The following is a 56,351-nucleotide window of genomic DNA, read 5'->3' as shown; positions in this document are numbered from 1 at the left end:
TGCTCATCCGCTACGGGGAGGCGCTCGACGCGGAACGGCTGTGTGAGACCCGCAACGTCGCCGGGACGATGACGCAGCCGTCGCCCGCCAAGGCGCAGCTGTTCGCGGAAGGGGGATGGGAGCGCGTGTTCGCGGTCGTGAACCTCGACTGCGACCGCCCGCTGGACATCCCCCGGATGAAGGTTCCCACCTGCCAGCTGCAGCACGGGTTCGGCGAGGATGCCGTGGGGATCTCCCCGTACCCGACCCGGAACATCGAGCTGCAGGCGGATGCGGAGTCCTTCGTCAGCGAGCGCGGGGTCAACATCCTCGCGACCTGCACGCCCTACCAGGTCGGGAACCTGCCCGTGCGGGGTGAGCACTGCGCCTGGATGGAGTCGTCCGCCGTCGTCTACGCCAACTCGGTCCTCGGCGCCCGCACCAACTGCGAGGGCACCGCGTCGACCGGGGCGGCCAGCCTGACCGGCCGCATCCCCTACTGGGGCAACCACCTCACCGAGAACCGGTTCGCGACCCGCTCGGTCCGTGCGGACGTGCCGATCGACGGGTTCCAGGAGTGGGGCATGTTCGGCTATTTCGTGGGGGAGCAGGTCGGCGAGGAGCGACCGGCCGTCTCCGGGGCCCTCGTCCGCCCCGATCTGGCGGACCTCAAGCACTTCGGTGCCGCGACCGCGACGTCGGGGGGTGTGGAGATCTTCCACATGCCCGGGATCACCCCCGAGGCGCCGACGCTGGAGGCGGCGTTCGACGGCGGCCCGGTGCCGACCCCGATCGTCTACGGCGAACCGGAGCGCCGGGCCGTCTACGAGGCGCTGAACGACCAGGGCTCCAGCACCGACGTCGACTTCGTGCTGCTGGGCTGCCCGCATGCGTCACTGGATCAGATCGCCGAGATCGCGTTCCTCCTCGAGGGGCGTACCCTCCACGCCGACACGGAGCTGTGGATCATGACACCGCGAGCGCTCCGGACGATGGCCGACCGCAACGGCTACACCGCGATCATCCGTCGGGCGGGAGGACGGCTGCTCACCGACTCCTGCCCGGCGATGTCGAAGGCGGCACCGGAAGGCACGCGGGTGTTCGCCACGGACTCCGCGAAGCAGGCGCACTACCTCCCCGCGATCCTCGGTATCGAGGCGTGGTTCGGCACCCTGGCCGAATGCGTCGATGCGGCGGTCACCGGACGGTGGCGGGGAGGTCTCCGCCGATGACCGAGATGCGCGGCCGGGGCATCGTGCCCGGCGTCGTGGAGGCCGAGGCGCTGGTGACCACCGAGACGATCTCGGGGTTCGGCGGCATCGATGTGGCGACCGGAACGGTCATCGAGCCGCGGCACGAGCTGTTCGGCGTGTGCTTCACCGGCAAGGTCCTCGTCTTCCCTGGCGCGAAGGGGTCCAGCGGCTGGTCCGGGTTCTTCCAGAGCACGCGCCTGATGGGTACGGCGCCGGCCGCGATGGTGTTCGCGGTGCCGACCACGAAGGCCGTGCTGGGCGCCATCGTCACGCGTGTGCCGACGGTCGTCGGCGCGCTCCCCGAGCCGGTGGAGACCATCCGCACCGGGGACCTCGTGCGCGTGGACGGGGATCAGGGCACGGTCACCGTCCTCGCGCGGGCCGCGGGCCCTCAGGCGAAGCCCTCGGGTCTCCGCGGCACGTAGGGAGATTCGAGCAGCTCGATCTCGTCGGGCCCGAGGTCGAGTTCGAGCGCGGCGAGCGCGTCGTCGAGGTGGCCGGGTTTGGTCGCCCCCACGATCGGGGCGGTCACGGCCGGCTTCGCGAGGTGCCAGGCCAGCGCCACGGTGGTCCGGCTGACCCCGCGCGCGGACGCGATCCTGCCCACCGCCTCCGCTATGCGACGATCCGACCCCTCGTTCTGGCGGTAGAGGCGGGCGCCGGTCTCGTCCAGTCGCAGGCGTGAGCTGTCGGCGCCGTACTCGCGGGCGAGTCGCCCGCGGGCGAGCGGACTCCAGGTCAGCACGCCCACGCCGGTGGCGGCGCAGTACGGATGCATCTCCCGCTCCTCCTCGCGCATGAAGAGGTTGTACTGGTCCTGCATCGAGACGAAGCGCGTCCAGCCGTTGAGCGCGGCGGTGTGCTGCATGGACGCGAACTGCCATGCCCACATCGAGGAGGCGCCGATGTAGCGCGCCTTCCCCGACTTCACCACATCGTGCAGCGCCTCCATCGTCTCCTCGACCGGGGTCTGCGGATCGAAGCGGTGGATCTGGTAGAGATCGACGTAGTCGGTTCCCAGCCGGCGCAGGGATGCGTCGATCTGCGTCATGACCGCGCCACGGGAGAGCCCTCGGTCGTTCGGCCCCTGGCCCATCGGCATGGCGAGCTTGGTGGCGATCACGACGTCCTCACGCCGGGCGAACTCGCCCAGCAGCTCGCCGGTGATGCGCTCGCTCGAGCCGAGCGAGTAGACGTTGGCGGTGTCGAACGTGGTGATGCCGGACTCGACGGCCTGCCGGAAGAACGGCCGGGCCTCGTCCAGCGGCAGCGACCAGCCGTGGCCGCCGAGGTCCGGTGCGCCGTAGCTCATGCAGCCGAGGACGAGACGCGAGACGGTCAGGCCGGACGCACCGAGGCGGGTGTACTGCATGGGCCCTCCTGGGCATGCCGCGGCCGGGGGCTGCGCGCGGTGGTCGTGGGTGACGGATGGGCGTCAGCGCCAGATGGACTTGGTCTCCTGGAAGTTGCGGACGGCCTCGGGGGCGAACTCGCGACCCAGCCCGGAGTCCTTGTACCCGCCGTAGGGGGTGTTCAGATCGGGGCGGTACCCGTTGAGACCGATGGAACCCGTCCGGATGCGGCGGGCGACGCCGAGCACCTCGCCGGGTGCGCCGTAGACGGCTCCCGCGAGTCCGTAGTGCGAGTCGTTCGCGATGCGCACGGCCTCGTCCACCGTGTCGTACGGCAGCAGGGTGACGACCGGCCCGAACACCTCGTCCTGGGCGATCTCGCTGTCCACGGCGGCATCGGTCACGATCGTCGGGGCGTAGAAGTAGCCCTCCACCGGGAGCACCTGCCCGCCGGTCACGACGGTGGCGCCCGCCGCGCGGGCGCGCTCGACCATGCCCGACACGCGGTCGTGGATGCGCCGGGAGACGAGCGGGCCCAGCTCGGTGGCCTCATCGGTGGGATCGCCGACGACGAGGTCGCCGGCGAGCGCGACCAGGCGTTCGTGGATCTCCGGGTACAGGGCGCGGGGCGCGAGGATCCGCGACATGAGGGCGCAGGTCTGCCCCGTGTTGTCGAACGCGGCCGTGCGCAGGCTCGTGAAGGCGGCGTCCAGATCCGCCGATTCCAGGATGACCGCGGCGGACTTCCCGCCGAGCTCCAACGTCACCGGCACCAGACGACCGCCCGCGACGGAGGCGATGTGCCGGCCGGCCTCGGAGGACCCGGTGAACCCGATCTTGTCCGTGCCCGGGTGCGCGACCAGCGCCTGCCCGGTGTCCCGCCCGCCGGGCACGATGTTGATGACGCCGGGCGGCATCCCGATCGCGAGGCTCGCCTCGGCGAACTGGTAGACATCCAGCGGGGATTCCGGCGCGGGCTTGATGACGACGGTGCACCCGGCGGCGAGCGCGGGGGCGAGCTTGAGCGTCAGCGAGGCCTGCGGATGGTTCCACGGCACGATCAGCGCGGCGACCCCGAGGGGCTCGTGGCGGATGATCGAGTTCCCGGTGCCGTAGACGTTCGGACGCTCCTCCTCGTCGAAGTCCGGGCGCCGGGCGACGTTCGCGTAGTACCGCAGGTGCGTGATCGGTCGCACGCCCGCCCACGGGCGGGAGAGCCGGACGGGCTGTCCGATCTCGGCCGTGATGATCTCGCTCGTGGTCCCGCCGCGCCGCTCCATCTCGTCCGCGAGCCGGTCCAGCCAGTCGGCGCGTTCGGCGGCGGTCATCCGGGGCCAGGGGCCGTGGTCGAAGGCCTCGCGCGCCGCGCGGACGGCGATGTCGACGTCCTCCGCGGTGCCGTCCGGTGCCCGGCCGACCTCGCTGTGGTCCACCGGGCTCTCCACCACCAGCTCCGCGGAGGATGCGGGGGAGAGCCACTCGCCGCCGGCGAAGATCCGGTCGCGGGAGAGGGTCGGGGACGTGGGGGTGAGCGTCATGGTGTGTCCTTCTCGCGGATGCGGTGGCCTACGGGCGGTGGACGAGGCCGCCGCGGATGTTGCGACCCTCGATCAGATCCGTGTAGCCCTGCTCGATGTCGTCCAGGGCGTAGGTGTTGGAGATGAGTTCGTCGAGTTTGAGCTGTCCCGCCCGGTACATGGCGTACTGCCGGGGGATGTCGGCGCGCGGATTGCTCGCACCGTAGATCGCACCCTGGATGCGCTTCTGATACCGGGTGATGTCCAGCGGAGGGATCGGGATGCTCTGCTCCGAGCTCGGGGCGATCGCCGTCACGACGACCGTGCCGGCCTTGCGGATCGCGGCGAACGCGTCGGCCACATCCTTTCCGCTGAGGAGCCCGACGGTCAGGATGGCGCGGTCGGCGCCCTGCCAGTCGGTCACCGACTTGGCGAACTCGGTGGCCTCCTCGATGGTCGCGAAGGCATGGGTCGCGCCCACCCGCAGGGCCGTGGTCCGCTTCAGTTCGATCGGGTCCACCGCGATCACGTTCGTCGCTCCGGCGTGCCGCGCGCCCTGCACCGCGTTGATGCCCACCCCGCCGATGCCGATCACGATGACCGTGTCGCCGGGTCGCGTCTCGGCCGCGTAGACGGCGGAGCCCCAGCCGGTCCCCACCCCGCAGCCGAGCAGCCAGAGCTTGTCCAGCGGCGCATCCGCGGGCAGCTTCACGGCGGAGTTGACGTCGACGACGGTGTGCTCGGCGAACGTGCCGAGGCCGCACATCTGGCTGACCGGGGTGCCGTCCTCGAGCGAGACGCGGTAGCTGTCCGGATCGGTGAAGCGGCTGCCCTTCATGAGGAAGGCGCCGAGGTCGCACAGATTGGTCATGCCCTCGTTGCACCAGCGGCACTTGCCGCAGCTGGCGATGAAGGAGAAGACGACCTTGTCGCCCACGTCCCAGCCGGGGGTGTTCGGGCCGACGGCCTCGACGACCCCGGTGCCCTCGTGCCCGCCGACCATGGGCAGCAGCCCGGCTTCGCTGTCGCCGGTGACCAGGTGGTAATCGGAGTGGCACAGGCCGCTGACCGCCATCTTCACCCGGATCTCGCCCTGCCGGGGATCGTCCAGCCAGACGTCGGTGACCTCGAACGGACCGGGCTGCCGGCGGACGATCGCGGCACGGGTGCGCGTGGGCATGTGTCTCTCCTTCGAAACGTTCCCCCCGGCCGCTTTCGGCGGTCGGCGGCGATGGCTGTCAGCGTAGCGACCTGACTTCGATTTGACCACTGTGCGTACAAAAGTACGCAATGCGTTGCGCGCAGGCGCCGCGTTGTGACAGCATCGCCACCACCCCGCGAGGATGCGGGGTCGCACCAGGCCGGGTCCCCACCTGCGCCCGGGCCCCGCACGCAGCGGGGGCGTTCATCTGGCAACGGAGGCAGTGAATGAAAACCCGACACACCCGTGCGCCGCTCCTCGTCGGAGTGAGCGCTCTCCTGATCCTGGGACTCAGCGCCTGCGGCGCGACGACGGACGCCGGCAGCTCGGAGGGCGCGGAGGGCGCCGAGGGCACCGAGGAGATCCAGCCCCTCGTCGCCGGGGTCATCCCCGTCACCGACATCGGTCCCGTCTACATGGCGCAGCAGAACGGCCTGTTCGAGGAGAACGGATTCGATCTCACCCTGCAGCCGGCCGGCTCGTCGACGGAGATCATCCAGGCGATGCAGTCCGGACAGGTCCAGGTCGGCTACGGCGGCTCGACCGGCGTGTTCCAGGCCGTCGAGAACGGCGTGGACCTGGTGATCGTGGCGGCCGCGAGCGCGACCCCCGACGACCCGGAAAACGGCATCAACGACCTGCTCGTCACCGCCGACAGCCCGCTCACCTCGGCGCGGGACCTCGAGGGCAAGAAGGTCGCGGTCAACGCGCCCGGCGGTTACACGCAGCTGCTCGCCGACATCGCGGTGAAAGCGGACGGCGGCGACCCCGCCAAGGTCAGCTACGTCCAGATGGGGGTTCCCGACCAGCCGGCCGCGCTCGACAGCGGGGCGATCGACGCGTTCGTGGCGGGGGAGCCGTTCGGCACCCTCGGCCGGGAGGAGAACGGCTTCCGCACCCTGGCGAACCCCTTCGAGTACCTGTCCGACAGTGCTGCGGTCGCCGGCGTCTGGTACGCCCTCCGCTCGGATGTGGAGAAGCGCCCCGACTACTACGCGAAGGTCGTCGAGGCCATCGACGCGGCCAACGCGTATGCGCTGGCGAACGACGAGGAGCTGCGGGAGAACATCGCGGAGTTCACGAAGATCGATCCCGCGCTCGCTGCCCGCATCCGGCTCGGCTCCTACGGCAAGCTCCCCCTGACGGTGGAGAACCTCCAGCCGATCGCGGACTGGTCGCTCGAACTCGGCTACGTGAAGAAGCCGGTCGACTTCGACACGCTCATCTGGGAGCCGTGAGCGCGGTGCGGACCCGGCGGTAGAGCCGGGTCCGCACCCACGCTCCGGTCGCTCATCCCGAACCCGTGGAAGGACGCGCATGTCGACACGAGTCGTCCCCGCCCAGCGCGAGGTACGCACCCCCTTCATCCAGAGCCGGATGTCCACCCCGGTGCTCGGCGCCGCCGGCATCCTGGCGTTCGTGACGCTGTGGGAGCTCTCCTCCCGGTTGGGGCTCGTCAACCCGGCCTATCTGCCGCCGTTCTCGGACGTCGCCCTCACGGTGCTCGACGTCGTCGCCGGAGAGCAGTACCGGGCCCAGTTCTGGTCGGCGCTGGGCAGCACCCTGCTCGGCTGGAGCGTGGGGCTGGTGATCGCCCTGGTCGCCGGCATCGTCGTCGGGGTGGCCATCGGATCCAACCGCTGGGTGCGCGACATCACCCACTCGACCATCGAGTTCCTCCGACCCATCCCCTCGGTCGGTCTGATCCCGATCGCGATCGTCGTCTTCGGCGTCCGACCCGCAGCGACGATCGCGATCGTCGTGTGGGCCTGCTTCTGGGTGGTGCTGATCCACGTGATCTACGGAGTGGCGGATGTCGACCCGGTGGGGGATGCGACGGCGCGCAGCTACGGACTGGGGTTCTTCGCCCGGGCGCGGTTCGTGGTCTGGCCCACCGTGCTGCCGTACCTCATGACGGGCCTGCGCCTGTCCGGGACGATCGCCCTCGTGGTGGCGGTCACGATCGAGATCGTCGTGCAGGCGCCCGGGCTCGGCCAGATGATCGCCCAGTACCAGTCGGCCGGCAACGCGCCCGTCGTCTACGCGCTCGCGCTTCTGGCCGGCGTCCTCGGTCTCGTGATCAACCTGGCTCTGGGCAGGCTCGAGCGGGCCGTCCTGGTCTGGCACCCCTCCGTGCGCGGGGAGGTCGTCGCATGAGTACCGGGCGCGTCGGGATGCGCATCCTCACCGCGCTCGCGCTGCCGGTGTTCATCGTCGTGTTCTGGTGGATCGCCACGCTCGACGAGACCAACCCGTTCGTCCCGAAACCCGGCCAGATCGTCCAGGACTTCGTGAACGTCTGGGCGGGTCCCCTCCTCGTGGAACAGGTGCTGCCCTCCCTCTACCGCTTCGGGATCGGGCTGGGCGGGGCGATCGCGGCCGGGATCGTGCTGGGCCTGCTCATCGGCGGGAGCCGCGTGGCCGCCAAGCTCACCGGGCCGCTTTTCGAGTTCGTGCGTGCGGTCCCGCCGCCCGTGCTCCTGCCCGTCCTCCTCCTGATCATGGGCATCGACGACCGGTCGAAGATCTTCCTGATCTTCCTCGGCTGCCTCTGGCCCATCCTCCTGAACACGATCGACGGGGTGCGTTCGATCGATCAGGTGCTCGCCGAGACGACGCGCACCTACGGGATCGGCGGATGGGCGCGGTTCGCGCACTTCATCCTGCCGGCGTCGCTGCCCCGCATCATGACCGGCATCCGGCTGGCCCTCCCGATCGCGATCATCCTCATGGTCGTGTCCGAGATGTACGCGGCGATCGACGGCCTCGGATACCAGATCATGCTGTTCAAGCAGATCTTCCAGATCGGCCCCATGTGGGCCGGGATCGTGATCATCGGCCTCATCGGCATCCTGCTCGCCGGCGTCTTCCGCCTCGTCGAGCGCCGCGTGCTGGCCTGGTACTACGGACAACGAGAGGTGGAGACCAGTGCCCCCTGAGACCATGACGACGACCGATGCGCTCCTGTCCGTGCGAGGCGTCCAGAAGATCTACGCGACCCCCGGCGGTGACGTCGAGGCCGTGCGCAACCTCACCTTCGACCTGCGCCGGGGGGAGTTCGCGTGCCTCGTCGGTCCGTCCGGCTCCGGGAAGACCACGCTCCTGAAGTGCATCTCGGGTCTGCTCGCGCCCACCTCGGGAACCGTGCTGCTGGACGGGCAGGTCGTCGACGGGCCGCCGCGCAACATGGCGCTCGTCTTCCAGGAGTACGGCCGCTCCCTCTACCCCTGGCTGCGGGTCGCGGAGAACGTGGACCTCCCGCTCCGGGCGGCCGGAGTGCCGAAGGCGGAACGGACGGAGCGCGTCGAGGAGGCGCTGGAGGCGGTCGGGCTCGCGCACGTGCCGCGCTCGTACCCGTGGCAGCTCTCCGGCGGCATGCAGCAGCGCGTCGCGATCGCACGTGCGATCGCCTACCGTCCGGAGGTGCTGCTCATGGACGAGCCCTTCGCAGCGGTCGACGCGCAGACCCGTGCCGATCTGGAGGACCTGGTGCGCTCGGTGTGGGCGAAGCTGGGGCTGACGATCCTGTTCGTGACGCACGACATCGACGAGTCCGTCTACCTCGGCGAACGGGTGGTCATCCTCTCCTCCTCGCCCACGATCATCCTCGAGGACCTCGCGATCGACCTCCCGGTGACGCGGGATCAGCTGGAGACCCGATCGGATCCCCGGTTCGTCGAGCTGCGTCATCACGTCTACGAGCAGATCCAGCGCGCGAAGACGTACACGGGCGACACGGACACGGTGCGGACGGTCGCCTGACCGGGCCGCGCCGCGGGGCGGTCCTGCCCGTGGCGCGCGGTTCCCTAGGATGGTCCCGCTGGACGCCGAGTGTCCATCGAGAGACGGATGGGATATGTCCGACGAGAGATCGCGCGACCGGATTCAGAGCATCGAGCGCGGCGTGGAGGTGCTGCGGGCGTTCAGTCACCGGCAGGGCGCCCTCAGCGTCGCCGAGATCGCGGAGCGGGTCGATCTCGCCCGCCCGGTCGTGCGCCGCATCCTGCTGACGTTCGCGCACCTGGGTTACACGGAGGCGACGAACGGCTTCTGGAGTCTGACCCCGCGCATCCTCGAGCTCGGCTCCGGGTACTTCGCGACCTCCTCGCTGCCCGAGATCTCTCACGGATACATGACCGAGGTCGTGGAGCGGACTGGGGAGACCTGCAGCATCGGGGTGCTCGACGGGATGGAGGTCATCCACGTCGCCCGTGTCGAGGACCGCCGGCCGATGCCCGACTCGGTCCGCATCGGCAACCGCCTGCCCGCGCACGCCACCGCCGTCGGGAAGGTGCTGCTCGCCGACCTGCCGGACGCGGAGCTCGACCACTTGCTTGCCGGTGCGACGCTGGAGGAGCACACCCCGCGGACCGTCGTCGACGCGGCGGCGCTCCGGAACCGCCTCGAACAGGTGCGGGTGCAGGGTTTCGACATCTCCGCGGAGGAACTGCATCCCGGCCAGGTGGCCGTCGCCGTGCCCATCCGGGTCGACGGGCGCACCGTGGGCGGCCTGTCCGCCTCCTCCACGACCGTGCGCGAGACGGAGAAGAGCCTCGCCGAGGTCGTCATGCCCGTGCTGCGGGACGCCGCCGCCGAGATCGCCCGCGCGTACCGCAACGCCAACCCCCAGCTCTTCCGCGCCGGACGCTGACCGCTCCGCACGCCGTCTTCCGCCAGGTGAACAGCTGCGAGGGGACGGCGGCATCCCCCGCCTAGGGTCGGCGTACACGACGAAGGGGTGCGGAGACCGTGAGCTCAGGGGGGCGAGGACCACGCGCCGGGGCCCCCGTCACGCTCACCGCCGGTCTCATCCTGGTGCTCGGGCTCCTGATGACGGTGAACCCCATCACGTCGAACATCTACCTCCCCGCGCTCGGGGAGATGGCGGAGGACCTCGGCACCACGGTCGCGGGTGCCCAGTTCGCGCTCACCGGGTTCCTCCTGGGGGTCGCCGGGGGACAGCTCATCGTCGGCGCGCTGGCGGACAGCCTCGGCCGGCGGCGGGTGCTGCTGTGGGGGCTCGCGGTGCTCTGCGCGGCAGGCGTGCTGGTGGCGGCGGCCCCGACCCTGGGCGTGCTCATCGCCGGCCGGGTGCTGCAGGGGCTCGGCTCCTCCGCTGCCATCGTGGTGGCGCGCGCCGTCGTCTCCGACACCGCCCGCGGCACCCAGGCCGCGCGCGCCTACAGCCTGCTGATGGGCATGCTGGCCGCCGGGCCGCTGATCGGCCCGCTGCTCGGGACGATGCTGCTCCAGCTGGGCGGATGGCGCATCACGTTCGTGGGGCTGCTGGTGATGAGCGTCCTCTACTTCGTGGTCGCCGCGCTCACCGTCCCGGAGACGCTCCCGCAGGACCTGCGCACGCCGGTGCGGATCGGCCGCCTGCTCGGCAACTACCGCCGGCTGGTGCGGGAACCCGGATACCTCGGCAACGCGCTGGCGATGGGAGCAGGGTTCGCCGCCCTCGCCACGCACGTCAGCGCCTCTTCCTTCGTCGCGCAGGACGTCCTGCGCACGGACGAGTTCGGGTTCTCGTTCCTCTACATCTGCTACGCGCTGGCGGTGATGGGCGGGAGCGCCCTCAACGCGCCGTTGTCCGCGCGCTTCGGCCCGCGGCGGATGCTGGTGGCCAGCCAGCTGGTGGCCGTGGCGTCCCTGGCGGCGCTCGTGGTCCTGGCGACCCTCGGCCCCTTCACGGTCTGGACGTTCCTCGCCACCATCGTCCCGGGCTGCGCGTCCGCATCCGCGCTGCTGGCGAACGCGACGACCCTGACCCTGGCCAGGGCGGCCTTCGCCGCCGGGTCGGGGGCCGCGCTCATGGGATTCATGCAGTTCACGCTCGGCGCCGTCATCTCGCCGCTCGGCGGGGTGCTGGGCCCGCACACCGCCGCGCCCATGGCGATCGTCATGCTCGGTTGCGTTCTCGCGAGCGCCGCCTTCGGCGCCTGGGGATGGCGGGCGGAACGCCGGGCGGCCCTGCGCTCCGGCACCCATCCGGATTCCGTCCTGCACACGAAAGGGGAGAGACCATGACACACGTGGCGATCGTGGAGTTCCGCATCCGCCCGGAACGGCTCGAGGAGGCACGGGGACTGTTCGCGCGGATGCTGGAGACGTCCCGCGCCTACGCGGGGTGCGAGCGACTGGACTGGCTGGTCGACCGCGACGACCCGGCGAGCTGGACGCTCTACGAGGAGTGGTCCTCCTGGGAGGCGGAACAGGCGTACCGCGACTTCCGGGCCGGCGCCGGTGCGGTCCCGGAGATGGGGCCGCTGCTGGCGGGACCGCCCCGTCTCGTACGCCTCGACCCGATCGGCGCCGAGGCGTCCTGACGGATACGCCGGTCCGCTCGGGGGGAGGGCGGCCGGATCCGGCCTGCCCCTCCCCGGAGGGCCGGTTCAGTCGGTGCGCGACGCCGCCGACCGGATGGCCTCGGCGAGGTCGCCGGGACGGCTCCACATCGGCCAATGCCCGGTCGGGAGGTCGACGACGTCGAGGTGCTCGATGGCCGCCACTTCGGCGAAGACGGGATGGCCCGCGCGGGCCAGCTCCCGCACCTGGGCGCTGGGGATCGAGCAGCACACGAGGGTGGTGGGGACCCGGTGGCGGGCGGCGTTCGTGAGCTCGACGATCCCCCGGAGCACGGGTCCGGGCTCCGGGACGGCTCGGGACCGGAAACGCTCGAGGGCTTCCGCGCTCAGCCCCTCGAGGCTCGCCTGCTGCCCGAGGACGTCGAAGGACGGCAGCGGAAGATCCGCCACCTCTTGCGGGAGGTCGGGGGCGAAGACGCTTCCTGGAGCCACCGGGCCGGAGTCGACCCACACCACCCGCTGAACGAGTTCGGGGTTCCGGTCGAGGACGAGGCCGACGGGGGCGTTGGCCCCGCTGTGGGCGACGATCACCGCCGGCCGGTCCGCGGAGACCCCGTGCCGGGTGAGGACGTCCCGCACGGCGGCGGCCTGATCGTCGAGCGTCTTGGCCGCACGCTCGGGATCGTCCCGGTCGAGACCGGGCAGCGTCATCGCGACGGCGGGTGAATCGTCGGCGGCCAGGTGTTCGAGGACCTCATCCCAGGCCCAGGCGCCCAGCCAATGGCCGGCGATGAGGAGGATGGTCGGAGTGCTCGCAGGATGTGTCATGCTCCCACCCTGCGGGGCGCCCCGGGCAGGTGTATGTCACTATTCATGTCATGAATCTGACGCGGGCGGACGAGTGAAGCGAGCGGAACGGCTCCACGCGCTGTCCGAGATGCTGCGCCGGAGCGGAACCCGGGGGTGCTCGGCCGAGCGGCTGGCGCGGGAGTTCGGCGTGTCCGTGCGCACGGTCAAACGGGACCTCGCCGCGCTGGAGGCGGGCGGGGCGCCGGTATGGTCGCGGCCGGGTCCGGGCGGTGGCTACGGACTGGCCGTGGGCGCGTCCCTGCCGCCGGTCAGTCTGTCCTCCGCACAGGCTGTGGCCCTGATGGCGGCCGTCTCCGCGGCGCCGGATGCCCCCTATGCCGATCTGGCGGCAGCCGGGATCCAGAAGATCCTGGACGTCCTCGATCCGCGGACCCGGGCGAGGGCGCACGAACTGGCGGGCCGCGTCTGGGTCGACGCGCCCCCCTCCTCACCGCGCACGATCAGGTCGGCGCTGGAGGAGGCGATGGCCGAGCAGCGCGTGATCCGCATCCGCTACACCTCGGGGGAGGGGGCCACGACCACGCGTGACGTCGAGCCTGTGCTGTTCGCCGCCACGAACGGGCGGTGGTACCTCGTCGGGTGGTGCCGGCTGCGCGAGGCGATGCGGTGGTTCACCGTGTCGCGCATCGAGCGGGCGAGCGTGACCAAGATCGCGTGCGCGGGACACGGCATCCGCGAGGTGGGGGATCCCCCGCCGAACGCCAGGCCGGTGCACGGCCGGAGCGGATGAGTCGCTCCCTCCCGTTCCGCGCTCGGTGGACGGGGTCCGGGCGCCACGCCGTCAAGCCCTCGCGGGCGAAACGACCCGGCAACACGGCCGGACTACGCTTCAGGGATGGGTGATCTGTTCGACGGCTACGGTTCCACGCTCGCGCCGCGGAAGACGCCCACCGGACTTCCGGCGTTCGACGAGATGTTCGGGCACCCCGAGCAGCGCGGCGGACTCGCGCAGTCCCGGACCGCCTACCGGGAGCTGTACCAGGCGCTGGCCCGCATGACGCAGGAAGAGCTCCGCGGCCGCACCGATTCGCTCGCCAGCTCCTACCTCGCGCAGGGCGTCACCTTCGACTTCGCCGGTGAGGAGCGCCCCTTCCCCCTGGACGCCGTGCCGCGGGTCATCGACTACGCCGAGTGGTCGGAGATCGAGGCGGGCATCAAGCAGCGCGTCCGCGCGCTCGAGGCGTTCCTCGACGACGCGTACGGACGTCAGAACTGCGTGCGCGACGGGGTCATCCCCGCGGCGCTCATCGCGTCGAGTCAGTACTACTACCGCCAGGCGCACGGCATCCGCTCGGCGAACGGGGTGCGCATCCAGGTCTCCGGAATCGACCTCATCCGGGACGAGCACGGCAAGATGCGCGTGCTCGAGGACAACGTCCGCGTGCCCTCCGGGGTGAGCTACGTCATCTCCAACCGCCGGGTGATGGCACAGACCCTGCCCGAGCTGTTCGTGTCGATGCGGGTCCGTCCGGTCGGCGACTACCCGAACAAACTCCTCGCGGCACTCCGCGCCTCCGCGCCGCCCGGGATCGACGATCCGAACGTCGTCGTCCTGACCCCCGGCGTCTACAACTCCGCCTACTTCGAGCACACCCTGCTCGCCCGGCTGATGGGAGTGGAACTGGTGGAGGGGCGGGACCTCGTCTGCATGGGCGGGCGCGTCTTCATGCGCACCACCCGCGGGCCCAAGCGCGTCGACGTCATCTACCGCCGGGTCGACGACGACTTCCTCGATCCGCTGCAGTTCCGCGCCGACTCGATGCTCGGCGCGCCTGGTCTGCTGCTCGCCGCGCGGATGGGCAACGTCACGATCGCCAACGCGGTGGGCAACGGCGTCGCCGACGACAAGCTGCTGTACACGTACACGCCGGATCTCATCCGCTACTACCTGTCCGAGGAGCCCATCCTGCCGATCGTCGACACCTGGCGCCTGGAGGATCCGGCGGCCCTGGAGGAGGTGCTCGACCGGCTGGACGAGCTCGTCGTGAAACCGGTCGACGGCTCCGGCGGAAAGGGACTCGTGGTCGGCCCCGACGCCTCCCGGGCCGAGCTGGAGACGTTGCGCACGACGCTGCTCGCAGACCCCCGCGGCTGGATCGCGCAGCCGGTGGTGATGCTCTCCACCATCCCGACCCTCGTCGAGGACGGGATGCGGCCGCGCCACGCCGACCTGCGGCCCTTCGCGGTCAACGACGGCGACGACATCTGGGTGCTGCCGGGCGGGCTGACCCGCGTCGCCCTCCCGGAGGGGCAGCTCGTCGTGAACTCGAGTCAAGGCGGCGGCTCCAAGGACACCTGGATCGTGGGCGGCTCCGCGCCCGGCCACGTCGAGTACGGACAGGGTCACGGTCTGGCGGGCCTCGTCGCGGACCAGGCGTCGACCGTCACCCAGGCCATCCCGATCATCACGGAGGAGGTGGCCGCCGAGCACGGCGGCCCGGAGGTCAGCCACTCGCCGCAGGACCGCCCGCTCTCCCGCGAGGAACAGCAGGAGCAGCAGCAACAGCAGGCCGGGGAGGTGCCGTCATGCTGCTGAGTCGCATCGCGGAGAGCCTGTTCTGGATCGGCCGGTACATCGAGCGCAGCGACGGCACCGCCCGGATCCTCGACGTGCACCTGCAACTGCTGCTCGAGGACCCCTGGATCGACGAGGACACCGCGTGCCGGTCGCTGCTCGCGGTGATGGGCACCGCCTCGCCGGAACAGGGCGAGGTCGTGGTCACGCGCGAGCACGTGCTCGCGCGACTGGCGGTGGACCGGACGAACCCCGCCAGCATCCTCTACTCGCTCACCGCGGCGCGGGAGAACGCCCGCCGTGCCAGGGAGATCGTCTCCACCGAGCTGTGGGAGTGCCTGAACACGACGAACGCCCGGATGCCGCGGCGGCTGCAGAGCGAGAAGGTGCACGAGTTCTTCCAGTGGGTCCGTGAACGCGCGGCGCTCGCCGTCGGCGTCGTGGACTCCTCGACGAGTCGTGACGAGGCGTGGCAGTTCTTCACCCTCGGCCGCGCCATCGAACGTGCGGACATGACCGCGCGCCTGCTGGCCACCCGGACGCTCACGCAGGCGTCCGGTCCGTCCTGGACGACGATCCTGCGCTCGTGCGGGGCGTACGAGGCGTACCTGCGCACCTACCGGGGGATGCCGAGTGCGGGGAACGCGGCCGAGTTCCTGCTGCTGGACCGGCTGTTCCCGCGCTCCATCATCTACTCCATCTCGCGTGCCGAGGAGTGCATCAGCGCCATCGATCCCCGCCAGGACAGAGTGGGGCACTCGAACCATGTCCTGCGTGCGCTCGGCCGCATCCGCAACGACCTGGAGTACCAGCCGATCGGCGAGATCCTCACGGAGCTGCCCGCACACATGCTGCGGGTGCAGACCGTCACCAGGGAGGCGTCGGACGCCATCCGTCAGCGGTTCTTCCCGACCCAGGCCGAGCCGAGCTGGATCGGGGAGATCTCATGAAGCGCCTGCGCATCGAGCACGAGACCGGGTTCGGCTACGGCGGGGAGGTGTCGGCGTCGTACAACGAGGCGCGGATGCTGCCGGGCACGACCGACAGCCAGTTCGTGCTGAGTTCGTCGCTGGACATCGAGCCGTCCACCGCGGTCAACACCTACGTCGATTACTTCGGCACGCGCGTGAGCAGCTTCGATGTGCTCTCCCCGCACCGCTCGCTCCGGATCACGGCGCGCTCCCTCGTCGAGGTCCGGCCCCGCCCCATCGAGCACACCGGCATCTCCTGGGACCGCCTGCACGCGGAGGCCTCGCGGTCGATCGAGACGGTGGAGCAGCTCTCGCAGACCTCGCGCACACGACCGCATCCGGAGGTGGCCGAGATCGCCGGCGCGATCGCCGCGCGTCACGACGATCCGGGCCGCGCGGCGCACGACATCTGCGTCGCGATCGGCGAAGCCGTCGAGTACATGACCGGCGTGACCGGGGTGCATTCGACCGCCGCGGAGGCGTGGGAGACGCGCAAGGGCGTCTGTCAGGACATGGCCCACATCGCCCTCGGCGCGCTGCGCTCGGTCGGCATCCCGGCCCGCTACGTCTCCGGGTACCTGCATCCCCGGCCGGACGCCGAGGTGGGCGTGCCCGTCACCGGCGAGTCGCACGCGTGGGTGGAGTGGTTCGCCGGGCAGTGGAGCGGCTTCGACCCGACGAACAACATCGAGATCGGCGACCGGCACGTGCTCGTCGGCCGCGCCCGGGACTACAACGACGTGCCGCCGCTGCGGGGCGTGTACGCCGGGCCGTTCAAGAGCGACCTGCACGTGAAGGTGACGATCACCCGCGAGGCGTGAGGCCTCGGCGCCGCATCGTGCGACGGACGACCGGCGACGTCCCGCTCGGCCGCTGACATACTGATGCCGTGCCGTCCCCACCGACTCCTTCCGGCGCGGTTCCGCCGCGTCTCCTCTACGTCGAGGATGAAGCGGAGATCGCGCAGATCGTGATCGAGGTGCTGAGCGAGGACTACCTCGTCGACCACGCCGCGACCGGCGAGGAGGCGCTCGAGCTCGCGCTGAACCGGCGGTACGACGTGATCGTGGTGGACCGACGGTTGCCGGGGATGTCCGGGGCGGACCTGGTCCGCGCCATCCGTACCGCGCGGATCACCACCCCGGTCCTCATGCTCACCGCCCTGGGATCGCTCGAGGACCGGGTGAGCGGTCTCGATCTCGGCGCGGACGACTACGTGGTGAAACCCTTCGAGTTCGACGAGTTGCGCGCCCGGCTGCGTGCGCTGCGGCGGGGGACCCGGTCCGCGGGCGAGCGGCGGGAGGTCGGGGACTGGCTGTACACCCCGCGCACGCGTGCGCTGTATACGCCAACCGGACGCCGGATCCCGCTCACCGAGACGGAGGACGACCTCCTGGAACTGCTCACCTCCAGTCCCGAGCACGTGTTCTCCCGGGAGGAGATCCTCTCGAGCGTCTTCCCGGCGGGGGGATCCGCAGCCACCGTGGACACCTACGTCCACTACGTGCGGCGCAAGTCGACGCCCGAGATCATCGAGACGGTCCGCGGGCGCGGGTACCGGGCGGGGGACCCCCGGTGACCCGCCGGGATCCGGCCGCGAGCGCGCGGTCCGACCTCCGCCGGGTGCAGCGTGCCTCGCTCCGGGTGGCGCTGTGGGTCGGTCTCTCGTCCACCGCCATCCTGGGCGTCATCACCGCCGTCACGGTGACGGCCATCGTGGTCGGATCCCGGCCCCCTCCGGGCCCGCGCCCCGGCCGACCCGGACGCTGGGACGACCGGGTCGTGGGTGTGGCGGACATCGTGCCCTTCGTCCTCCTCTCCGCGCTCGTCGGCGTGATCGCGCTGTCCCTCATCGCCTGGTACGTCTCGCGCCGGATGACCCTGCCGCTGGCGGAATCGCTGCGCGTGCAGCGCGCCTTCGTGGCCGATGCCAGTCACGAGCTGCGTACCCCGCTGACGACCCTCACCACCCGCATCCAGCTGGCCCAGCACCGTGCCGAGCGAGGCGGCGACGTGCAGTCGGTGCTGGCGGATCTCAGACGGGATGCGGCCGTGCTCGAGGGGGTGCTCACCGATCTCCTGCAGGCGGCGGAGGAAGCGGGTCGCCGGGACGGCGACGTGCGTGCCGTCGCGGACGTCGCCGCCGTCACCGCGGCCGCCGGGGAGACGCTCCGGCCGGACGCCGACGCCGCGGGCGTGCGGATCCGCGTGGAGGTCCCCGCGGGTCTGTCCGCCGCCGCCGAACCGGCGGCGCTGACGCGCGCGTGCGTCGCGCTGCTGGACAACGCCGTGCGGCACTCTCCTCGGGGCGAGGAGGTGCGGGTGTCGGCACGGCGCGTGGGGCGTCGCGTCGAGGTGCGGGTCGCCGATCACGGCTCCGGCATCCAGGGGCTGGACCCCGAGCGCGTCTTCGACCGTTTCGCCCGCGCCGCGACGGCACCCCCGGCCGCAGCGGATCCCGGCGGGACGGACGGCCGCAGGCGCGGGTTCGGGCTGGGGCTCGCCCTCGTCCGGGACATCGCCGTGCGGTTCCACGGCAGCATCTCGGTCGAACACACGTCGCCCGCCGGGACGACGTTCCTGCTCGTCCTGCCCGTGCCGTCCCGCGTCGCGGGCCGCGCCGGATGATCGCCCTGTCCCGGTGATGAATCCGCTGAAGGCGGCGCATTCTTGGAGCCGTCTTTGACCGCGTCGCGGACAGTAGGGGCCATGACACAGAACAACGCCACTCCCGGAGGCGAGCGCGAGGACGCCGCCGCCCCGGTCGAGACCACACCCGACACCACTCCCACGCGTCCTGACGTCCCGGCCGCCGACGCCGCATCCGCTCGATCCGCGGGGTCGTCGGCGCCGCCCGTCGCCCCCGCCCCGGCCGGCGCCGATGCGTCCGCCCCGGCCGGCGCCGATGCGTCCGCCCCGGCCGCCCGGACCTCTCTGTTCGGCCGTACCTGGGTGCGGATCACCGCGGCCGCCGTCGCCGCGGTGGTCGTGCTCGGTGCCGGGGTGGGCATCGGCGCCGCCGTCGCCCACGAGACCGGTGCGCCCGACGACGGTCGCGGCGCGGCGGAGACCGGTCAGTCCACCGACCGGTTCGACGGCGGGGACGAGGACGGCGGCCCCGGCGGGATGGGCGGACACCGCGGGGACCACGGCCCCGGCGGCATGGATCGGGGCGACCGCGGCGGGATGCCCGACCGCGGCGACGGACCCGGTCCGCGTCCGGGCCCCGACTCCGACCGCACGCCCGACTCCGACCGCACGCCCGACTCCGACCGCACGCCCGACTCCGACCGCACGCCCGACTCCGACGAAGAGGAATCACCGGCCCCGGAGTCGACCACACCGACCGAGTAGCCCGGCGCCCGCTGGACGCCGATCAGACGACCGCCGTCGAACGCACGCCATGCCCGCGCACGCGGGCGATGCGCTCGGCGGCGGTCGTGCGTGCGACGATCCCGGACCCGGACGGCCGTTTCCGTTCAGTGGAAGCGCCGGTGGTGAACGCCGGGCGGACGCGCCAGGGTGAGCGGGTACGCACGACGCGAAGGGGCGCCATGACATCGCAGATCCCGCACCGGATGCGAGCCGCTGTGCTCCGCGGCGAGCAGCCCCGGCTCGAGATCACCGAGATCGACGTCCCGGTGCCCCGCGCAGGTGAGGCGCTGGTCCGGGTGATCGCCTGCGGGGTGTGCCACACCGACCTGCACGTCATGAAGGGCGAGGTGGCGTTCCCCCGGCCCGCCGTCCTCGGGCACGAGATCAGCGGCGAGATCGTCGCCCTCGGTGAGGGCACCGCCGCGCCGGAGGGCGTGGGGCCGGGGGACGTCGTCGTCGCCGGGTTCATCATGCCCTGCACGGAATGCGCCGCCTGCCGCCGCGGCCGCGACGACCTCTGCGCCCCGTTCTTCGCCCAGAACCGTCTGCGGGGCACCCTCTACGACGGCGAGAGCCGGTTGCACATGCCCGACGGCTCCTTCCTCGCCATGTACTCGATGGGCGGGCTGGCGGAGTACTGCGTGGTCCCGGTGTCCGCGCTCGTCCCGCTGCCGGCGGGCGTCGACCCCGTGGCCGGGTGCATCCTCGGCTGCGCAGGGCTCACCTCTTATGGGGCGGTCGTCCGCGCCGGCCGGGTGGAGCGCGGGACGACGGTCGCCGTCGTCGGTGTCGGCGGGGTGGGCTCCGGCATCGTCCAGATGGCGCGCGCTGCCGGAGCGGAACGGATCGTCGCCGTGGACATCACGCAGGACAAGCTCGACGCGGCCCGCCGGCTCGGGGCGACGGATGTCGTCGACGCGAGCGCGGAGGACCCGGTCACGGCGGTGCGGACGCTGATCGACGGTGGCGCCGACGTGGTATTCGAGGCCCTCGGCCGTCCCCAGACGTTCGCCCAGGCCGCCCGGATGCTGGCGGACGGAGGCCGGATGGTCGCCGTGGGCATCGCCCCGGGCGGGGCGACGGCGGAGGTGGAGATCACCCCGCTGGTGCGCCGCGGATACTCGATCACCGGTTCCTTCGGCGGGCGGACACGCGCCGATCTCCCGGCCGTCGTGGAACTCGCCGCGCAGGGGGCGTTCGATGCCGCAGAGGTCATCACGCGACACGTGTCCCTCGACGACGTCGACGGCGCCTACCGGGCCCTGGCCCGGGGGGAGATCACCGGCCGAGCGGTCGTCGTCATGGATGCCGCGGCGGACGGACGCGCATAATGGGGACCGTGGCGGCGGGGCCCGGTGAGGACAGGCAGGAGTCATCGGCGCGCTCGGTGATCGACCGCGCGCTGACCATCATCGGCACGTTCCAGGGCGGCCGCGCCCGCCAGACCCTCTCCGAGATCAGTCGCCGTACCGGTCTTCCCATCGCCACGTGCCACCGCATCGTGCAGCGCCTGACCGAGTGGGGCGCGCTCGAGCGGGACGGCGAGAGCAAATACCGGATCGGCCTGCGGCTGTGGGAGGTCGCTTCCCTCGCCCCCCGCTCGGTGGGGCTGCAGCGCATCGCCCGCCCGTACATGCTCGACCTGTATGAGACGACCGGGTACGCAGCACACCTGGCCATCCGCGAGGGCACCGAACTCATCTCCATCGAACGGTTCCAGAGCCCGCGCCGGCCCGCCCGCAGGCCCCTGATCGGCGGACGGTATCCGCTGCATGCCACCGCGATCGGCCAGGTCCTCCTCGCCCACGCGCCGGCGGACGTCCAGGAGGACGTGCTGTCCGGGGAGCTGCCCGCCTTCACCTCGCGCACCTACCGGGACCGGGAGACGCTGGCCGGAGTGCTCGCCGAGATCCGCCGCAACGGGTATGCCATCAGCGACCGTCAGGTGGATGCCGTGCACATCGGGGTCGCCGCGCCCGTGCTCGGCGCCGACGGCGCGGTCATCGCCGCGCTGTCCCTCGCGCTCACCCAGCAGGACGTGGACGGCAAGAACATGATCCATCTCGTCCGCCTGACGGCCACCTCCATCTCCCGCGCACTGGGTGCGGCGGGCTTCGAATCCTCCTGAGCCGCGCGGGGTCTCAGCGCGTGAACGCGCTCAGACCCGTCACCGCACGTCCGACGATGAGGGCGTTCATCTCGTGCGTGCCCTCGAACGTGTAGAGCGCCTCCGCATCCGCGAACAGGCGGGCGACGTCCGTGTCCACCCGGATGCCCTCCCCGCCGCAGACCTCCCGGGCGAGGGCGACCGTCTCCCGTGCCCGATCGGCCGTCCACATCTTCACGAGTGCGGCGTCCTCCTCGCGCATGGCGCCGGCGCGCTGCCGCTCGGTGAGCCGGACCGCGACCGCCAGGGCCGCGGTGGCGTTGCCCAGCATCCGGGCGAGCTTCTCCTGCACCAGCTGGAATCCGCCGATGGGACGGCCGAACTGCTCGCGCCGGAGCGCGTAGGCGAGGGCCGCCTCGTACGCCGCGGCCTGCAGACCGGCGGAGTTCCAGGCCACAACGTAACGCAGCTGCGCGAGGATGGCGGACAGGTCGCGGAAGGAGTCGATCCGCTGCAGGCGGTCCGACTCGGGAACCCGGACGTCCGACAGCACGATGTCGCCGTTGCGCACCATCCGCAGGCTGATCTTGCCGGAGATGTCGGTCACCGTGACACCCGCTGCCTCACGCGGGACGAGGAACACCTTGGCCCGTCCGTCGGCGTGGTCCTTGGCGACGACGAGCATCACGTCGGAGAGCGCCGCGTTGCCGATCCAGCGCTTGTGCCCTGTGATCCGCCAGTGGTCGCCCTCGCGCACGGCGGTCGTCTCGAGGCCCTGGGCCACGTCCGACCCGTGCGCGGGCTCGGTGAGCGCGAAGCAGCCGGTGAGATCGAAGGACGGGATGCGCGGATCCCACCGCGCCACCTGCTCCGCGGACCCGCCGCGCCGGACGACCGTGCGGAACATGCCGACCTGCCCGCCGTAGAGGGTGCCGATGGACATGTCGAACCGCGCGAACTCGAAGTGCTTGAACCCGACGTACAGCGGATCGAGCTCGCCGTCCTCGCCGAGCAGAGCGGGGTCGTCCTCGAGACGGAGCGCGGCGAGCTCGGTCCGCAGGTGCGCCGGGCTCTCCGCCCGCTCCCACCACTCGGACAGATGCGGCCGGGCGCGTTCCTCGAGGAGCGCGCGCAGGGCGCGGAGCTTGTCGCGGGCGGCCGGGGTGAGCGCCTCCGCGTAGCCGAAGACGTCGGTCGCGTCGACGCTCATCGCGTCACCTCGGCGAGTTCGCGCAACGCGTCCTCCTTGACTCGGGCGAGTTCGACCTTTCCGGTCGAGCCGCGGCCGAGGCTTTCCCTGACGAACACGTGCCTCGGCTTCTTGTACCCGGCCAGGCGGGCATCCAGGTGTGCGTGGAGCTCGGTCACATCGACCCGCCGGCCGGGGACCGGGGCGACCATGGCGGAGACGACCTCGCCGAAGCGCTCGTCGGGCAGCCCGAACACGATCGCGTCGTCGATGTCGGGGTGGCTGAGCAGCGCCTCCTCCACCTCCGCGGGGAAGACCTTCTCACCTCCCGTGTTGACCACGGCGCTGAGCCGGCCGAGCAACTCCACCGTGCCGTCGCCGCGGGCGCGCGCCCAGTCGCCCGGCATCACATAGCGGTGACCGCGGATGGCGGGGAACGTCTCGGCGGTCTTCTCCGGGTCGCCGAAGTAGCCCTTGGGCAGGATGCCCCGGTACGCGAGGATCCCCAGTGCACCGGCATCCGCCTGGATCTCGGTGAGGTCCTCGTCGAGGAGCACGGTTCCGGGGGTGAGCGCGAGGCGCGCGGGGAGGTCGTCGACGCCCCGGGTGATGCCGAACGCGTAGGGCCCGCCCTCGCTCGAGGCGAGGATGTCGACGATCGCGAGGTCGCCGAGGCGATGCAGCCGCCGCTTGACGTCGTCGCTGAAGCGCATGCCGGAGCTGAGGATCGAGTCGACGTGGGGCAGCCCCTCGCCGGTGCGCTCGACCGCTTCGGCGAACGGCAGGCCGAGCGCGTCGCCCGCCACGATCAGCCGGGTCACGCGATGCTCGCGCGTCAGCCGCACCGCCTCGTCGATGTCCATCCGGGCCGCCGCGTGCAGCACGACCGTGCCGCCGAGCGCGAGGGTGCCCATCGTGGTGGACTGCGCGGTGCCGTGCAGCAGCGGGGTCAGTGGCAGCGTGACCACGCGCGGCGTCGCCGGGTCGACGGCGATCCGGACGGCGTCCGCGAGCGTCTCCGGCGGTTCGATGCCGAGCAGGCCCCAGGTGGACTGCCGCCGGGCGATCAGCAGGGTGTCGAGGTCCCACACGACCGCTTTGGGGGCGCCCGTGGTACCGCCGGTGTACAGCCGCATCTCGGCCCCGCGCGGGGCGGCATCGGGGAGCGCCCCGCCGGCGGCGGCGAGCTCGGCGTAGAGAACCGCACCGGGCACCGCCGGACCGCCGTCGGCGACGGTGATGATCTCGACCGCGGGTTCCAGCCCGGCGGCGGCCTCGCGGGCGATCCCGCCGAGCGAGTCCACGGTGAGCAGGACCGAGATCCGGGAGTCCACGAGCAGATCACGCACTTCGCCCGCGCGATAGCGGTAGTTGATCGCGACCGGGGAGACCCCGATGGCCAGGCACGCCCAGGTGAACGCGAGGTACTCGGGCCGGTTGTAGAGGAGCATCGCGGCGGCGTCGCCGACGCCGAGGCCGCGCTGCGACAGGTGCCAGGCGAGTGCCCCCGCCTCGGCGGCGAGCTGCGCCCAGGTGACGGTGCCCTCGCGGGTGATCACCGCGATGCGCTCGGGATCGGATCGGGCGATGCCCTGCCACAGGTCGCTGTAGTGCGGCGCGGCGCCGGCGGGCTCGGTCACCGGTAGTGCCTCAGGATCAGATCGGCGACGCACGCCGGTTTCGCGGCGCCCTCCACGTGGAAGACGAGGCGCAGGGTCACCTGGTAGCCGTTCTCGATGTCCGCCACGGTCATGACGGTCCCGCTCACCCGGATGCGGGCGCCGGAGGGCACGGCGTTCGGGAAGCGGATGCGGTCGAAGCCGTAGACGATGCCCATCCCGCCGCCGGTGACCTGGTAGATCTCCCGCAGATGCGGGACCACCATGCTGAGGGTCAGCATCCCGTGGGCGATGCGCCCGCCGTAGGGCGACGCGGCAGCGGCCTCGGCATCCACGTGGATCGGGTTGTCGTCGCCGGTGAGCACGGCGTAGGTGTCGATGTCGGCCTGCGGGATCTCGCGCCAGGAGGACGGGCCGAGTTCGGCGCCGACGAGGTCCTGCAGATCGTCGATGGTCGTCGTCACGGGGGACGGGGCGTGTGACATGCCAGCCTCCTTGCTGTCTTGTGCGCGCGGAAGGGATCCCCCGCCGTGACCAGATCCTCCCGTGCCGCGACGGCGCGCGGAGCCGACTTTTTCACCTGATGAAAGCCCGGAGAGGGCCGCTTCGGGGCCCGTGTCATAGTCGGGTCCGCCGACGAACGATGTTGATGAAAGGCGCGCCGCCATGGCTACTGAAGAACTCCTGCTCGACCCCACCGGGGCGGCGGACGATGCACTCGACCACACCCTCTCACCGCGGCCGGTGAGCCTGAAGGGACTGACGATCGGGCTGCTCGACAACACCAAGCCGAATTCGACGATGCTGCTCGATCACATCGCCGAGGAGCTGCGCACGCACTACGGCGCCGGGGAGTCGCGGCTCTACACGAAGGACTACTTCGGCACACCCGTCTCCGAGGAACTGCTGCGCACGATCGTCGACGAGTGCGACGTCGTGGTCACCGCGGTCGGCGACTGCGGGTCGTGCAGCGCCGCGACCGTGGCGGACGGCATCCTCTTCGAGCGCGCGGGTGTGCCCACGGTCGCCATCACCTCCGATTCCTTCCTGGCGTCGGGACGCGCGATGGCGACGGTGCAGGGCTTCCCCGGGTTCGACTTCCACGCGGTGGCGCACCCCATGGCCAGCCTGTCCGCCGACGAGGTGCGCGAGCGCGCGCTCGCCGCCATCCCCGACGTGATCCGCATCCTGGGCGTGGAGGCCTGACATGACGACGACCGAAACCGCCCAGGCCACCGCCGAGACCGTCCCCGCCGTGGACGTCGCCCGGATCCAGGACGCCCTGGAGTACTACTTCGACCGCGAATGGACCGACGGACTCCCGGTCGTGCCGGTCAGCGCCTCCTCGCTGGAGCCGTTCCTGGCGAGCGTCGACCGTGATCCGGAAGAGGTCCTCTTCACGATCACCCACCTGAACCGGGACCTGACGGTACGGCTCGCCGCGATCAACGCCGCGATGGCGGGATGCCGGCCGGAGTACTTCCCCGTCGTGCTCGCCGCCTGGGAGGCCATCGCCAAGGAGCCGCACCCGGCACGCGGGATCTGGCAGTCGACCACCGGCACCGCCCCGTTCCTCGTCGTGAACGGCCCGATCCGTCACGAGATCGGCCTCAACAGCGAGGGCAACATCTTCGGATCGGGGTTCCGCGCGAACGCGACGATCGGCCGCGCCATCCGGCTCGCCTGCATCAACGTGTTCGGCCTGCACCCGCACAAGCTCGATCAGGCCACGCAGGGCAACCCCTCGAAGTACTCGGCCTGCATCGGCGAGAACGAGGAGCAGAGCCCGTGGCCGCCGCTGCACACCGAATACGGCTTCGAGGCGGGCGACAGCGTCGTCACCGCGTTCGTGATCCGCTCCGTGATCCATGTCGAGGCCCGGCACACGATGGTCCCTGAGCAGCTCGCGCGCGACTTCATCGACACGATCTGCCGCACCGGAGCGCTCATCCACGAGTACACCAGTGCGCTGCTCGTGCTCACGCCCGAGCACGCCGACGTGTTCGCGTCTGCGGGGTGGAGCAAGGACGACCTGCGGCAGTACATCCACGCCCACGCGACGCGGGACCGCGCCGAGCTGACAGCGGTCGGCAAGGATGCGCTGTCGCACAAGACCCGGTGGCGGCTGTCCTCGGAGCACCCCGACTCGATGCCGGACACGGCGAGCGCGGGAGAGACCCCGGACACGGTGAACCTGCTCAGCCACCCCACCTCGGTCCAGATCATGGTGGCCGGGGCGAACAACGCCGGGGTGTCCGCCGTCGTGGAGATCTTCACGCTGAACCCTCCGCGGGAGCACCCGTACTCGTCGAGCAGGATCGGCTGACCCGCCGCAGGCGAGACCACGACGCTCGCAACCGACGCGACCATCCTCCGGGGCAGGCACCCCGGAGGATGGTCGCGTCTGCGCGTTTCCGCCTCTCGCCCTTCGCCTTTCGCTGGATGAAAAGGCGGGTTGGGTGTCTCCCACACCGTGTGCAGACTCAGGCAACGCCGACCGCGAGGAAGCGGGCGGATCGTCCAGACACAGGAGTCAGACATGGTCAGTGCTACGACACATCCGACCGCCACGGCGTCCCACAAGCGCCTGGCCCGCACCGCAGCCGCGTTCTTGGCCGCCGGCGCTCTCGCCCTCGCCGGATGCTCCGGCGACACCTCGGGAAGCAGCGCGTCCGCCGATGCGGAAGCCCCTGCCGAGCTGCAGAAGATGCTCGTGGTGACGTTCCTGCCGCTCGAGTCCTTCAGCTTCACCCCCGAGATGTTCGCCTACTCCGGCGGGTACTTCGAGAAGCACGGCCTGGACGTGGAGCTGCAGCCGGTGCAGGGCACCGCGGCCGCCATCCAGTCCCTCCTCGGGGGATCGACCCCCATCACCCGGGCGAGCACCGTCGACGTGATGCCGGCGATGGAGGCGGGGCAGGAGATCACCGCGATCGGGACGATGGCGTACAAGTCCAACCTCCGGGTCGTCTCCGTCGAGGACAACCCCATCGAGTCGCCCGACGACATGGAGGGCCAGGTCATGGGCATGGGTTCCATCGGGGGGACCAGCGAGAAGATGCTGAACCTCGCGCTGGGGGCCGACGACATCCCGCTCGAATCGGTGACCCGCCAGGCCGTTCCGGTCACGGCAGCGACGCTCGAGGTCGTCCGCCAGGGACAGCTCTCCGGCTACATCGTGAGCCTGGACACGTCGCTCGCCATCGAGCAGCAGAACGACGACGCAGTGGTCACCGACGCGGGTCTGGGCGCGGCCCCCGACATCCAGACCTGGATCACCACGGCGAAGAACCTCGAGGACCCCGAGAAGGTCGAGCAGATGGAGAAGTTCATGGCCGCCATCCAGGAGGCCGTGCAGTTCGTCATCGACGACTCCGAGAACGACTTCGACAACGTCCTGCAGATCATGCGCGACAGCGGTGACTGGGACTTCCCGGCGCTCCAGGACGACGGCGTGGCACGCGCCGCGCTGGAGATCTACACAACCCAGACGTGGGTCGACCAGTCGGGCGACGCGGCGCTGCTGGAGAACAACATCGGGGCATGGACGAGCGCCTACGACACGTACGTGAAGGCGGGTCTCCTCAAGGGCGGACAGGACCCGGAGAAGTGGATCACGAACGACCACGTCCCCGCCGGCTGATCCCCCGAGTCATGCAATCCGACGACCAGCCAGGAAGGCTCCCATGAGAAACGAGACGCTCCCATCCACGGCTTCGGCCGGTGACGCGAAGGACGAGGTCCCGCGCCTCAAGATCGAAGGCGTGGGCCGGGACTTCCACACCCGGTCCGGCGTGACGCACGCCGTCTCCGGGGTGGATCTCTCCATCCACCGCGGCGAGTTCGTCGCCGTGATCGGTCGCTCCGGTTGCGGCAAGACGACGCTGCTGCGCATGATCGGCGGGCTGCTCTCGCCCACGACCGGGACGATCGCGGTCGACGGCAATCAGCTCTGGAAGGACGGGCGGGTGGAACGGTCCGCCGTGACCAAGCTCGGCTTCGTCTTCCAGGAGAGCAACCTGTTCCCCTGGTTCTCGGTGCTCGACAACATCGCGCTGCCGTTGAAGCTCCGTGGGGTGGGGACGGCCGAGCGCCGTCGCCGCGCCACGGAGCTCGCGGATCTGGTGGGGCTCAAGGGGTTCGAACGCTCCTACCCCCGGGAACTGTCGGGCGGGATGCGCCAGCGCGCCGCGATCGCGCGGGCGCTGAGCACGGAACCGGAACTCCTCCTCATGGACGAGCCGTTCGGGGCGCTGGACGCCCTCACCCGGGAACGGATGAACCTGGAACTGCAGCGGATCGTGCTGGAGACCACCTCGACGGTCGTCTTCGTCACCCACGACATCCCGGAGGCGGTCTTCCTGGCGGACCGGGTCGTGCACATGACGCCCCGCCCCGGTCGCATCCGGCAGATCCTGCCGGTGGACTTCCCGAAGCCGCGCGATGTGATCCTGCAGACCACCCCCGAGTTCAACGACATCGTCCGGGCACTGCGCCAGGACCTGGACGAGGAGGAGTGACATGCCGAAATCCCCCGTGCTGAAGGTCCTGCCCTGGGTCGTCACCCCGGCGCTGGTGATCCTGCTCATCGTCGCCTGGCAGGTGTACGTGACCGCTTTCGACGTGAACCCGTTCGTGTTCCCGCCGCCACTCGCGGTCGGAGAGGCGTTCGTCGTTCTTCTCGGCGACGGCGCCACCTGGGCGGAGGTCGGCGTGACCGTCACCGAGGTGATCGTCGGATTCGTCATCGCGGTGGTGCTGGGCATCGTGGTGGGCGTGGTCCTCGGCAAGCTCCCGTGGCTGGAGGTCAGCATCCGCCCGCTCATCGTCGTCGCGCAGGTGGCGCCGAAGGTGGCGTTCATCCCCCTGTTCGTGATCTGGTTCGGCTTCGGCCTCACCTCCAAGATCGTGCTCGCAGCACTGCTGGCGTTCTTCCCGGTCATGCTCAACGTGCTGCTCGGGGTGCGCTCGGTGGAGCAGGGACAGCGCGAGGTGATGCGCAGCCTCAGCGCGAGCCGCACGCAGACCTTCACGCAGCTCGAGGTCCGGAGCCTTCAGCCGTATCTGTTCGCCGGCATGGAGGTCGCGATCGTGCTCGCCACGATCGGTGCGATCGTGGGCGAGTACCTCGGGGGGAGCGACGGGCTGGGGGCGATGGTCGTCTCCGCGATGAACTCGCTGGATGCGGCCCGGACCTTCGCCCTCATCCTGCTGCTGTCCCTCATCGGACTGGTGCTGTACCTCATCGTGAACGAGGCGAAGCGCTTCTTCATCCCGTGGCACGAGTCCGTGTACGGCCTGCGGGACAGTGCCATGTGATCGGACCGGACCTCCGGAAGACGAGGATGCGGGGCCCCGGACCGGGACCCCGCATCCTCGTCTTGGTCTTCGTCAGCGGAGGAGATCGGCGGTGACGTCGGTGCCGAGGAAGACGCCGTCTGCCGTGAGACGCTGCTGCAGTGCGCCGACGTCGATCCCCGCTGCGCTCGTCCCGCCGCGGAGCGCGAGGTCCGCGGCGGTTCCCGCGGCCTGCCCCATCGCGAAGCAGGGCCCGGTGACGCGACCGGAGGACTGGCCGCCCTGCGTCATCGAGGCGCACCGGCCGGCGACGAGCAGGTTCTCCACGACGCCGGGAACCAGCATCCGGTAGGGGAGCTGGTTGTAGCCGCGGGAATCGACCGGGGCGAAGCGGAACTCCACATCCCCGACCACGTGCGCCTCGACCGGCCAGCCGTTCACGCCGATCGTGTCGTCGAAGTCGGCGCAGCCGAGGACGTCGTCCTCGGTCAGCTGGTATTCGCCCACGATGCGCCGGGTCTCACGGATGCCGATGGAGGGGGCGATGTCGACGACGTACGAGTCCTGGAACCCCGGCGTCACCGCCTTGATGAACGCGAAGGTGTCCTTGACCTGCTGCCGTCCCTGGATCTCACCGCGTGTCATCTGGCGCGCGTCCGTCCCGTCCACCGCGGAGCCGTCCTCGTTGGAGAGCTGGGTGAGGTTCGACCGCCATTCCAGGGGGTTCCGCTGGGGGCGCACGATCGGCTTCTTCCGCGGGAAGCGATGCGTGCCGGCGGCCTCCGCCTCCTCCATGATCGTCCGGATGGTCTTCCACGCCTCGCCGGCCTCCTCGGGGTGCACGCCGTTGATGCGGAACATCAGCGACGGGTACATGAGGTGCTCGGACCGCTCGTAGGGTGCGCCCGACCAGGCCGCCAGATCGCCGTCGCCCGAGCCGTCGATGAAGAACCGGCCACGGATGGCGCCGCGCCCCGACTTGGACTCGACCACGACCGCATCGATCCGATCGGTGTCGGACATCACGACATCGACCACGGCGGTGTGGAACAGGAGCTCCGCGCCGCCGGCCAGGACGAGCTCGTCTGCGGCGATCTTCAGTACGGAGATGTCGTAGGAGAGCGCCTGGATGCGGTTGTCCACCGACAGGTGCGGCTCGTTGAGCCCGTCCATCGCCGCCATCCGGTCCAGCAGTTCGTCGGCGTAACCGCGGATGACCCGCCGGTCCTCGCCGAACACGCGGGCGTGCAGCCCGCAGAACGTGCTGAGACCGCCCATCGTGCCGGCGCCGCCGAGGAAGCCGTAGCGCTCGATGAGGATGGTGGACCGCCCGGCACGCGATGCCGCCGTCGCGGCGAAGAGGCCCGCGGGGCCCCCGCCCACGACGACGACGTCGTACTCGCCGATGATCGGCACGTCGCGGGCGGGCAGGCGGATCGTCGCGGCGTTCACGCGTTCTCCTTCTCTCGTGCGGACTCGGCCGCATCGGTGCAGACGGCGAGCCCGGTGCGCGCGCACAGCACGGCGCCGCAGGCGAGGGGCTGCACCAGCTGCTCGTACTGGTCGAGCAGGCCGCCCCCGGAGTCCCGGTCGGCCGGCGCGCGGTACGGGGCGCGGGCCGCGAGCTCGGCGGGATCGACGAGGAGGTCCAGGCGACCCTCGCGCAGGTCGATCTCGATCAGGTCGTCGTCCTGGACGCGGCCGAGCGGCCCGTCGGCGGCGGCCTCGGGAGAGACCTCGCCCACCGTCACGCCCTGGTTCACCAGGCCGCTGAACTGTCCGTCCGTCACGAGCGCCACGCTCTGCGCGAGTCCGCGGGCGTGCAGGGCGAAGATGAACGCCGAGGTCATCCCCATGCCGGGCGCCCCGGTGACGCCGATGCCCCGGATGACGGCGACGTCCCCCTCGCGGAGCCGGCCGCTCGCGATACCCGCGATGGCCTCCTCGCGATTGCCGAAGACCCGGGCCGGGCCGCGGAACATGGCCGGGCCGGGGTCGGGCACCGGGCGCTTGGCCACTGCTCCGCCGGGGGCGAGGGATCCCCGCAGCACGGTGATCGCCGGGTCGGTCCCGAACGGGTCGGCGATGGAGCGGATGACCTGGCCGTCGCCGGGCCGGGCCGACGCGAGGTTCTCGGCCAGGGTGGCTCCGGTGACGGTGAGCCGGTCGCCGTCGAGGAGGGGCAGGAGCTCCCGCAGGAGCGTCGCTCCGCCGCCGGCATCCTCGAAGTCCTCCACCAGCCAGGGGCCGTTGGGTCGCACCGAGGCGAGCAGGGGGGTCTGCCGGCCGAGGACCCGGAACTCCTCCCAGACATCGATGTCGACGTGCGATTCGATCGCGATGGCCTGGAGGTGCTTGATCGTGTTGATGGATCCGCCCACCGCGAGCATGGCGCGCACAGCGTTGCGGACCGAGCCCGCGGTCATGATGTCCCGCGGGCGGACGTCGCGGTCGATGAGGTCGACGAGAGCCGCCGCGGAGCGTCGCACCGCGTCCCACATCGGTTCCCCGTTCGCCCGGACGGGCGCCGAGCCGGGCACCGCCATGCCGAGCGCCTCGGCGACGATGTGCATCGAGTTGGCGGTCGCCATCCCGGCGCACACCCCGGGGCCGAGGATCGCGTCGTCGGCGAGCTCCTCGAGCCCGTCGGTGAGCTCGCCGGTGACAGCCGCCTTCGCCGCGAGGAGGAAGACCTCCTCGACATCCGCCTCGCGCCCCTCGGCGCGGCCGGAGTGCTGGTAGCCGCAGGGGATCACCACGGTCGGGATGTTCAGCCGCCCGGCCGCCATGAGGTGCCCGGGGGTGGTCTTGTCGCAGGAGCTCAGGCAGATCATGGCGTCGAGCTGCGCGCCCTCCACCGCGGCCTCGATGTCGTCCACGATGAGGTCCCGGCTCGGCAGGATGTAGCGGCCCGCGCGCCCCGCGCTCGTGACGAAGTCGCTCGGCGCGGTGGTGCGGATCTCGAAGGGGATGACGCCGCGCTCGCGCAGTTCCGCTTTGAGCACCGGGACGATGTCGTCGAGGTGCGCGTAGCAGGCCGCCAGCTCCGAGGAGGTGTTCACGATCGCGACCTTCGGTTTGGTCAGGTCGGCCACCGACAGGCCCAGCGATCGCCAGTGCGCGCGACGCGCGATCCCCAGCGCCGAGGTCGCGGGCAGATTGCTACGGTGTCCGGGCATCGTCGTCCTCATCTCTCCGGGGCCGCCGTCGATGCCGGCCCCTCGCCCCCCAGCGTACGCAAAGCGTGCAATCGACCGCAATGCGTACGTGCCTCGGATCCGGCGGGCGAGTCTCCCGCTCCGTGGAAGCGCCCGCCCCGCGGTCGGCCGGGACCCGCACAGTGGGGGTGATCGGATCGGTCGACCTCCAGGGAGTGGATCATGGTCATGGACTCCGCCACGGCGCCGCGGACCGAGTCCCCCCGCACGGCAGCCAATCGGGTGCTCGCCGTCCTCGGCGCGTTCTCGCATGGCCGCGGGGCGCTCACCCTCACCGAGATCGCCCGGTACGCCGACCTCCCGCTGACGACGGCGCACCGGCTCGCCCGGGAGGTCGTCGCCTGGGGCGGGCTGGAGCTGGACGAGACGGGGAAGTACCGGCTGAGCCGGAAGATCCTCGACCTCGCCTCCAGCTCCACGTATGCGATGCGCCTGCGCGAGAGCGCGCTGCCGCATCTGTCGGAGCTGCACCGGACCACCTGCCTGACCGTCCACCTGGCCGTGCGGGACGGCGACGAGGTCCTGTACCTGGAGGCGCTCCGCTCCCACACGAACTACTCCGGGGAGAACCGGATGGGGGGACGCATGCCGCTGCACGCCACCGCCACCGGCCTCGTCCTGCTCGCCTACGCGCAGGAGGGCGACATCGAGGACTATCTCCGCCGCCCGCTGCAGCGGTACACCCCCAAGACGGTCACCGACCCCGACGAGCTGCGGGCGACCCTCACCGGGATCCGGGCTTCCGGGCACGCCCGGTTGAACGGGACCATCTCGCCCCGGGCCGGCTCCGTCGCCGCGCCGGTCTTCGGCGACGACGGCACGGTGGAGACGGCGGTGGGGTCGGTGTTCATCCTGGAGCGCGACGACCCGGCGCGGCTGATCGACGCCGTGCGCATCACGGCCACCCGCATCGCCCGTTCCCTCGCCTGCCGGAACGATCCTCCGCACCCGGCGACGGTCGCCTTCAACCGCCGGAAGGCCGGTCTGGCCTAGCCACGCGCGTCGCGATTCTCTGATTCCGTCCACCGGAATCGCGCGTTGAGCGCTGTTGACGCTCCTTGGGAGTCTTCACCCGGCCCCGCGGGACACCGCGAGGCACTGGGTATTTCGAAGGAGAGACTCCCATGCTTCCCAGGTCGGCTCTGTCATGGCCGGATCGGCGCGTGCCCGCATGAAGGGCATGCTGATCCACTTCGGCCGCATCATCTTCTCCGCGTTCGTGCTCCTGATCGCGGTGATCACCATCCTGTTCCTCCTGCTCGAGATCGCGCCGGGGGACCCGATCCAGACACTCGTCGGAGACGTCCCGGTCTCGGAGGCGCTGCGGGCGCAGATCAACGCGACGTTCGGCTTGGACAAGCCGTTCTGGGAGCGGTACCTGATCTACGTCGGCAACGTGCTGACCGGGAATCTGGGCGTCTCCTTCGGCACGCAGGTGCCGGTCATCGACCTGATCGGCCAGCGCATCGGGAACACCCTGGCCCTGGCCGTGCCGTCCTTCATCCTCTCCACGATCGGCGCCGTCCTGATCGGCGCCATCGCCGCCAAGACGCGCCGGCGCTGGCTCGACAGCCTGCTGTCCGGAAGCTCCGTGGCCCTGTTCTCGCTGCCGAACTTCTGGCTGGGCCTCATGCTGATCATCGTCTTCTCGGTCGAGCTCGGCTGGCTCCCCACTCAGGGCAAGGCGCCCTACGGGCAGGAGGGCATCGCCGTGCAGTACATGATCCTGCCGCTGGTGACGATGGCGACCGCAGAGCTGGCCTTCAAGGCCCGCATCATGCGGTCCTCGATGATCGAGTCGCTCGGCCAGGACTTCATGGACACGGCGCGTTCCAAGGGCCTCTCCGAGCGGACGGCGCTCTGGCGCCACGCGCTCCCGAACGCCCTGCTGCCCATGGTCACCGTGGTTGGGCTCAGCCTCAGCCACATCCTCGCCGGCTCCGTGCTGGTGGAGCGCGTGTTCGGCTGGCCGGGCATGGGCCTGCTGTTCATCGGCGCGATCGAACGGCAGGACACGATGCTGGTGCTCGGCGTCGTCATCATCCTGACCGTCACGATCCTCGTCATCAACGTGATCACCGACATCGTCTATGGACTCGTCGATCCCCGGCTGCGGAGCCGAGTGATGCGGTCCGCGAGGAGTGCAGCATGACCGTGCAACAGCTGAGACCGGATCGGACGGCGACCATCGGCACGGTCCCCCGGGGCCGGAACGCCAACCCGGATGCCGTGTGGCGGGTGTTCCTGCGCAAGCCCACCGCGCGGATCTTCCTGCCCATCGTGATCCTCATCGTCCTCGCGTCGTTCGTCGGGCCGTTGTTCACGGTCGACCCGTTCGCCGCGAACAACCCCACGTTCGTCCCGCCGGGCGGCGAGTTCGCGCTCGGGACGGACAACCTGGGACGCGACTATCTCGCCCGGGTGCTCATGGGTGGGCAGGTCTCGCTGCTCGTCGGCTTCAGTGTCGCGGTGCTGTGCCTGACCTTGGCGCTGATCGTCGGGGGACTGGCCGGCTTCTACGGGGGATTCCTGGACACCGTCCTGGTGAAGATCTCCGAGTTCTTCCAGGTCATCCCGGGGCTCATCCTGGCGCTCGTGGCCGCGTCGCTGCTCGGCTCCAACGTCACCATCATCGTCGCGATCCTCGCGATCACGATGTGGCCGGGCGTCGCCCGTGTCGTGCGCGCCGAGGCGATGCGCATCTCCCAGCTCGGCTATGTCGAGTCGCAGCGGGCGGCGGGCTTCCACAGCCTGCGTATCCTCTGGTCCGACGTGCTGCCCAACGCCATGCCGCCGGTGATGGTCGCCACCACCATGACGGTGGCCCGCGCGATCCTCGCCGAGTCCGGGCTCTCCTTCCTCGGGATCGGCGACGCCAACCGGCCCAGCTGGGGGGCGCTACTGAACCAAGCGCAGCCCTACATCTCCACGGCGTGGTGGCTCGCGGTCTTCCCGGGCCTGTGCATCTTCCTCGTCGTGCTGGCCATCAACCTCCTCGGCGACGCGCTCAACGACGCCCTCAACCCTTCGATCGGGAAGGTGAAATGACAACCCTCGTTTCCGCACCGAGCCCCGGGTCCGCACAGGACGGCGCCCCCGGCGACTCCACCCCGTTCCTGCAGGTCTCCGACCTGCGGGTGTTCCTGCCCACCGGTCCCCGACGCGAGATCGAGGCGGTCACCTCCGTCAGCCTCGAGGTGCGTCGTGGCGAACGGGTCGGCATCGTGGGGGAGTCCGGATCGGGCAAATCCGTGACCGGCCGCGCCATCGCGGGGCTGCTGCCGACGAACCCGCGGGTGCGCGTCTCCGGATCCATCCGGTTCGACGGCCGGGAGATGGTCGGCGCCCGCCCGAAGGCCTGGGATGAGGTGCGCACGCGCTCGGTCGGCATGATCTTCCAGGACCCGCTCACGTTCCTGAACCCCGTCATGAAGGTCGGGGCGCAGGTCCGCGAGGCCATTCCCGCCGACCGCGGGAAGCGGGTCCCCGTGGACTCGCCCGACATCCTGCGGTTCCTGCAGCTCGCCGGACTCGAGGATGCCGTGGACCTCGCCGGCCGGTACCCGCACGAGCTGAGCGGTGGTCAGCGTCAGCGCGTGCTGATCGCGATCGGCATCGCGAAGGGGCCGGACCTCATCCTCGCGGACGAGCCGACCACCGCGCTGGACGCGACCGTGCAACGCCACGTGCTGGCGACGCTGTCGGACACCGTGGCGGCGCTCGACACGGCGCTGATCATGATCTCGCACGATCTCGCGGTCGTTGCCAGCATGACCGAGCGGATCTACGTGATGTACGCCGGCCGGGTCGTGGAATCGGGGCCCACCCGTCAGGTCCTCGACTCCCCGCAGCACCTCTATACGCAGGCGCTGCTGCGCAGCGTCCGCAGTCTCACCGAGAAGGACACCGAGCTCTGGTCCATCCCGCCGGAGCTGCGGCGGGAGATCGACGAACTCGTCAGGAACGGAGATCACGCATGATCGAGGTCGACCACGCATCCAAGTCCTTCCGGTCCCGGCGGGCCGCCGGAGAGGTGCACGCGGTGATCGACGCGAACCTCACCGCCGCACCGGGCGAGTTCATCGCCATCGTGGGCGAGAGCGGATCGGGGAAGAGCACCCTGGCGAGGATGCTGCTCGGGCTCATCGAGCCCACCGGCGGCTCCATCCGGATCGACGGCGTGGACATCACCCGGATGAACACCGCGCAGCGCAAGGCCTTCCGCCGCACCGTGCAGGCGGTGCTGCAGGATCCGTCGGGGTCGCTGAACCCGCGCAAGACCGTCGGCCGGACCATCGCCGAGATCGTCCGGCTGCACGAGATGGCCAAGGGCCGGACAGCGGTCTACCAGAAGGTCGCCGAGGTCCTGGATCTCGTCGGCCTGGGACCGGCCGAGGACTTCGTGCACCGCTACCCGCAGGAGCTCAGTGGAGGTCAGCGCCAGCGCGTGCTGATCGCCCGGGCGATCGTGCTCGACCCGCAGATCATCGTCGCGGACGAGGCCGTCTCGGCCCTCGACGCCTCGGTGAAGGCCGGCGTGCTGCGGCTCATGCGGGGACTCACCGAACGACTGGGGGTCGGGTACGTGTTCATCACCCACGACCTTCCGGTCGTGAAGAAGGTCGCCGACCGCGTCTACGTCATGAAGTCCGGCGAGATCGTGGAGACCGGACCGACCGACCAGATCTTCACCGACCCGCAGCATCCGTACACCCAGAGTCTGCTCGCCTCCGAACTCACGCTCGAGACGCTGCCATGACCGGCCGCTCGCGTGCGTGGACGATCGCACACCGCACCACGACACCTGGGGCCTCCGCCCCGACTACAGAGAGGTAGTTGCATGTCCGATTCACGCAAGACCCGATTCGCCGCACTCGCGGTCGTCGCGTCCGCAGCGCTGCTCATCGCCGGCTGCTCCGGCGGCGGAAGCGGTGGCGGCGACGCGGCCGACGACGTCGAACACGTCTACATCGATGCGATCCAGGCCGACCCGAGCAGCTTCAACCCGCAGCTGACGAACTCGCCCGCCACGACCGCGTTCGGCGCGGCGGTCTTCGACACGCTCGTGGGGATCACCGCCGAGGCGGACATCTTCCCCATGCTCGCGAAGTCCTGGGAGTTCAACGAAGACAACACGACGCTGACGTTCGATCTCGAGCAGGACGTCACTTGGCACGACGGGGAGCCCTTCACCGCGGAGGACGTCAAGTTCAACTTCGAGGAGATCATGGAGTTCCAGACCTACGGGGCGCCGCTGGTCAACTCCATCGATTCGATCGACACCCCGGACGACCACACCGTCGTGCTCAACCTGAACTCCAACTACGGTCCGTTCTTCGAGACGCTCGCCCTGCAGGTGCTCATCCCGAAGCACCTGTACGAGGGCACGGACTACGTCACGAACCCGGCCAATATGGCACCCATCGGCACCGGACCCATGAAGTTCGAGTCCTTCTCCTCCGGGTCCGAGGTCGTGCTGGTGAAGAACGAGGACTACTGGCGCGGGGATGTGAAGGTCGACCGGGCGATCTACCCGGTGATGGGCGACACGAACACCCGGGCGCTCGCTCTCATCTCCGGCGAGGTCGACAAGGCGGCCATCGACGCGTCGCAGCTCGACCAGCTGGAGGGCAAGCCCGAACTGGTCCACCTGACCAAGGGGTTCTTCGCCCAGGGCGTCGTCGTGGAGATGAACGCGCGCAACGAATACCTCGCCGATCCCGAGGTGCGGGCGCTGGTGTTCTCCGCGCTCGACCGCGACAAATTCGCCTCCGCGGCGCTCGCCGGATACGGCGAGCCGGCTGACGGCTTCTTCCCCGACTCCCTCGGCTGGGCCAAGGACGAGTCGATCGACTTCGCGAAGGACTTCCCGTACGACCCGGACGCGATCAACAAGAAGCTGGATGCCGCCGGCTACCCGGTGGGCGCCGACGGCACCCGGTTCACGCTGAACGTGAAGTACATCTCCGTCCTCACCGACACCGTCGCGATCGCCGAGCAGGCCAAGTCGATGCTCGCCGACGTCGGCATCGGGGTGAACCTGGAGGCGGTGACCTCCGAGATCTTCACGGACCAGGTGTACGTGCAGAGCAACTTCGACCTGGCGTTCCTGCGCACCACCGTCTCGAGCGACCCCGGTCTCGGCATCGCCCGGTGGTACGCCTGCAACCCGGACAACATCGCCGCTCGCAACCCGTCCGGCGTCTGCGACGAGGAGATCGAGGCCGCGATCGACGGCGCCAACTCGACGCCCGAACGTGCGGAGCGGGCCGCGTACTTCGCGGACATGCAGCAGCGCGCGAAGGAGCTGATCTTCTTCGCGCCGCTGGTGTGGACGAACGCCTCCTTCCCGAGCGTCAACACGACGCGCTGGGACGGACTCGTGGAGCCGGATGCGGACACCGCCACCGGCAACCTCAACTGGCTGACGATGACCTGGAAGGGCTGAGGCCCGCTCCGTGGGCGGTGCGACCGGGACCCGTCGCACCGCCCACGCCCGGCGCGGCAACCCCGCCGCGTACGTTGAACGGGTTCCATCCGACGGAATCACCCGCCCGTGCCCTCCGCCCCGAGCGCGATAGTGGTGCTGGCCGACCCGAGAGGCACATCATGACCGCCGACATCATCGACCCCACCGCAGGCCTGCGGAGCGCGGGCGGAATCGTCCCCGCCGATGCCCCGCGACCCGCCGATCTGACGGGTCTGCGGGTCGGGCTCCTCGGCAACACCAAGCGCAACGCCGACCGCATCCTGGACGCGATCGGTGTCCGCCTGGCGGCCACCACCGAGCTCGCCGAGCTCATTCCCCGTACCAAGACGCAATTCGCCATGCCGCTGCCCGAGGACCTCGTCGAGGAGCTCATCCGCGAGTGCGACGTCGTCGTGATCGGCGTGGGGGACTGCGGCTCGTGCAGCGCATCCGCCGTCGCGGATTCGATCGCCCTCGAGGCCGTCGGGATCCCGACCGCCGTGATCTGCACCGATGCCTTCGTGCAACCGTCCTCGGCGATGGCGGCGCTCAAGGGCGCGCCCGACTTCCCGTACCTGCTGACACCGCATCCCATCGCCAACCTGACCGCGGAGGAGATCGACGCGCGCGCCGCCGACCTCGCCGCGCAGGTCCAGAGCCGGCTCGTCGGGGAGCCCGCCCTGGCAGGGAACGGCCCGGGAGCGCGATGACCACCGCGGTCCTGGACCCCGAGGTCGCCCACGCCGTCGCCGCCCACCTCTATGAACAGGGCTGGACGGACGGCCTGCCCGCCCTGCCCGCGACGGCCGCGACGGTCGCGGAGTTCCTGGCGACCACCGCCCGGGATCCCGATGAGGTCGTCGCCGAGCACCCGCAGCTCGACCGCCGGGTGACCGTGCGGGACGTCGCGGTGAACTCCGTGATGGCGGGGTGTCTTCCGGAGTACTTCCCGGTCGTGCTCGCCGTCTGGGATGCGCTGTCGGCGGAGAGGTCGGCGCGCGGCGGCGGGTGGCAGTCCACCAGCGGACCGGGACCCCTCATCGTGGTCAACGGCCCCGTGCGCGCACAGCTGGAGATCAACTCCGCCGGCGGCGCCCTGGGTCCGGGCTTCCGCGCCAACGCCACCATCCCGCGAGCCATCGGGCTGACCGTCCGTAACGGCTTCGGCATCCGCCCGCGAGAACTCGAGCAGGCCACGATCGGTACGGTCGGTCGGTGGCAGCTGTGCATCGGTGAGAACGAGGAGGACAGCCCGTGGGAGCCCCTCTCGGTCGAAGCCGGACTCGCCCCCGGACAGAGCGCCGTCGCCGCGACGCTCGTGCGCACCTTCGAGGTGGTCGACAACCGGAGCTTCACGAGCCACGAAGAGGTCCTCGCCGACTTCGCCGACACCATCCAGCGCTCGGGGGCGCTGATCGGCAGGCACAGCCCGACCGGCATCATCCTGAATCCCGAGCACGCCCGGCTCTTCGCCTCCGCGGGGATGAGCAAGCAGGACGTCCGGGAGTGGATCGTCGCCCACGCCGGCAAGACCGAGGCGCAGCTGCGCGCGGTCGGCAAGGGACTCGGCGGGCTCCCCGGCGGCCCCTTCGAGGACGACCACTTCCATCCGACCATCGCGGACGCGAAGCCGGCGACCCTGCCGATCATCGTGGCCGGATCGCGCAACGCCGCGATGTCGATGGTGTTCCGGGTGCTCGGCATCTGGTCCGGCCAGTCCTTCCCCGTACGTTGACCCACCCCTTCCCATCCACCGGCAGAGAGGCCGCACACCCATGACCGACACCGCACCCGAGACCTGGGACGTCCCCGTATCCGACCCGCTCGCCCACGCCGGAGAGCCCTGGCTGACCGGCAAGGTGGCGCTGATCGCCGGCGGCGGCCTGAGCGGCCCCGAAGGCGGCGTCGGCTTCGCGCTGTCGTGGCTCTGCGCCCGCAACGGTGCCGCGGTCGCGGTGCTGGATCGCGACCCCGCTGCCGGCGCCCGCACCGTCGACGCCATCCGCGCCGAGGGCGGCGAGGCCGAGTACTTCGAGGTCGACGTCATGGACGACGATTCGGTCGCGGCCGCCGTCGCGGCGGCGGCGGAGCGATTCGGCACGATCCACGTCGTCGCGGACTCGATCGGCGGCGGCGGCGTGCAGCCCATGTTCGACGCGACGCCGGACGAGTTCGAGGCGGCCATGCGGCTGAACTTCACGGCCGTCTGGTACGTCATGCGGCACGCGCAGAAGTACATGGAGCGGGGCGGCTCGATCGTCACCGTGTCATCGGGCGCGGCCGAGGGCCGCGGACCGGGTCTGCCCTACTCGTTCGGCAAATCGGCGCTGGAGCGGCTGACGGTCGGTGCGGCGGGCAGCCTCGCGCCGCGCGGCATCCGGGCGAACTGCGTGCGCGTCGGAATGATCTGGGGTGCGTTCGCTGCCCGCGGGATGACGCAGGAGCAGCGCGAGATCCGGGTGCAGAACGTCGCGATGAAGACCGAGGGGAACAACTGGGACATCGCCGCAGCGGCGTTCTTCCTGCTGACCGACCAGGCGCGGTGGATCACCGGCCAGGTGCTCAGCGTGGACGGCGGAGGCTTCGCCCCGCGCAACGCCGGTCAGGCCGGCGGGAACAAGTAGGAGCGCGCCACCGCGAGGCGGAGGACGCCGCGTCGATTGCACGGCCCGCCGGGAACTGCGGGCCGTGCAATCAGGCCAGGGGGAGGCGGACCGTTCCGGGACCGGGGACCTGCCGGTCGCCCACGACCAGGGTCGCACCATCCGGGATGTCGACGCGGGTGCTCGAGGGCCTCCGCGACCGATTCGCCTGTCCCGAGGACCGGCGTCCCCTCCGCGACGATCTCTCATCAACTACGACTCGGGCGCGGACGACGTCTGCAGTGTCGTCGTCGACAACGAGCAGGTCGGATACCTCGCGGCCCGGCACCTGATCGAGCAGGGCTGCGACCACAACACGACGGCGGCGTCCACGCCGGTGACCCTCACGACGCTCGCCATGCACGGCGAGCGGATGGGCACGGCCGCGATGACGATGCTCCTCGAGGAGATCGGGGACAAGACCGGGGCGCACCTCCATCAGCGGATCGTCGTCGAGCCGGCACTGCTGCGTCGCGGCTCCACCGCGTGTGACCGCGCCGCATCCGCCTGAGCGCTCCGCAGCCCTGAGCGCTTCCGCGGCCGTGCCGTGCGCACGACGTGCCGCGACGGGCGCGGCGTGTCGGCCTCCACGTGCCGCGTGTCGGCGAGCGGTCGTGCGGACGGCGAGCGGTCGTGCGGACGACGTGCGGACGGCGAGCGGGACGTGCGCAGGGTGGGACGCAGAAGAGCGGTCCCCGGCTGGGCGCCCGGGACCGCTCTTCTGCGTTCGGGGGATTACTTCTTGGCGCCCACGAGGTCCTGCACGGCCTTCTGCACGGCCGCGAACTCGTCCTGCTTCCGGGCGACCCACTCGAGGGCCTTCACACCGGTCGCGAGGGCCTCGTCAGCGAGCTCGCCCACGTCGTGGAACTGGTGGCTCGCGTTGCCCACGAGACCGCCCTCGAGGGCGAGGCGCCCCACCAGGTCGAGCTTGAGCACCTTGGTGCCCTCGTGGAAGCTCACCTCGTCGAAGTCGACCCAGACGATGTTGGGGCGCGTGGTCGACTCGAACGCGTAACGCTTGTTGGTGAGGTCGAGGACGACCTGCCAGATGGTCTGCGACGCGTCGGGCTTGCCGGGCTCCGGGGTGCGGAACGGCTGCGCCGCGTTGCGGATGATGCTGAACATCGCCGACATCGCGTCGATCTGGGTCTTCGGCTGCACCTGGTGCGCGACGTAGTACGAGGCGCGGGCGAAGCGGTCGCTGGCCAGGGTCGAGCCGGGGAGCGGCTTGTCGCCGCCGAGTCCGTCGATCTCCTTGACGAGCTCGAGCTGCTTGTCATAGGTGGGGGAGTTGGTCATGACCTGGTACTCGCGGCTGTGGTACACCTTCGGCTTGCCGTCGGTGTACTCGATGATCGCCGAGTCGCCGGTGGCGTCGTTGATGGCGAGGTGCAGGGTCGGCACGAGGTGTCCGGTCGGATCGAACAGCTGCGCGATCTGGACCTGCGAGGAGTTCGTCCACTCCACCGCCTCGGCGACGGTGGCGAAGTTGTCCAGGTAGTACTGCAGCCACACGGCCTGGCTGAGCTGGGTGGCGTCGGCGGCCGGCTTGCCGTAGTCGGACTCGGCGAGCCAGAGGATGTGGCCGGCGAAGCCCTCCTCGTTCATGCCGTCAGTGGCGATGAGGTCGAAGGCGGTCGCCACGATGCTGCCGTACTTCGCCTTCCAGGTGAGCGTGCCGTTGGCGCCGTCGGTGCGCTCGATCCCTCGCGGCAGCTTCCAGAGATTGGTGAGCAGATCCATGTGGAAGTCCATGTTGCGGCCTACGATGACCGATCCGTTGGCGTCCGGCCATACAACTCGTGTGCACATCAGCGTCACGTGTCCATTCTTCGTTTTTCCCTGATTTCACCTGCGCAGTCGCGGGTCATCTGCGAGCGTATCCGGCAGCGGAGCCGGGGCCGAGGACCCCCGCACCACCCTTCGGATCACCCCAGGATGATGTTTCAGATCACCCGGGGAGTCACCCCGGTTCGGCGGGATCGGAGGCCGGCCGACCCCGCAGACGACGAAGGGGCCACGCTCGGCGTGACCCCTTCGTGACGGCGCAGGAAGCTGCGCGGAACGCCTCAGGCGCGCGGAGAATAGCGTCGCGGCGCCGTCGTCCGGGAGACGAGGGCGCGCATGTCCTCCAGGGTGGCGTCGCGGCCCAGCCAGCCGTGCGCCCGGGCCTGGACCAGGACGTTGCCGAGTGCCGTGGCCTCGACCGGGCCGGCGAGCACGGTCAGCCCGGCACGGTCGGCGGTGCGCTGGCACAGCAGGGTGTTCAGCGCCCCGCCGCCGACGATGTGGATCGTGTCCACCTCGCGGCCGGCGAGCTCGGCTACCGTGCGCACGGTGCGGGCGAACGCCTCCGCCAGGCTCTCCACGATCGCGCGTGCGAATGCGGCTCGCGTGGCGGGAACCGGGAGGTCGTGCGAGTGGTACCAGTGGGCGATCCGGCCCGGCATGTCGCCGGGGGCGAGGAACACCGGGTCGTTGGCGTCGAAGACGGCGACGGATGCGGCGGGCACCTCGGCCGCATCCGCGAGGAGGGTCGGCAGGTCGATGGCCTGCCCGGAGTCGCGCTCCCACTGGCGCACCGACTCGCTGAGCAGCCAGAGACCCATGACGTTGTGGAGGAAGCGCACGCGGCCGTCCACCCCGCCCTCGTTGGTCACGTTCGCCAGACGCGCCGCATCCGTGGTCACCGGCTTGTCCAGCTCGAGACCCACGAGTCCCCACGTGCCGCAGGAGATGTACGCCGAGGTCTCCGGATCCGCCATCGGGATGGCGACGACCGCGGAGGCGGTGTCGTGCGAACCGACGGTGACGACCTCGAGCGCGGCGCCGACCTGTTCGGTCAGTGCCGGCCGCAGCGTACCGAGGGAGGTGCCGGGATCGACGAGGTCGGGGAAGAGACCGACGGGCAGCTGCAGGCGTGCCATCAGCTCGGTGTCCCACTGTGCGTCCGCCACCCGCAGCAGGCCGGTCGTGGAGGCGTTGGTCCGCTCCGTGACGCGCGAACCGGTGAGCTGGAAGGCGAGGGCGTCGGGCACGAGGAGCGCGGTGTCGGCCACGTCGAGGTGACCGTCCCGGCGGTCGGCGGCCAGCTGGTACAGCGTGTTGAACGCCAGGAACTGCAGCCCGTTGCGGGTGTAGAGCTCGTCGAACCCGGCGACGGCGTGGACGGCCTCGACTCCGCCGGCGGTGCGGTCGTCCCGGTAGTGGAACGGCTCGCCCAGCATCCGGTCGCCGCGCATGAGGACGTAGTCGACCGCCCAGGAGTCGATCCCGACGCTCGCGATGGCCGACTCGGCGTGGACCGCCTGCGCCAGTCCGTCCAGGGCGTGCGCGAGCAGACCGGTGAGGTCCCAGTGCAGTCCGGAGGCGAGTCGCACGGGGCCGTTCGCGAACCGCGCGATGTGGTCGAGGTGGAGGGTGTCGCGTCCGACGTGCCCGACGATGACCCGGCCGCTCGTCGCACCGAGGTCCACGGCCGCCACGGCGCCTCCGCGCCCGGCGGCTCCCCGCGGCGCCTCGGCTCCCCGCGGCGCCTCGGCGCCGCGGGGAGCAGGGGAGGAGGTCATCGCAGGAAGGCGGCCGCGACGCCGGAGTCCACCGGGATGTGCAGGCCCGTGGTGCGGCTGAGCTCGGGGCCGGTGAGCACGTACACCGCGTCGGCGACGTTCTCGGGGACGACCTCGCGCTTGAGGATGGTGCGGTTCGCGTAGAACTGACCGAGGTCCTCTTCGTTCACGCCGTAGGTCTTGGCCCGGTTGGCGCCCCATCCTGCGGCGAAGATGCCGGAGCCGCGCACGACGCCGTCGGGGTTGATGCCGTTGACGCGCACACCGTGCTCGCCGAGCTCGACCGCGAGGAGGCGGACCTGGTGGGCCTGGTCTGCCTTGGTGGCGGAGTAGGCGATGTTGTTCGGGCCGGCGAAGACGCTGTTCTTGGAGGAGATGTAGATGACGTCGCCGCCCATCTTCTGCGCGACGAGTGCCTTCGCGGCGGCCTTGGAGACGAGGAAGGAGCCCTTGGCCATCACGTCGTGCTGCAGGTCCCAGTCCTTCTCGGTGGTCTCCAGTAGCGGCTTGGACAGGGACAGGCCCGCGTTGTTGACGACGAGGTCGATGCCGCCGAAGGCGAGCACGGTCGCGTCGATCGCGGCCTGGACGCCGGCGGCGTCGGCCACGTTCGCGGCCACGCCGATGGCGACGTCGGTGCTGCCGAGTTCGGCGGCGACGGCCTGCGCCTTCTCCAGGTCGAGGTCGGCGACGACGACGCAGGCGCCCTCGGCGGCGAGGCGGGTGGCGATGGCCTTGCCGATGCCGGATGCGGCGCCGGTGACGAAGGCGATGCGGCCCTGGTGCGACTTCGGCTTCGGCATGCGCTGCAGCTTCGCCTCTTCCAGCGCCCAGTACTCGATGCGGAACTTCTCCGCATCCGAGATGGGCGAGTAGGTGGAGAGGGCCTCGGCGCCGCGCATCACGTTGATGGCGTTGACGTAGAACTCCCCGGCCACGCGGGCGGTCTGCTTGTTCGCGCCGTAGCTGAACATGCCGACGCCCGGGACGAGCACGATGAGCGGGTCGGCGCCGCGGATCGCGGGGCTCTCCGCCGTGGCGTGCGCGTCGTAGTAGGCCTGGTAGTCGGCCCGGTACTCCTGGTGCAGCTCTTCCAGACGGGCGATCTGCTCCTCCACCGTGGCGGTGGCGGGCAGGTCGAGGATGAGCGGCTTGACCTTGGTGCGCAGGAAGTGATCGGGGCAGCTCGTGCCGAGCGCCGCGAGCGCGGGTGCCTTCTCGGAGGCGAGGAAGTCGAGCACGACGTCCGAGTCGGTGTAGTGGCCGACCATCGGCTTGTCGTGGCTGGCGAGCCCGCGGATGGTGGGGGCGAGCGCGGCGGCGCGGGCGTGACGCTCGGCCTCCGGGAGCGCCTCGAACCCGGCGCGGACCCCGCCGAACGGATCGGTCTTGCTGTGCTCGGCGATGTACGCCGCGGCCGTGTCGATGATCCACAGCGAGTTCGACTCCGCCTCGGCGGAGGTGTCGCCCCACGCGGTGATGCCGTGTCCACCGAGGATGCAGCCGATCGCCTGCGGGTTCGCCGCCTTGATCGCCGCGATGTCCAGACCCAGCTGGAAGCCGGGACGACGCCACGGCACCCACACCACCTTGTCGCCGAAGATGGTCGAGGTCAGCGCGTCGCCATCCGCCGCCGTCGCGATCGCGATGCCCGAGTCCGGGTGCAGGTGGTCCACGTGCGCCGCATCCACCAGACCGTGCATCGCCGTGTCGATCGAGGGTGCCGCGCCGCCCTTGCCGTGCAGGCAGTAGTCGAACGCGGCGACCATCTCGTCCTCGCGGTCCAGGCCCGGGTAGACGTCCACGAGGGCACGCATCCGGTCCAGGCGCAGGACCGCGAGGCCCGACTCCTTCAGTGTGCCGAGGTCCCCACCGGACCCCTTGACCCACAGCAGGTCCACCGGCTCGCCCGTGACCGGGTCGGTGTCGGTGCCCTTGGCCGAGGTGTTGCCCCCGGCGTAGTTCGTGTTCTTGGGGTCTGCGCCGAGGCGATTGCTGCGCGCGATCAGCTCAGCGGCGGTGGGGTTCGTCATGAGAGGGGTCCTTCTCCGTGGTGCGGATGTCGTGTCGGTGGATGCGGCGGGTGTGGCCGGGTCAGAGGTTTCCGGGTACCGGCGTCTCCACCGGGGTCCGGTCGCCGTAGCGCTCGTGCTCGATCTCCTCGAGGGTCTTGCCCTCGGTCTTCGGCGCCCAGATGGTACCGATGAGGAGCGCGGCGACGAGCAGTCCCAGGATGATCACGCCGACGGACTCGAGACCGAGGCTGGTCAGGAGGATCGGGAAGACCAGGCTGAGCAGGCCCACCATGACGCGGGCCAGCATGAACAGCATGCCCTGCGCGCTGGCGCGGTAGCGGGTCGCGAACAGTTCTGCGGTCCACAGGCCGTAGAAGGCCTGCGCGCCGAGACCGGCCGAGATACCCCACGCGACGGCGAAGAAGAGCAGCGAGACGACACCGGGAGGGGCGAAGATGAGCACCACCCAGGCCACGACGCCGAGCGCCGCGCCGCCGAAGTACAGCCAGCGGCGGTTGACGCGGTCACCGTACTTCATGAAGCCGAAGTAGGTGGCGAGGGCCGTGAGGGACCAGACCAGCACCTGCAGGAGGTTCTGGGCGGTCGGGTCCTCGAGGCCGGCGGCGGCGTACACGCGCGGCTGGAAGATCCCCGCCTGGCCGGCGACCGTGTTCCACAGGCCGTAGACGCCGAGCAGGAACAGCAGCGCTCCGTAGTTCTTGCGGTCCTTGAGCAGCCCCGCGACGCCGGAGAAGAACGAGATGCGCTCGCCCGCCTCGATCTCGGCGGCGCGCTGCGCCTTCCAGCGCGTGGACTCGGGGAGGCCGCGGCGCACCCACCAGGTGATCGCCGCGATGACGAACAGGTGGGCGAAGATGAGCCGCGAGCCCGCCAGGCCGAGCGGTCCCACGAGGACAGCGAGGAGGAAGCCGATCGCCGGTCCGATCGACCAGGCGAGCTGTGCGGTGCCGACGTGGGCCGCGCGCTGTTCGCTCGGGGCCTCCTCGGCGATGTAGGTCCACGATGCCGGGACGCCGGCGCCGACCGCGATGCCCATGAGGATCACGCCGGCCAGCAGTACGCCGAGGTTCGGCGAGAACGTCACCAGCAGCGCGCCGACCATGAACACGATGAGGTCGTACGTGTAGATGAACTTGCGGCCGAGACGGTCGCAGAGCGGTCCGCCGATGAGCGCGCCGATGGCGGACCCGAAGGCGTTGGCGGAGAGGGCGGCGACGACGCCGACCATCCCGTTGTCGAAGCCGAAGGCCTCCTGCCACAGGGTGAGGCTCGTGGCGAGGGCGATGATGGCGCCCGCTTCGATGTAGTTGGACATGGCGACGGCGATGGTCGCCTTCCATGCGGTCATGGTGCGCTTCTGCGTCTTCATGTGGTTCACGCACCCATCCGGCCTGGGTACCGCCGACGCGCTGCGCCTCGATGGTGGCCTGGTAGTCGGAGGCCGCGTAGGCGGCCATCGGATCGGCCGGGAGACCCCGGGATTCTCGCCATTCGGCCAGGGCCGGGCGGACGTCGGTGTAGAAGGCGTCCATGAAGACCGCCTGAGCGCCCAGCACGTCGTTCGCGCGCTGCGCGGCGGACAGGGCGTCGTGGTCGATGAGCAGCGCGCGTGCCGTCATCTCCTGCACGTTGAGCACGGAGCGGATCTGACCGGGGATCTTCGCCTCGACGTTGTGGCACTGGTCGAGCATGAAGGCCACATCGGGGTTGTTGAGGCCGCCGCCGCGGATGACCTCGACCAGGATGCGGAACAGCTGGAACGGGTCGGCTGCGCCCACGATGAGGTCGTCGTCGGCGTAGAAGCGCGAGTTGAAGTCGAAGGAGCCGAGCTTGCCGAGACGCAGCAGCTGCATGACGATGAACTCGATGTTCGTGCCGGGCGCGTGGTGACCGGTGTCCAGGCACACCATGGCCCGGTCCCCGAGGGTCGCGACCTGGGCGTAGGACGTTCCCCAGTCCGGGACGTCCGTGTGGTAGAACGACGGCTCGAAGAACTTGTACTCGAGCACCAGGCGCTGGTTCTCGCCGAGCCGGGCGTAGATCTGGCGCAGCGAGTCGTTCAGGCGGTCCTGGCGGGAGCGCATGTCGGTCTGGCCGGGGTAGTTGGAGCCCTCGGCGAGCCAGATCTTGAGGTCGCGGGAGCCGGTGGCGTCCATGACGTCGATGCACTCGAGGTGGTGCGCGATCGCTTTGTTCCGGATGCGGTCGTCCTCGTGCGTCAGGGCGCCGAACTTGTAGTCCTCGTCCTGGAAGGTGTTGGAGTTGACGGTGCCGAGGGCGACGCCCAGGTCCTCCGCGTGCCGGCGGAGGGCGGCGTAGTCGTCGACCTTGTCCCACGGGATGTGCAGGGCGACCGACGGCGCGAGCCCGGTCAGCCGGTTGACCTCGGCCGCGTCCGCGACCTTCTCGAACACGTCGCGGGGCGTGCCCTCGGTGCCGAACACGCGGAACCGCGTGCCCGAGTTGCCGAACGCCCAACTGGGCAGCTCGATGCTCTGCGACTCGAGTGTCGCGAGCTGTTCGGGGGAGAACAGTGTCATGTGGGGACCTTCCGGGTGGTGAATCGTTTCAAACTAACGTGCGGAACGGCGTCGTCGGTGTCCGGCGCCGGAGGGGATGGGTCAGGAGGGCTGCGTACCGGCGATCTGATCGGCGAGGTGGAAGACCTCGGTCAGCGGCGTCGCCGCCTGGTCGGGGCGACCGTCGAGGCCGACGAAGAAGCGGGACATCTCGGCTTCCCAGCGCGCCGCCACGGGGGAGGCGGCGAGGTACGCCTGTGCCGCCGCGTCGTCGTCGGTCTCGTAGTAACCGATGAGGCGGCCACCCTCGCCGAGGAACAGCGAGTAGTTGCGGCGTCCGGATGCGGCGATCTCGGCGAGCATCTCGGGGTGGACGGGGGAGTGCCGCGCCACGTACTCGTCGACGAGGTCGGGCGCGATCTGGAGCTCGAAGCAGACGCGGGTCATGGGTGCCTTTCTCGACGAAGACACCTGCCCTCGTCGTTGAGGGACCCTGCGATGAATCGTTTCAGCCCCTGTGTCAAGAGACGATATGCCGGGGTCGGCGTTCCTGTCAAACGGCCGAGAGTGTCGTCCTCCGTTCATGCTGATTCGTTTCAACCCCGGCACCGTTCAGACGGGTCATCCCCTAGAGTGCTGATGACGAAGGGGGCGTCGGGATGCAGGTGAGCGTGCGTGATGTCGCGGCCGCGGCCGGAGTATCGGTGGGCACCGTCTCCAATGCCCTCAACAAGCCCGACCGGGTCGCGCCGGAGACGCTCTCCCGGGTGCAGGCGGCGATCGAGGAGCTCGGTTTCGTCCGCAACGACGCCGCGCGTCAGTTGCGAGCCGGCCGTAGCCGCACGATCGGTCTGATGGTGCTGGACGCGCGCAACCCGTTCTTCATGGACATCGCCCGGGGAGCGGAGGAGCGTGCCGCGGAGCACGGGCTGTCGGTCCTCATCGCCAACAGCGACGATCGGGTCGACCGGGAGTCGACGCACCTCGACCTCTTCGAGGAGCAGCGTGTCTTCGGGATCCTGGCGACACCGGTCTCCGACCCCTCGCCGCGACTGGCGGGGCTGCCCGCCCGCGGCATCCCGGTCGTCCTGGTGGACCGGGCCTCGCGGGACACGACCATCCCTTCCGTGTCCGTCGACGACGTCGTGGGGGGCGGACTGGCAGCCGCCCACCTCACCGGCCTGGGCCGCCGCCGGGTCGCCTTCGTCGGCGGGCCGCTCGGGCTCCGGCAGGTGGCGGACCGGCTGGAGGGCGCGGAACGTGCGGTGGCCGAGGTCGCCGACGCCTCGCTCGAGGTGATCGGCACCCGGGCGCCCACGGTTGCCGAGGGGCGCGCCGCCGGCGAGCGGATCGCGGCCCGCCCCCCCGAGCTGCGCCCGGACGCGGTGTTCGCGGCCAACGACCTGGTCGCCCTGGGGCTGCTGCAGAGTCTCGCCGGCAGCGGCGCCCTGCGGATCCCCGAGGAGATCGCGATCGTGGGCTACGACGACATCGACTTCGCCGCCGCGGCGGTCGTGCCGCTGAGCTCCATCCGCCAGCCCGCCGCACTCATCGGCCGGCGCGCGGTGGAACTGCTCCTGGCCGAGGGGACCGACGCCGGGCTGGACCGGCAGGTGCGGTTCGAACCCGAGCTGGTGGTGCGGGACTCGACCCGCGGCTGAGGCCGCCTGCCGGCCCACCTCCCGCGCCGCATCCCGCTCCGCATCCCGGCCCACCTCCCGCGCCGCGCCCCGGCGTGCGCACGACGCCGTCGCGTGTGCCCGGTGTGTCGGCGCCCGTGACCGGCGCGCCCTGCGGCGGCTCGTGCACACGCCGCGCTCAGTGCAGGGCGATCGTCTCGACCGCACGATGCCGTCCCCGCATGAACGCCAGCGCGTGGCGGCCGAGGTCCTCGTTGTCGTCCCAGAGGTTCCGCCACACGCCCAGCGTGTTGCTCAGGTTCGGGTCGACGATGGCGGTGGAGAAGGACTCGAACACGATGGGGCCGTCGTACCCGATGTGCGCGAGGGCGCGGAAGGTCGCGTCGAAGTCCACCGTGCCGGTGCCCAGGTACCCGCGGTGGCTCTCACCGATGTGGACGTAGCCGAGCATCGGTGCGGCCTCGAGGAACGGCTCGAACATCCCCGACTCCTCGATGTTCATGTGGTACGTGTCCAGATGCAGCCGGATGTTGTCGTGCCCGATCTCGCGGAGGTAGACGACGCCCTGGCGGGCGGTGTTGATGATGTTGGTCTCGTACCGGTTGACCACCTCGAGAGCGAGGACCACTCCGGCGGCCTGCGCGTGGTCGGCGACGCGGCGCAGCACCTCGATGCCGTTCCGGCGACCGGATTCGGTGGCGGGAGCCTCGTGCTTGCGCATCGCGCCGTAGATCACGCCGGCGAGGTATCGCCCGCCGAGCGCGGCCACGACGTCGACGGCGCGGAGGAGCAGCCGCTCCCCGGCGGCGACCCTGTCCGGGTCGTCGCCGCTGATGTCGGTCGCGGCGCTCAGTCCGAGCGAGGCCGTCACGGTGACGCCCTCCTGCTCGACGACGGCGCGTCCGGCGTCGACGTCGAAGGCGAACGGGTCGAGCAGCGGGATCTCCAGGATGTCGAAGCCCGCCTCGGCGTTCTTCCGCACGGCGTGGCGGAAACCCTCGGCGTCGAAGGTTCCCGACCAGACCAGCCCGTGCGACCCGAATTGCGTCATGTGTCGCTCCTCTCGTCCGCGTCGACGTCGACGCCGTTGGATCCGGTTGCCAGACGATACTGCGTGGGGTTTCGTGCGTCAACGGTGTGGGTTTCGCACGAAACCCGGATGCAGCTTCCAGAGCATTGACGAGCCTTTCGCCATGCATTAGCTTCCCCGTTACACGACCCCCGGCACCGTGGCCGGGGGCGGCGAAGGGCGGGGTGGCTCGGTGGAGATCGACAGTGTCGTGCGGGTCGACGGCATCCTCGCGGCGCTCGAACACCAGGGACAGGTGTCCGTCAGCGAGCTGGCGCAACGGTTCGGGGTGTCGGCGGTCACCATCCGGAAGGATCTGCACGCGCTCGAACGGCGCTCGCTCCTGCAGCGGGTCCGCGGCGGTGCGCGAGCGGCCGCCCCGGCGGAGGAGGGCTCCTTCGCCGACCGGCTCAGCCGGGGTGTCGCGGCGAAGAAGGCCGTGGCCCGGCACGCCGCTGCGCTCGTGCGCAACGGCGATGTGATCGCACTCGATTCGTCGACCTCCGCGTACTTCCTCGCCCTCGAACTGCTCGGGCACCGGGACCTCGTGGTGGTGACCAACTCCCTGCGCAGCGCCACCGTGCTCGTCGAGGAGTCGAACGCGACCGTCGTGCTGATGGGCGGAACCATCCGTCGCACCTCGGCATCGACCGTCGGAGACGTCTCCGAGGTGCTCTCCGGACGGGGCCGGGTCGCCCACGCGTTCCTGGGCCTGGCCGCACTGTCGATCGAGCGCGGTCTGCTGGAGTTGTCGGTCGCGGAGGCGGAGAGCAAACGCGTCATCGTGGATGCCGCGCGCGAGGTCGTGGGCCTGTTCGACTCGGGCAAGGCCGACGGATTCGGCCTGCACAGCTTCGCGGCCACCGGCCGGGTCACACGGCTCATCACCGACACCGGCTTCTCCGACGAGGACGCCGCGCGTTGGCGGGAGGAGGGCGTGCAGGTCGATCGCTGTCCTGTACATCCGGGGGGACGACATCCGGACGAGGTCGGTGCGCCGATGGTGGAGGTCGGCTGAGAAGCGGCCGGCGTGGAAGCCGGCTCCGGTCGCGGCGACGCCGCCGTGGCATCCCTTCAGAGAGGAAGACACACATGCGAAAGAAGCTCATAGCGCTCGGCACGCTGACGGTCGCGGCATCGCTCGTGCTGGCGGGGTGCACGTCCCGTGACACCGGCGGCACCGCGGACACCGGGGGAGCGGACGCCGGTGGCGACGGCGACGTCACGGTCGCGTTCGTGCCCAAGCTCCAGGGGATCCCCTACTTCGAGGCGATGAACACCGGCGGTCAGCAGGCGGCGGAGGAACTCGGCTTCGAGTGGCTCTATCAGGGCCCCACGACGGCGGATGCCGCGGCCCAGGCCGACATCGTCCGCTCGTTCATCCAGCAGGGCGTCGACGTGCTGATCGTCGCGCCCAACGACCCCGATTCCATGGCGCCGCTCCTCCAGGAGGCGGCGGACGCGGGCATCAAGGTGGCCACCAGTGACACCGACGCACCCAACTCGGTGCGGGAGGTCTTCGTCAACCAGGCATCGGTGGAGGGCATCGGTCAGGGGCTGACGGATGCGCTGCTGGAGGCCATGGGCGGCTCGGGGAAGTATGCGATCGTCTCCTGCGGTGAGACCGCGGCCAACCTGAACGCGTGGATCGAGGTGCAGGAGGCCTATACCGCGGAGGAGTACCCGGACGCCGAGATCGTGGACATCGTCTACGCGGGCGAGGACCAGGCTGCCGCCACCGCGATGGCCACCGATCTGATGAACGCGCACCCGGACCTCACCGGTCTCGTCGGCGAATGCACCTCCTCGGCGCCGGGCGTCGCGCAGGCGGTGCGGGATGCGGGAAAGATCGGGCAGGTCTTCACGGTGGGGCTGGGCACCCCGCAGTCCATGAAGGACTACCTCGAGGACGGTTCCTCGTCGGCGTCCATCCTGTGGAACGTGGAGCAGCTCGGATACCTCACCGGATGGGCGGGACTGCAACTGGCGGAAGGGAACGGGTTCCAGGACACGAACGACGTGAGCGAGGAGCTCAGCGCGGTCGAGTACTTCCCGGACGAGAAGCAGCTGCTGCTCGGCCCGGCCCTGCGGATCACCACCGAGAACGTCGACGAGTTCGACTACTGAGCAACCGGTACGGGGCGGGCCCGTGCCCGCCCCGCACCTCCAGAAGATCGGAGCACCGTGCCTGGAACCACCGACCCCGCGCCTCCGGGCGCGGCGCGTATCGAGCTCACCGACATCCACAAGAACTACGGGGGTGTGCGCGCCATCCGCCACGCCGACCTGATCGTCGCCCCCGGCGAGGTCCACGCCCTCGTGGGCGAGAACGGAGCCGGCAAGTCGACCCTGATCAAGATCCTCTCCGGTGCCGAGCGGGCAGACGGCGGCACGATCCGCTACGACGGGCGGGACGTCAGCATCTCGTCCACATCCGATGCCATCGGCCTCGGGGTGCAGACGGTCTACCAGGAGCCGCAGCTGTTCCCGGAGCTGTCCGTCGCGGAGAACGTCTTCGTCGGGCGGGAGATCACCCGGGCGGGGCGCATCGACTGGTCTGCGCAGGCCGAGCAGATGCACACCCTCCTGGCGACCGTGGGGCTCCCCGACCGGGTCTCGACGGTCCCGGTGGGACAGCTCTCCATCGCGGAGCAGCAGCAGGTGTCGATCGCGAAGGCGCTCGCCGCCGAGGCCTCCGTCCTCATCCTCGACGAACCGTCCGCGATCCTCACGGACAGTGAGATCGAGGTGCTGTTCGCCGTGATCCGGCGCCTGACCGGGACCGGGGTCTCGGTGATCTACATCTCCCACCGCCTGGACGAGCTGTTCCGCATCGCCGACCGCGTCACCGTCATGCGCGACGGCCGGACGATCACGACGCGCCCCATCGCGGAGCTCAGCGTCCGGCAGATCGCGGAGCTCATGGTGGGCGGAATCGTGACGGCCTCGCGGCGCGACGATGCCGCGGCATCGCGCGGCGCGCCCGTGCTGCGGCTCGAGTCGCTCGCGAGCGGTGACCGCTTCCACGGGGTCGACCTGCAGGTCGCCGCGGGTGAGATCGTCGGAGTGTACGGGCTCATCGGTTCGGGGGCCGGGGATGTCGCCGCCGCCGTGTACGGAATGGTCCCGGTCACGGAGGGCACGCTCTGGTACGACGGTGGCGCGCGACGGTTCGCCAATCCTCGGCAGGCCAAGCGCGAGGGGATCTCGATGCTCCCGGCCAACCGGTCCGCGCAGGGATCCTTCGCCTTCCAGTCCATCGCCTTCAACATCACCATCGGCGCGCTCGGCGTCCTCAGCGCTGTCCGCGGCTGGGTGAGCGGCCGGCGGGAGACCGCCATCGCAGACGACATGATCGCCCGGCTGTCGATCAAGACCCCCTCCGCGCGTCAGCCGATCTCGGCGATGAGCGGCGGCAACGCACAGAAGGTCATCCTCGCGCGCCAGCTCGTGCAGCCCCCGCGTCTGCTCGTGCTGGCCGAACCCACCCAGGGGGTCGACATCGGTGCGAAGGAGGAGATCCACCGGATCGTCTCCGGACTCGCCGACGACGGCGCGGCCGTCCTGGTCACCACGAGCGATCTGGGTGAGGTGCTGCGGATCTCGGATCGCATCCTGGTGATGCGGGAGGG

The 56,351-nt window shown here is 70.6% G+C and carries 52 protein-coding genes and 2 pseudogenes (2 of these 54 cut by a window edge); 38 read left to right on the top strand and 16 right to left on the bottom strand.

The annotated features are described in order from the left end of the window. Both F6J84_RS13455 and F6J84_RS13450 read left to right on the top strand, forming a co-directional pair. Positions 1-1,211, top strand: partial view of an aconitase X gene (locus tag F6J84_RS13455; RefSeq protein ID WP_150893949.1) — the 3' portion only. The gene continues 73 nt to the left of window position 1, outside the view; only the last 1,211 of its 1,284 coding nucleotides appear in the window; its start codon lies beyond the left edge, outside the window; it ends in the stop codon at positions 1,209-1,211. Beyond that, a complete protein-coding gene (locus F6J84_RS13450) occupies positions 1,208-1,657 on the top strand; it encodes an aconitase X swivel domain-containing protein (RefSeq protein ID WP_150974309.1) in 450 nt (149 codons plus the stop codon). The genes F6J84_RS13455 and F6J84_RS13450 overlap by 4 nt, the downstream gene beginning before the upstream one ends. Here the strand turns inward: F6J84_RS13450 and F6J84_RS13445 are convergent. The 3 genes from F6J84_RS13445 to F6J84_RS13435 all read right to left on the bottom strand — a co-directional run bounded on the left by F6J84_RS13445 (position 1,624) and on the right by F6J84_RS13435 (position 5,281). Continuing rightward, the gene (locus tag F6J84_RS13445; RefSeq protein ID WP_150974308.1) at positions 1,624-2,604 is read right to left on the bottom strand and encodes an aldo/keto reductase; all 981 of its coding nucleotides are present in this window, start codon (positions 2,602-2,604) and stop codon (positions 1,624-1,626) included. The genes F6J84_RS13450 and F6J84_RS13445 overlap by 34 nt on opposite strands. Before the next feature lie 63 nt (positions 2,605-2,667). Then, positions 2,668-4,122 carry an aldehyde dehydrogenase gene (locus tag F6J84_RS13440; RefSeq protein WP_150974307.1) on the bottom strand — a complete coding sequence of 485 codons (1,455 nt, stop codon included), beginning with the start codon at positions 4,120-4,122 and terminating at the stop codon, positions 2,668-2,670. A 28-nt stretch (positions 4,123-4,150) separates the two neighbouring features. Continuing rightward, positions 4,151-5,281: an NDMA-dependent alcohol dehydrogenase gene (locus tag F6J84_RS13435; protein ID WP_150974306.1), complete on the bottom strand. Its 1,131-nt coding sequence runs from the start codon at positions 5,279-5,281 to the stop codon at positions 4,151-4,153. Positions 5,282-5,529: 248 nt separating this feature from the next. On the opposite strand from F6J84_RS13435, the gene F6J84_RS13430 reads away from it, so the two are divergent. The 7 genes from F6J84_RS13430 to F6J84_RS13400 all read left to right on the top strand — a co-directional run bounded on the left by F6J84_RS13430 (position 5,530) and on the right by F6J84_RS13400 (position 11,631). Further along, positions 5,530-6,540: an ABC transporter substrate-binding protein gene (locus tag F6J84_RS13430; protein ID WP_150974305.1), complete on the top strand. Its 1,011-nt coding sequence runs from the start codon at positions 5,530-5,532 to the stop codon at positions 6,538-6,540. Positions 6,541-6,619: 79 nt separating this feature from the next. Next, a complete protein-coding gene (locus F6J84_RS13425; RefSeq protein ID WP_224786042.1) occupies positions 6,620-7,459 on the top strand; it encodes an ABC transporter permease in 840 nt (279 codons plus the stop codon). Beyond that, on the top strand, positions 7,456-8,241 hold the full coding sequence (locus F6J84_RS13420) for an ABC transporter permease (RefSeq protein WP_238702510.1): 786 nt from the start codon (positions 7,456-7,458) through the stop codon (positions 8,239-8,241). The genes F6J84_RS13425 and F6J84_RS13420 overlap by 4 nt, the downstream gene beginning before the upstream one ends. Before the next feature lie 4 nt (positions 8,242-8,245). Beyond that, a complete protein-coding gene (locus F6J84_RS13415) occupies positions 8,246-9,064 on the top strand; it encodes an ABC transporter ATP-binding protein (RefSeq protein WP_150974304.1) in 819 nt (272 codons plus the stop codon). 94 nt (positions 9,065-9,158) lie between these two features. After that, positions 9,159-9,953 (top strand): IclR family transcriptional regulator domain-containing protein, encoded by a 795-nt coding sequence (locus tag F6J84_RS13410; RefSeq protein ID WP_191905685.1) that lies wholly within the window; start codon positions 9,159-9,161, stop codon positions 9,951-9,953. Positions 9,954-10,051: 98 nt separating this feature from the next. Continuing rightward, positions 10,052-11,332, top strand: coding sequence for a multidrug effflux MFS transporter (locus tag F6J84_RS13405; RefSeq protein ID WP_150974302.1), 1,281 nt, complete (start codon positions 10,052-10,054; stop codon positions 11,330-11,332). Next, positions 11,329-11,631 carry a putative quinol monooxygenase gene (locus tag F6J84_RS13400; protein ID WP_191905684.1) on the top strand — a complete coding sequence of 101 codons (303 nt, stop codon included), beginning with the start codon at positions 11,329-11,331 and terminating at the stop codon, positions 11,629-11,631. Before F6J84_RS13405 ends, F6J84_RS13400 begins: the two co-directional genes overlap by 4 nt. 66 nt (positions 11,632-11,697) lie before the next feature. On the opposite strand, the gene F6J84_RS13395 is transcribed toward F6J84_RS13400, so the two are convergent. After that, on the bottom strand, positions 11,698-12,438 hold the full coding sequence (locus F6J84_RS13395; protein WP_150974300.1) for an alpha/beta fold hydrolase: 741 nt from the start codon (positions 12,436-12,438) through the stop codon (positions 11,698-11,700). A gap of 73 nt (positions 12,439-12,511) precedes the next feature. Between F6J84_RS13395 and F6J84_RS13390 the strand changes: the two genes are divergently transcribed. The 9 genes from F6J84_RS13390 (at position 12,512) to F6J84_RS13350 (ending at position 21,469) form a co-directional block, all read left to right on the top strand. Then, complete coding sequence (locus F6J84_RS13390; RefSeq protein ID WP_150893971.1) at positions 12,512-13,210, top strand: helix-turn-helix transcriptional regulator; 699 nt, start codon at positions 12,512-12,514, stop codon at positions 13,208-13,210. 105 nt (positions 13,211-13,315) lie between these two features. Beyond that, positions 13,316-15,016 carry a circularly permuted type 2 ATP-grasp protein gene (locus tag F6J84_RS13385; RefSeq protein WP_150893974.1) on the top strand — a complete coding sequence of 567 codons (1,701 nt, stop codon included), beginning with the start codon at positions 13,316-13,318 and terminating at the stop codon, positions 15,014-15,016. Next, entirely contained in the window at positions 15,010-15,945 is a 936-nt protein-coding gene (locus tag F6J84_RS13380) for an alpha-E domain-containing protein (protein ID WP_150974835.1), read from the top strand. The genes F6J84_RS13385 and F6J84_RS13380 overlap by 7 nt, the downstream gene beginning before the upstream one ends. Further along, positions 15,942-16,787 carry a transglutaminase family protein gene (locus F6J84_RS13375; protein WP_150974299.1) on the top strand — a complete coding sequence of 282 codons (846 nt, stop codon included), beginning with the start codon at positions 15,942-15,944 and terminating at the stop codon, positions 16,785-16,787. Before F6J84_RS13380 ends, F6J84_RS13375 begins: the two co-directional genes overlap by 4 nt. A gap of 68 nt (positions 16,788-16,855) precedes the next feature. Next, the gene (locus F6J84_RS13370; protein ID WP_150974298.1) at positions 16,856-17,545 is read left to right on the top strand and encodes a response regulator transcription factor; all 690 of its coding nucleotides are present in this window, start codon (positions 16,856-16,858) and stop codon (positions 17,543-17,545) included. Then, complete coding sequence (locus F6J84_RS13365) at positions 17,542-18,594, top strand: sensor histidine kinase (protein WP_150974297.1); 1,053 nt, start codon at positions 17,542-17,544, stop codon at positions 18,592-18,594. The genes F6J84_RS13370 and F6J84_RS13365 overlap by 4 nt, the downstream gene beginning before the upstream one ends. Before the next feature lie 81 nt (positions 18,595-18,675). Beyond that, on the top strand, positions 18,676-19,320 hold the full coding sequence (locus F6J84_RS15580; RefSeq protein ID WP_191905683.1) for a hypothetical protein: 645 nt from the start codon (positions 18,676-18,678) through the stop codon (positions 19,318-19,320). A gap of 200 nt (positions 19,321-19,520) precedes the next feature. Continuing rightward, positions 19,521-20,672: a zinc-binding dehydrogenase gene (locus F6J84_RS13355; RefSeq protein ID WP_202980452.1), complete on the top strand. Its 1,152-nt coding sequence runs from the start codon at positions 19,521-19,523 to the stop codon at positions 20,670-20,672. A gap of 8 nt (positions 20,673-20,680) precedes the next feature. After that, positions 20,681-21,469: an IclR family transcriptional regulator gene (locus F6J84_RS13350; RefSeq protein WP_202980451.1), complete on the top strand. Its 789-nt coding sequence runs from the start codon at positions 20,681-20,683 to the stop codon at positions 21,467-21,469. A gap of 13 nt (positions 21,470-21,482) precedes the next feature. On the opposite strand, the gene F6J84_RS13345 is transcribed toward F6J84_RS13350, so the two are convergent. From F6J84_RS13345 to F6J84_RS13335, 3 genes are read right to left on the bottom strand one after another with little or no spacing between them, the layout of a single operon-like run. Beyond that, positions 21,483-22,658, bottom strand: coding sequence for an acyl-CoA dehydrogenase family protein (locus F6J84_RS13345; protein ID WP_150974294.1), 1,176 nt, complete (start codon positions 22,656-22,658; stop codon positions 21,483-21,485). Beyond that, positions 22,655-24,277, bottom strand: a complete 1,623-nt coding sequence (locus F6J84_RS13340; protein WP_191905682.1) for an AMP-binding protein — start codon at positions 24,275-24,277, stop codon at positions 22,655-22,657. The genes F6J84_RS13345 and F6J84_RS13340 overlap by 4 nt, the downstream gene beginning before the upstream one ends. Beyond that, positions 24,274-24,741: a MaoC family dehydratase gene (locus F6J84_RS13335; protein ID WP_150893989.1), complete on the bottom strand. Its 468-nt coding sequence runs from the start codon at positions 24,739-24,741 to the stop codon at positions 24,274-24,276. The genes F6J84_RS13340 and F6J84_RS13335 overlap by 4 nt, the downstream gene beginning before the upstream one ends. 181 nt (positions 24,742-24,922) lie before the next feature. Here F6J84_RS13335 and F6J84_RS13330 point away from each other — a divergent pair, with 181 nt between their 5' ends. The 5 genes from F6J84_RS13330 (at position 24,923) to F6J84_RS13310 (ending at position 29,575) form a co-directional block, all read left to right on the top strand. Next, the gene (locus F6J84_RS13330; protein ID WP_150974292.1) at positions 24,923-25,462 is read left to right on the top strand and encodes a UGSC family (seleno)protein; all 540 of its coding nucleotides are present in this window, start codon (positions 24,923-24,925) and stop codon (positions 25,460-25,462) included. A gap of 1 nt (position 25,463) precedes the next feature. Continuing rightward, a complete protein-coding gene (locus F6J84_RS13325) occupies positions 25,464-26,582 on the top strand; it encodes a hypothetical protein (protein WP_150974291.1) in 1,119 nt (372 codons plus the stop codon). Positions 26,583-26,795: 213 nt separating this feature from the next. Further along, positions 26,796-27,899, top strand: coding sequence for an ABC transporter substrate-binding protein (locus F6J84_RS13320; RefSeq protein ID WP_150974290.1), 1,104 nt, complete (start codon positions 26,796-26,798; stop codon positions 27,897-27,899). A 43-nt stretch (positions 27,900-27,942) separates the two neighbouring features. Next, positions 27,943-28,776, top strand: coding sequence for an ABC transporter ATP-binding protein (locus tag F6J84_RS13315; RefSeq protein ID WP_150974289.1), 834 nt, complete (start codon positions 27,943-27,945; stop codon positions 28,774-28,776). Position 28,777: 1 nt separating this feature from the next. Beyond that, positions 28,778-29,575 (top strand): ABC transporter permease, encoded by a 798-nt coding sequence (locus tag F6J84_RS13310; protein WP_150974288.1) that lies wholly within the window; start codon positions 28,778-28,780, stop codon positions 29,573-29,575. A gap of 72 nt (positions 29,576-29,647) precedes the next feature. Here F6J84_RS13310 and F6J84_RS13305 read toward each other — a convergent pair whose 3' ends face one another. Beyond that, on the bottom strand, positions 29,648-31,006 hold the full coding sequence (locus tag F6J84_RS13305) for an FAD-dependent oxidoreductase (protein WP_150974287.1): 1,359 nt from the start codon (positions 31,004-31,006) through the stop codon (positions 29,648-29,650). Beyond that, positions 31,003-32,733 carry a dihydroxy-acid dehydratase domain-containing protein gene (locus tag F6J84_RS13300; RefSeq protein WP_202980450.1) on the bottom strand — a complete coding sequence of 577 codons (1,731 nt, stop codon included), beginning with the start codon at positions 32,731-32,733 and terminating at the stop codon, positions 31,003-31,005. The genes F6J84_RS13305 and F6J84_RS13300 overlap by 4 nt, the downstream gene beginning before the upstream one ends. A gap of 201 nt (positions 32,734-32,934) precedes the next feature. On the opposite strand from F6J84_RS13300, the gene F6J84_RS13295 reads away from it, so the two are divergent. The 11 genes and pseudogenes from F6J84_RS13295 (at position 32,935) to F6J84_RS13250 (ending at position 42,394) form a co-directional block, all read left to right on the top strand. Further along, on the top strand, positions 32,935-33,765 hold the full coding sequence (locus F6J84_RS13295; RefSeq protein WP_150974285.1) for an IclR family transcriptional regulator: 831 nt from the start codon (positions 32,935-32,937) through the stop codon (positions 33,763-33,765). A 178-nt stretch (positions 33,766-33,943) separates the two neighbouring features. After that, the gene (locus tag F6J84_RS13290) at positions 33,944-34,924 is read left to right on the top strand and encodes an ABC transporter permease (RefSeq protein WP_238702509.1); all 981 of its coding nucleotides are present in this window, start codon (positions 33,944-33,946) and stop codon (positions 34,922-34,924) included. Beyond that, the gene (locus F6J84_RS13285) at positions 34,921-35,820 is read left to right on the top strand and encodes an ABC transporter permease (RefSeq protein ID WP_150894007.1); all 900 of its coding nucleotides are present in this window, start codon (positions 34,921-34,923) and stop codon (positions 35,818-35,820) included. Before F6J84_RS13290 ends, F6J84_RS13285 begins: the two co-directional genes overlap by 4 nt. Further along, on the top strand, positions 35,817-36,752 hold the full coding sequence (locus F6J84_RS13280; protein WP_150974283.1) for an ABC transporter ATP-binding protein: 936 nt from the start codon (positions 35,817-35,819) through the stop codon (positions 36,750-36,752). The genes F6J84_RS13285 and F6J84_RS13280 overlap by 4 nt, the downstream gene beginning before the upstream one ends. A gap of 101 nt (positions 36,753-36,853) precedes the next feature. After that, positions 36,854-37,219: pseudogene (locus tag F6J84_RS15850) on the top strand (ATP-binding cassette domain-containing protein); the annotation flags it as partial. Positions 37,220-37,321: 102 nt separating this feature from the next. Then, positions 37,322-37,531 carry an ABC transporter ATP-binding protein gene (locus F6J84_RS15845; protein WP_420846201.1) on the top strand — a complete coding sequence of 70 codons (210 nt, stop codon included), beginning with the start codon at positions 37,322-37,324 and terminating at the stop codon, positions 37,529-37,531. Between the two features lie 81 nt (positions 37,532-37,612). After that, complete coding sequence (locus tag F6J84_RS13270; RefSeq protein WP_150974282.1) at positions 37,613-39,220, top strand: ABC transporter substrate-binding protein; 1,608 nt, start codon at positions 37,613-37,615, stop codon at positions 39,218-39,220. A 161-nt stretch (positions 39,221-39,381) separates the two neighbouring features. Continuing rightward, on the top strand, positions 39,382-39,951 hold the full coding sequence (locus tag F6J84_RS13265) for a UGSC family (seleno)protein (protein WP_150974281.1): 570 nt from the start codon (positions 39,382-39,384) through the stop codon (positions 39,949-39,951). Beyond that, entirely contained in the window at positions 39,948-40,976 is a 1,029-nt protein-coding gene (locus F6J84_RS13260; RefSeq protein WP_150974280.1) for a hypothetical protein, read from the top strand. Before F6J84_RS13265 ends, F6J84_RS13260 begins: the two co-directional genes overlap by 4 nt. 40 nt (positions 40,977-41,016) lie before the next feature. Then, on the top strand, positions 41,017-41,865 hold the full coding sequence (locus tag F6J84_RS13255; RefSeq protein ID WP_150974279.1) for an SDR family NAD(P)-dependent oxidoreductase: 849 nt from the start codon (positions 41,017-41,019) through the stop codon (positions 41,863-41,865). Between the two features lie 64 nt (positions 41,866-41,929). Further along, positions 41,930-42,394 carry a substrate-binding domain-containing protein gene (locus F6J84_RS13250; protein ID WP_150974278.1) on the top strand — a complete coding sequence of 155 codons (465 nt, stop codon included), beginning with the start codon at positions 41,930-41,932 and terminating at the stop codon, positions 42,392-42,394. 224 nt (positions 42,395-42,618) lie between these two features. Here F6J84_RS13250 and F6J84_RS13245 read toward each other — a convergent pair whose 3' ends face one another. The 6 genes and pseudogenes from F6J84_RS13245 to F6J84_RS13220 all read right to left on the bottom strand — a co-directional run bounded on the left by F6J84_RS13245 (position 42,619) and on the right by F6J84_RS13220 (position 50,457). Further along, entirely contained in the window at positions 42,619-43,698 is a 1,080-nt protein-coding gene (locus F6J84_RS13245) for a linear amide C-N hydrolase (RefSeq protein WP_150974832.1), read from the bottom strand. Positions 43,699-43,955: 257 nt separating this feature from the next. Beyond that, entirely contained in the window at positions 43,956-45,455 is a 1,500-nt protein-coding gene (locus F6J84_RS13240) for a rhamnulokinase (protein ID WP_150974277.1), read from the bottom strand. After that, on the bottom strand, positions 45,452-47,488 hold the full coding sequence (locus tag F6J84_RS13235; RefSeq protein ID WP_150974276.1) for a bifunctional aldolase/short-chain dehydrogenase: 2,037 nt from the start codon (positions 47,486-47,488) through the stop codon (positions 45,452-45,454). Before F6J84_RS13235 ends, F6J84_RS13240 begins: the two co-directional genes overlap by 4 nt. Positions 47,489-47,549: 61 nt before the next feature. Beyond that, positions 47,550-48,860, bottom strand: coding sequence for an MFS transporter (locus F6J84_RS13230; RefSeq protein ID WP_150974831.1), 1,311 nt, complete (start codon positions 48,858-48,860; stop codon positions 47,550-47,552). A 13-nt stretch (positions 48,861-48,873) separates the two neighbouring features. Further along, positions 48,874-50,031, bottom strand: a pseudogene (rhaI, locus tag F6J84_RS13225) (L-rhamnose isomerase); the annotation flags it as partial. An 81-nt stretch (positions 50,032-50,112) separates the two neighbouring features. After that, a complete protein-coding gene (locus F6J84_RS13220; protein WP_150974275.1) occupies positions 50,113-50,457 on the bottom strand; it encodes an L-rhamnose mutarotase in 345 nt (114 codons plus the stop codon). 212 nt (positions 50,458-50,669) lie between these two features. On the opposite strand from F6J84_RS13220, the gene F6J84_RS13215 reads away from it, so the two are divergent. Then, positions 50,670-51,671: a LacI family DNA-binding transcriptional regulator gene (locus tag F6J84_RS13215; RefSeq protein ID WP_150974274.1), complete on the top strand. Its 1,002-nt coding sequence runs from the start codon at positions 50,670-50,672 to the stop codon at positions 51,669-51,671. 157 nt (positions 51,672-51,828) lie between these two features. On the opposite strand, the gene F6J84_RS13210 is transcribed toward F6J84_RS13215, so the two are convergent. Next, complete coding sequence (locus F6J84_RS13210; RefSeq protein ID WP_150974273.1) at positions 51,829-52,701, bottom strand: sugar phosphate isomerase/epimerase family protein; 873 nt, start codon at positions 52,699-52,701, stop codon at positions 51,829-51,831. 211 nt (positions 52,702-52,912) lie between these two features. Here F6J84_RS13210 and F6J84_RS13205 point away from each other — a divergent pair, with 211 nt between their 5' ends. The 3 genes from F6J84_RS13205 to F6J84_RS13195 all read left to right on the top strand — a co-directional run. Beyond that, entirely contained in the window at positions 52,913-53,737 is an 825-nt protein-coding gene (locus F6J84_RS13205; RefSeq protein ID WP_191905681.1) for a DeoR/GlpR family DNA-binding transcription regulator, read from the top strand. Positions 53,738-53,811: 74 nt separating this feature from the next. Beyond that, positions 53,812-54,846, top strand: coding sequence for an autoinducer 2 ABC transporter substrate-binding protein (locus F6J84_RS13200; RefSeq protein ID WP_150974271.1), 1,035 nt, complete (start codon positions 53,812-53,814; stop codon positions 54,844-54,846). Between the two features lie 57 nt (positions 54,847-54,903). Then, on the top strand, positions 54,904-56,351 hold the 5' portion of the coding sequence (locus tag F6J84_RS13195) for a sugar ABC transporter ATP-binding protein (protein WP_150974270.1). It continues 136 nt past the right edge of the window; the window shows 1,448 of its 1,584 coding nt (coding positions 1-1,448); it begins with the start codon at positions 54,904-54,906; the stop codon falls past the right edge of the window.

This window comes from Microbacterium caowuchunii (assembly GCF_008727755.1).
GTDB lineage: Bacteria > Actinomycetota > Actinomycetes > Actinomycetales > Microbacteriaceae > Microbacterium > Microbacterium caowuchunii.
This window is presented reverse-complemented; position numbering and strand designations above follow the sequence as displayed.

Excerpts from the sequence above, each read along its gene's own strand:
- F6J84_RS13395 (WP_150974300.1), bottom strand. The coding sequence starts at position 12,438 with ATGACACATCCTGCGAGCACTCCGACCATCCTCCTCATCGCCGGCCAT.
- F6J84_RS13410 (WP_191905685.1), top strand. The coding sequence starts at position 9,159 with ATGTCCGACGAGAGATCGCGCGACCGGATTCAGAGCATCGAGCGCGGC.
- F6J84_RS13310 (WP_150974288.1), top strand. The coding sequence starts at position 28,778 with ATGCCGAAATCCCCCGTGCTGAAGGTCCTGCCCTGGGTCGTCACCCCG.
- F6J84_RS13285 (WP_150894007.1), top strand. The coding sequence starts at position 34,921 with ATGACCGTGCAACAGCTGAGACCGGATCGGACGGCGACCATCGGCACG.
- F6J84_RS13375 (WP_150974299.1), top strand. The coding sequence starts at position 15,942 with ATGAAGCGCCTGCGCATCGAGCACGAGACCGGGTTCGGCTACGGCGGG.
- F6J84_RS13440 (WP_150974307.1), bottom strand. The coding sequence starts at position 4,122 with ATGACGCTCACCCCCACGTCCCCGACCCTCTCCCGCGACCGGATCTTC.
- F6J84_RS13345 (WP_150974294.1), bottom strand. The coding sequence starts at position 22,658 with ATGAGCGTCGACGCGACCGACGTCTTCGGCTACGCGGAGGCGCTCACC.
- F6J84_RS13315 (WP_150974289.1), top strand. The coding sequence starts at position 27,943 with ATGAGAAACGAGACGCTCCCATCCACGGCTTCGGCCGGTGACGCGAAG.
- F6J84_RS15580 (WP_191905683.1), top strand. The coding sequence starts at position 18,676 with ATGACACAGAACAACGCCACTCCCGGAGGCGAGCGCGAGGACGCCGCC.
- F6J84_RS13245 (WP_150974832.1), bottom strand. The coding sequence starts at position 43,698 with ATGTGCACACGAGTTGTATGGCCGGACGCCAACGGATCGGTCATCGTA.
- F6J84_RS13415 (WP_150974304.1), top strand. The coding sequence starts at position 8,246 with ATGACGACGACCGATGCGCTCCTGTCCGTGCGAGGCGTCCAGAAGATC.
- F6J84_RS13385 (WP_150893974.1), top strand. The coding sequence starts at position 13,316 with ATGGGTGATCTGTTCGACGGCTACGGTTCCACGCTCGCGCCGCGGAAG.
- F6J84_RS13235 (WP_150974276.1), bottom strand. The coding sequence starts at position 47,488 with ATGACGAACCCCACCGCCGCTGAGCTGATCGCGCGCAGCAATCGCCTC.
- F6J84_RS13320 (WP_150974290.1), top strand. The coding sequence starts at position 26,796 with ATGGTCAGTGCTACGACACATCCGACCGCCACGGCGTCCCACAAGCGC.
- F6J84_RS13260 (WP_150974280.1), top strand. The coding sequence starts at position 39,948 with ATGACCACCGCGGTCCTGGACCCCGAGGTCGCCCACGCCGTCGCCGCC.
- F6J84_RS13335 (WP_150893989.1), bottom strand. The coding sequence starts at position 24,741 with ATGTCACACGCCCCGTCCCCCGTGACGACGACCATCGACGATCTGCAG.
- F6J84_RS15845 (WP_420846201.1), top strand. The coding sequence starts at position 37,322 with ATGCGGGGACTCACCGAACGACTGGGGGTCGGGTACGTGTTCATCACC.
- F6J84_RS13430 (WP_150974305.1), top strand. The coding sequence starts at position 5,530 with ATGAAAACCCGACACACCCGTGCGCCGCTCCTCGTCGGAGTGAGCGCT.
- F6J84_RS13255 (WP_150974279.1), top strand. The coding sequence starts at position 41,017 with ATGACCGACACCGCACCCGAGACCTGGGACGTCCCCGTATCCGACCCG.
- F6J84_RS13210 (WP_150974273.1), bottom strand. The coding sequence starts at position 52,701 with ATGACGCAATTCGGGTCGCACGGGCTGGTCTGGTCGGGAACCTTCGAC.
- F6J84_RS13280 (WP_150974283.1), top strand. The coding sequence starts at position 35,817 with ATGACAACCCTCGTTTCCGCACCGAGCCCCGGGTCCGCACAGGACGGC.
- F6J84_RS13400 (WP_191905684.1), top strand. The coding sequence starts at position 11,329 with ATGACACACGTGGCGATCGTGGAGTTCCGCATCCGCCCGGAACGGCTC.
- F6J84_RS13435 (WP_150974306.1), bottom strand. The coding sequence starts at position 5,281 with ATGCCCACGCGCACCCGTGCCGCGATCGTCCGCCGGCAGCCCGGTCCG.
- F6J84_RS13325 (WP_150974291.1), top strand. The coding sequence starts at position 25,464 with ATGACGACGACCGAAACCGCCCAGGCCACCGCCGAGACCGTCCCCGCC.
- F6J84_RS13230 (WP_150974831.1), bottom strand. The coding sequence starts at position 48,860 with ATGAAGACGCAGAAGCGCACCATGACCGCATGGAAGGCGACCATCGCC.
- F6J84_RS13220 (WP_150974275.1), bottom strand. The coding sequence starts at position 50,457 with ATGACCCGCGTCTGCTTCGAGCTCCAGATCGCGCCCGACCTCGTCGAC.
- F6J84_RS13200 (WP_150974271.1), top strand. The coding sequence starts at position 53,812 with ATGCGAAAGAAGCTCATAGCGCTCGGCACGCTGACGGTCGCGGCATCG.
- F6J84_RS13420 (WP_238702510.1), top strand. The coding sequence starts at position 7,456 with ATGAGTACCGGGCGCGTCGGGATGCGCATCCTCACCGCGCTCGCGCTG.
- F6J84_RS13295 (WP_150974285.1), top strand. The coding sequence starts at position 32,935 with ATGGTCATGGACTCCGCCACGGCGCCGCGGACCGAGTCCCCCCGCACG.
- F6J84_RS13240 (WP_150974277.1), bottom strand. The coding sequence starts at position 45,455 with ATGACCTCCTCCCCTGCTCCCCGCGGCGCCGAGGCGCCGCGGGGAGCC.
- F6J84_RS13265 (WP_150974281.1), top strand. The coding sequence starts at position 39,382 with ATGACCGCCGACATCATCGACCCCACCGCAGGCCTGCGGAGCGCGGGC.
- F6J84_RS13355 (WP_202980452.1), top strand. The coding sequence starts at position 19,521 with ATGACATCGCAGATCCCGCACCGGATGCGAGCCGCTGTGCTCCGCGGC.
- F6J84_RS13290 (WP_238702509.1), top strand. The coding sequence starts at position 33,944 with ATGAAGGGCATGCTGATCCACTTCGGCCGCATCATCTTCTCCGCGTTC.
- F6J84_RS13215 (WP_150974274.1), top strand. The coding sequence starts at position 50,670 with ATGCAGGTGAGCGTGCGTGATGTCGCGGCCGCGGCCGGAGTATCGGTG.
- F6J84_RS13425 (WP_224786042.1), top strand. The coding sequence starts at position 6,620 with ATGTCGACACGAGTCGTCCCCGCCCAGCGCGAGGTACGCACCCCCTTC.
- F6J84_RS13450 (WP_150974309.1), top strand. The coding sequence starts at position 1,208 with ATGACCGAGATGCGCGGCCGGGGCATCGTGCCCGGCGTCGTGGAGGCC.
- F6J84_RS13445 (WP_150974308.1), bottom strand. The coding sequence starts at position 2,604 with ATGCAGTACACCCGCCTCGGTGCGTCCGGCCTGACCGTCTCGCGTCTC.
- F6J84_RS13330 (WP_150974292.1), top strand. The coding sequence starts at position 24,923 with ATGGCTACTGAAGAACTCCTGCTCGACCCCACCGGGGCGGCGGACGAT.
- F6J84_RS13300 (WP_202980450.1), bottom strand. The coding sequence starts at position 32,733 with ATGCCCGGACACCGTAGCAATCTGCCCGCGACCTCGGCGCTGGGGATC.
- F6J84_RS13270 (WP_150974282.1), top strand. The coding sequence starts at position 37,613 with ATGTCCGATTCACGCAAGACCCGATTCGCCGCACTCGCGGTCGTCGCG.